The organism is Natrinema versiforme JCM 10478 (genome assembly GCF_000337195.1).
Classification (GTDB): domain Archaea; phylum Halobacteriota; class Halobacteria; order Halobacteriales; family Natrialbaceae; genus Natrinema; species Natrinema versiforme.
The window spans coordinates 1-49,713 of the sequence record NZ_AOID01000019.1; the positions used below are offsets into that span (position 1 = coordinate 1).

A 49,713-nucleotide genomic window follows, 5' to 3' on the forward strand; every position below is an offset into this window, starting at 1 on the left:
TGCTCTTGGGTCGATTTATAAACGCTGACGAAAACGAAATCGTTAGTCTGAGCGGTTGTAGGGGTTCCAGTTGCCAGCCCGTTTGCGCCACCCGCCGGGGCTGGCGTCGATCTCGCCCTCGCGGACGCGGCGAGCGTTACTGAAGAAGAAATACCCCCAGAGGATCAACAGCGCCGCGCCGGTCTTGTAGTAGCCACCGAGGAGCACGAAAAAGCCCGAGAGAATCCATGCGAGGTTGAACGGGATACGGACTGCACTCTCGATTTGGCGTGACTCGTTGTGGTAGCGCAGACTCAACAGCCACGCGAGCAGGATACTCCCGACGGCGACGGCCCCGACGATTGCGACTTCACTCATCGCGACCGCCCTCGGTTTGGGTCTGTGACTGGTGACTGTTTGATTCGCGCTTCGAACTGCGACTAAACGGGTTCAGGCCACGCGACCGGCGTTTTCGGCGCTTGTCCTTGCGGGCATTTTTCCCCTGATTCGTGACAAGAAGGTACTCCGGGATGAACTCGATTCCAGCATAGAAGAGCAGGATCGCGACCACGATTAGCAGGGCAATGATCCACCCGCCGGGATTCAACAGACTCACACCGAGGACAACTATCACGAGGACGGCCGTAATCCACTGTGCGAGGTTCATCGGCTCACCTCCGCTGCCGGAGCCGTCACCGAAACCGTCGAAAGGAAATCGAAGTTGAAGTTGAATACGTCAGACCAACTCGTCCGGTAGCTGCGGTAGTTGTGAGTGGCCTTATCGACCCCGTTCGGGTTCGCGACGAACTCGACTTCGACCTCGCCACCGTCGTAGGTGTCCGTGTCGAAGTGGAACTGCACTGCCTCGCCGCTATCGACGGTTCGATAGAACGCCGGGTCCGAACTGTCGGTCGTAATCGGTCGCCACTTGCCGTCACCGACGCGGTAGGACGCTTGCCACTCGTCGATCGACTTGCCGTCGTCGTTCTGGAGCGGAACGGTTTGGATCGCGCCCTCACTCGAGTTGAACGTGTAGGTTCGTTGCTCGAGATCGGCCTCACCGAGTGTGGATTTGACCCGGTCGAAAATCCCGCTCGGATCGGTCGCGCTGTCTTTCCAGGCGACCCCGAGGACACGCACCCGGTTCGGCGCGAACGTCACTTCGGATTCGGGCTCCATGCGAAACGTAATCTCGGTGTAGGACTGGTCGCGGTCGAAATCGTGGGTGTTTCGCCACGTCGATTCTACGTCGCCGTCAGTATCCGAGAGTTCGCCCACGTCCGCTGGCGTGATAATATCCGGGTGGACCTTGACGGTCATATCAACACAGTAGGCGTTTGGATTCTCGGCTTTCAGACGCACGAACGCGTCCGTTTGCTCGAGTGACGTGCGGATGTTTTCGGTGTCAGACTGGATGCTCGCGGTCTCGTCGAACTCGCTTACGTAGGACTCGTCGTCGAGATAACCATCGTGAACTACGGTCGCACACTGCCGGTCGTCACTGTCCTCTTGGGCGGCCCCGATGCCGGTCATGAGGAGACTCGAGACGAGTGCGACGGTGAGTGCAAGCGCGAGGAGCCGCGAGAGCGTGGCCTGTCCGCGTCCGCGCCGGTCGTCGGATGATCGGCCGGGCATGATCCGAAGGTAGCCGCCATAGGCCCACTCACCAGCCTTGCCGCTGGTAAACCATTCGAGGGTGTCCCGGAGTGCATCGACCGGGAGCAACACCGCGGCGACAACAAAGACGCCGACGCCAGCCAGTGACGCCACGATCGGCGAGCCGCGGGCCGCCGAGATACCAGCAAGCAGAATGAATAGGACCAGCACGATTACCTTCGAGACGGCGACGAAAATCGTTCGTTCGCCCCGCCGGAGTGCGTTCATGAAGTCTGTGCGTTTGCCGCGGCCTCGGGGGCCGCTCCCGCTACCTTTCCGGGCCATGATTACTCATCACCACGTCGGACTCGGTAGCGACCGCTCGAGCCCATGCCGGGGATGATGCTCGAGCGCGCACTGTCGAACTTGTCCCCGAACCAGTCACTCCAGCGGAGGACGCCGATACTTAGCCAGAACAGCCAGAACAGGACGAACACAGCCGTCACGCCGCCCGTGAACAGACTCGTCGCGATCGACCACCCGATAAGGATGATCGAACTCGTCACCTGTTCCTCTGGCGTTCCGAAGCCGAAAGCCCGCGGGAGTGCTCGAATTGTTAAGTCGAGAAACCAGTCGGGCAGAAAGTCGTCGAACGATTGATCGCCGATGTACTGTCGTGCGTTTTTGATGATTCCCATTGTGTTGTCACCTCTATTTCCGCGGGCCGCTCCGATTCCGTCCACGGCCGGGGATCAGCCCGCCGAGGAACGATCGGAACCGGCGGAATTTGGTCTGCAACCAGTTCTCGTGGGCTCGCTTCCCGCGATCGCGTTGCTTTCTCGAGTCGTACCGGGAAAAGCGGCCGTTCCGGTCGCGTTTCCGGTCGTCGTCACCTCGGATCATGGCACTCGAGGTTAGATCCCACCCGTATCGCCGACGAGTAGTTGCAGGATGTGTTTCGAGTCCTCGCCGAATCGGAGATGGGTCGCGTACGTCCCGGAGAGTTCCGATACGTAGGATTCGTCGGGGAGTGAGTGGTTGTCGCCCTCCTCGTCGATATACTCCCGGCGGTACTCTTGGAGTTCGTCGGCCGCGTTCCGAGCGGCTTTGTCTCGGATTTCGACCTGATAATCGGGCTCGTCTGGCGTTTCGATCCACCAGCCGAGGTCGGTGTACTCGCCGAGTTCGGTATCGTACTCGGCTTTGACCATCGTCTCGACGCTCTCGTCCTCGTTTGGCCAGTATCTCGGGACGACCACGTCGACGCCGAGGGTGACCGTCCCGAGCGGTTCTACGTCGTCGTACTCGGAAATGAGCCAGTTGCCGTAAGTCACCCAGTGCTCGGAGTTGGTCATGAACTCGTTTCGCATCCGGTCGGCCAGCGTCTTCGCGTCGGGCACTGGGCTCGTCGCTGGCATGAGCGACGACATGAACCCAGTGAAAAACGCCTGTCTGTCGCCGCCCTCGACGTTGAGGCCGTTCGCGAGTAAGCCCTGTGGCGGGCTCTGCGTGTCCGATTGTGCCGCTGCGCTCGTCGATGCGAGTCCAGCGCCGCCGGCCACGGTCAGTGCCGCGCCGGAGCGCCGAAGGAATCGCCGTCTGGTCTGTTGGTCTGGAGTTGTCATGGGTGATCGTATTGAAAGGGTGGGGTGAGAGTGGCGGGAGGCGAGAGGGTACGCGTGAGGACTACGGGGCGTGGAAAGCGCCCCGCAAATGCTACCCTCAGTTGCCCGGTGCGTGCCGGGCATACGACCGAAGGGAATCGAACCCTGTCCTCGAATGGAACCATCCCGGTCGCGGGCCGCAGGTCGGTCCTATACGAGGTCGATTTCACGGGCGAACGCCCCGAACGCGAAGGTCGGGATTGCAACGCCAGCGAGTGCGTTCGCGGCCGGGTTGGTGACTCCCTGAATGCCGATCCCCCAGCCCTGAAACGCGCTCACAACGAGGAGCGCGCCACTACAGAGCGAGAGCGTCAAGATGAACGTCCACGCAAGCGTCTCGTGGGCGTCAGTCTGTGCTGGGTTGTGGTCGTGGTGGCCGGATCTGGTTGCCATAAAGGACCCGTCGGCGGAGTCGAACCGCCAGCCATGATAGACCTACCAGTGACGGGTCTGCTAGTCGAAAAACAGTGCGTCAGTGCGCTTACGCGCCGAGTCGTTTGCGGCCCGCGACCAGCGCGAGACCAGCCAGTGACGCGCCGCCCGCGGGCGCGATCATGCCGACGCCGAGTGCCTCGAGCACGCTGAACGTGGACAGCGATCCAAAGCCGAAGTTGCTGACAAGGCTGGACACGCCCATATCGAGGTCGCCGACGAACAGGTCGTTGACCGCCGAACTGTCGAAGCTATCGACGCTCGTGTAGGACTGACTCGAGAGGTAGACATCCATCTCGGTCGCGCCGTCTTGGGCGTCGCCCGTATGGACTGTCCACACATTGTTACTCGAGTCGTAGACGGCGTAGGTGTCGCCGTCGGCAATCTTGTCGGTGTCAACCTCGTCGTAGAACGCTTTGACTGGCGTGCCGTTGACGCCGACCGATGCGCCGTAGATCACGTCGCCGGACTCGATATCGTCGCGGATCGATTCGGAGTAGGCATCGCTGCCGTTGGTCGTCTCGTCGAGGACCGTGACGGTCGTGTTCGAACCGTCGATGCCGACGGTCGATTCGTAGGTGTGCAGGTCCGCGGGGTCGTCGCTACTCGAGGACCACAGCGACGTGATGGTACTCGTCGAGAAGAATCCGGGGCCGTCGGCCTCTTCGATCGTGGCGCTCGAGTCGTCAACACTCGCGACCGCGTAGGAGTTCTGGAACGTGATATCGACGGCGAACGTCGATTCGGCTGTCGTCACGCTCCCGTTGCCGTCGGTCCCCCACGTCGTCACGTTGACCGTGACGGTTTCGCCAGCGTCACCCGGAAGGTCGTCGAGTTCGCCCTCCGAGAGATTGAGGGTCTGGCTTGCCGTCGTGTCGTCGGTGATCGCCGTCTCGAGTTGGGCGTAATCGGTGCCGTCGAGACTGATGTTCATCTTGGCGGTGGATGTCCCGTCAGTTGCGAAGTCGGTGCCGTCACTCGAGATATCGGTTTCGAGATACTCGTCGTCTGAGGCGTTGAAGTCCGCGACGGTGTCGGTGCCGTCGCCGGCCAGCGTGGTCGTATGGGTCGTTGCGGCTGCGCTGCCTGCGAAGCCGGCGACGCCCGCGAGGGCGACCAGCGCGACCATAAGCAGCGTCGTGACTGTGGATCGGTTGAATTGCATTGAAGTGTTGAATGAAGTGGTTGGTTGTCGGTCGGTACCGCTGTCCTCCCGGGTAGGGGTATCGGGTGGTGGTTTCGTCGGAGGTGGAACCACTGGGGGCGGTATCCCTCTGATTTGAGTCGGTGTCATCGGTCTCTTTCCTCCCGTTCGGCTTGCAAGATCCGTCGCTCGAAGGGTGCAGAGACCTCGAAGCCCCGGCGCTCGAGGCGTTCGGTCACCGCCTGTTGGTCGGCCGCGTCGTGGACCTCCACGAAACAGCGCCGACAGTCTCGGAGCCGGTCACCGAGCCCCTCAAGCACCGCCAACTCCGCGCCCTCAACGTCGATCTTGACGATATCGGGGCTCGGTAACTCCAGCCCGTCGCCCCGGCGGGTTTGGACTGGGTCGCCCGCGCCGTCGGTCAGCTCGCGGACGCCCGATCGGGACTCGTGTGAGAGTGTCGCCGTGCCGTCCTCGTCTGCGAGTGCGTAGTCGTGGATCGTCGGGGCAAGGTCGTTCAGGGCGGCGTTCGCTCGGAGGCGGTCGCGGGCGTTGTCGCCGGGTTCGAAGGCGTGGACTTGAGCGCCACACTGCGCCGCAAGCAGCGCGTAGGTCCCGATGTTCGCGCCGATGTCCCACACTACGTCGTCAGACTCGAGCGCGCCCACGAACGTCTCGAGCACGTCCCGCTCGCCGTGGCCGCGGGCACGGAACACGTCCTCGCGTTCGGTGATATGGAGTTTGACCGCGGCGCTGTCGATGGTCAGTGTGGCGGCGTCAAACAGTCGCGTGATGAGATCCGCCGTTCGATGGGTGGCCGCCCAATCGCCGATGCCGCGGGCGAGTTCGTTCGTGCCGCCGGTTCGGTACAACTCGGCGAGTCGCGTGGCTATGGGGAGTGTTACTGGCATGGATGAATTGGTCGGGTTAGTGTTGGTCACGCAGGTCTTCGAGTTCCTGCTCGGTCGTCTGCCGGCCGCGTTTGAATTCGGCCATCGCCTCGCCGCTCGAGTGGGCGAGTTCGGGGATTTTCGACGCGCCGAATAGCAAGATGCCGATCGCGAGTATCAGTGCGAGTTCGGGAGGTCCAAGCATGGCTATTGGTTTGGGTTCTGGTAGACTTTGTTTCAGGTGTGAGTTGGTTGGACGGGCCGGTAACTACAGGTCAGCAGTGAGCGATTTAGGCGGTCATATTCGCACTGTCGACGATGAGTGACGTTTTGATAGTCCCGCCGTCGTTCCACGCAAACACTTTACTTCCTGCGTTGTAGCCATCACTCCCGTCAGATACGTAGTCCATCCCATCACCACCGTTAATCTCATCTGTCGTCGGTTTCGCTCGCTGTTGGTACTCTGTCCCTCCGCTCTGCCGATCTACATTTCCGCGCTTGTCAGTGTTCTCGAAGAACTGAACGTGAGAGTTGCTGGAATAGTATGGAGTGCCGAACGCAAGATGATCGGAACCCGCTACTTGCCATCGTGGATTGTATCCAGCACGATAGTCGTAGGTAACTCTTTGCGAGTCGGTGTCCTGATAGACACGTTTCACTTCCCCGTCGGTGGGATTACTATACCGAAGCTCTATCCCATCGCCAAAGATGAGGTGGTTTAGGGCGAGGAACCGAGCCCAATCGTTTGTCGAAATAGTGTCCGTCGAAGTACCCGGATCATTAACGATGAATCGGGGTTGCTTATCGTCTGAAACGCCTGTCTGAATATAGACCTGCCCACCGTCCTGCGATTCAATAGCGAGGTTGCCGCCCGGAATCTCGTTCTCGAGTCCGATGAACTTGTTCGACCCATCGCCGCCGTCGAACAGTTTCAGCATCTCGTAGAACGTACCGTCGTGGACGTGTGCAATCCCTCCGTTGTGCCCGAGGACAATTGGCGACAGGCCGTGTGAACTATCTGGAGTCCACTTGAGTCCGTAGCCGCCGTCAGAGTAAGTTGACAAATCAAAGACTTCGAACGCACCAGCAACGTTTCCGTCGGCGTCTTCGAACTGTCCTTTTTCTGTACTGAGCGATCCGAACGTCCCACTGTTCGCGTCGATCGCGTCGTAATATGACGTGTTCGGGACACGTTCGCCAGCCTGTCCGGTGCCGGCGATCGCCGTCCACGACGCGCCGTCGTCGCGGTACATGATTGCTTGGTCGGTCGCATGGTACCACCGACCGGCCGTCCCGGCCACCGGCCGGTTGCCGATCGTGCCCTCGAGCATCGCCGAGACATCGACGCTATCGATTTGTGAGAGGTCGTAGTCCCCGCTTTGGGCCGTAATACTCCCGGTGCGCCCGAACACGTCTTGGACCGGTGGCGCGTCGGTTTTCAGTTCCTTCCAGTTGTCCGCCACCGAGGGGTCGTCGGTTGCCAAGATCCAACTGCCCTGTACGTCGGTCGCGATCCCCACGTCGCCCTGATTCGCATCGAGGCCGGTGAGTTCGCTTTCAGTCTGGATTACGTAGACATCCGTAATCACGATCGACGGGACCTGTCCGGTATCCAGATCGCCGTTGGAATCCAGCGTCGCAACACCGCTTGCCGTGCCTTTCTCGTCGGTCGGAATCGCGCCGACATCACCGGCCGAGAGATTGTTGACTTGGTCGCCGACCGCATCGACATCAGTCTTGCGGGCGGCGTGAGAATCGGCCGTCGGTTCGGCGACCTGTGCGACGATATTGGAGAGGTCAACCTCCGAGACGCTGCCTTCGGGAACCAGCGTCCCATTGTCGAGTAGCCAGTAGCTCTCGCCCCCGCCGCCTTCGCCGGGAAGGAGTCCGTTCACTTCGATTTGCCGGTCGTCGATCGGGTTGCCGTCCTTGTCCAGTACCGTGATGTTTGGGTTTGTAGCCATGTCTTGAATCCCTCTTACGCTCGGAACGCCTGCCACGCCGACAGGCGCGTTTCAATCGTCCACTCGGTCGCTGCCGGCGGGTTCTCGCCGGCCTCGTAGACCAATGCATCGTCAAGGAGGTTCCAGACGCCAGCCTCGCTATCGGTATCGCCGTCGCCGTGTGGAATCTCGGTGTTCCCGATCGTGAGCACGGTTCGGTCGCCGTTGCTCTCTCGGACCGGTTCGACGATCGCCGGATGTGAGGAGAGCCGGACGAACGAATCGGTCTCGTACTCGCTGGCCGGTTGCTCTAACTCGCGCATATAGGTCAGCGAGGTATCCTCCGGGAGAAACGACTTCGCCCACGCGAGTAGTTGGGCGATCCGGCCCCGCGTGTCGCGGACGTAAATCGAGACCGTGCCCGGCTCTTGGTTGAGGACCACCGATTCGCCCCCATCGGCGATTTCGCCGACGCGAGCCTCGGATTGGTCAATCAGGATTTCGGCGGTCGTCGGGAGTACCGCATCGACGGTATCCAGTACCGCCACCGAAACCGGCGTATCGATGGGTTCAGCGATCTCGAATTCGGCGATATTCAGCGTGACCAGCTCGTCCTCGTCTTGGGCGCTGGCCGGGTCGGCGACCGCCGCCGCGGCCAGCAACGCCCCGAGGAAGGTGAGCAAGCCTCGGCGGGTGTGGGATGTGTCTGTGTCCTCGCCGCGGGTGCTCGCAACGCCAGCGCCGCCAGCGGCGGTGACTGCAAGCAGGCCATCGGAGTTGTCTTCGCCCTCGCCGGGGAGGAAGGTCATGCGCTCTAAATTGAGCAACCCACCTGCCGGAAAGCCCAGATGGACCGGGCCGAAGGCGACGCCCGTGTTCGTCACCCGCAGCGTCTCGGGGGCGTGCAGGTCGTCGCTGTTGGACCTGAGTGTGCCGCCCTCCGGGATATCGGTTATCGCGGCGCTCTCGGGGAGTGGGATGAATGCGCGTGTCATGTGTATCGAAGAATTCGGTCAGTCGGTCTGCGAGTCGTCGGTCGGTCGTCGGGTGGGGGTTCTGGCGGTGGTGGCATGGTTAGTCCTCCGTAATCAGGTCCTCGCCGCCATCGCGCCAGTTCAAGACCACGCGGATGCGGGTCGGCGCTATGGCTCGTCGGGGTCGGTCTCTCGAGAACATGATTGTCTGTTAGTCGCTTGCCGCTTGCTCCGGCGCTTCGAACTGTACCGGGAGTCGTTCCCACGTGCTATGGCACGATCGGCAGAGCGTGACTAAGTTCTCTGGGTCGTGAGCATCCTCTGGTTCTTCGTAGTTGCGGACAGGGTTTCTGTGGTGAACATTGAGAGATGTCCCAAATTCCTCTTGGTGTTCATCCTCGGTTAAGCCACAAGCGAGACACTGGTAGTCGTCTCGCTCAAGGATGTCTTTGCGTATATAAATCCAGTCCGCGCCATATTCTCGCCCACCGCCACCCTTCCAGAGAGGACTGTTCTCGCCGCTCATGAAGCCAGTTTCACGGACCCACTCGCCCTGGCATTGTGAGTCACAGAACGTGCGCTCACTCGCCCGGTGTATCCACGGCGCTCGGAGAACGGGCTCGCCGCAGTTAACGCAGTCCTTTTCGTACTTGACGTACCTCGGATTTCCTTCACCCGAATACTGCTCGGATTCCCACTTCCCCATGCACTCGCCGTCACAGAAGACGTGGTCAAGCCTCTCGAGTTGTCCCTGCGTTCGTTCAACAGGCGACCCACAATGGTCACAAGGGACAGATTCCTTCTCACCGTGCGTCCTATTGATGTCAAGTCCCGCCTCTTGCAGTGCCGCGTTCCATGACCCGAACCGATTTTGATAGGTCGTCCGGCTTGAGTCAGAATGGTCGTCAAATTCGACCGCCGTGGGTGGCTTCCCGATCTCGTCGGCCACCTCTCGGAGTTGGTCCAGTAGCTCCTCGTCTGTATACCGAAACGAGGGCGATTTTTCGTACTCATCTGTGGATCTGCCGATCTCATTGAGTGCGCCTTCCCACGACCCGAACCGTGTTGCATACACCGTGGTGCTGTACGCACCGTCCTCGGTCATTTCGGTTGATTTGGGTGCCCGCCCCAAATCGTCGGCCAACCGGCGAAGTTCCTCGAGAAGGTCTTTCTCGGATATTTTCTCTGGCATAAGACACGAAACCGTACATAATCTATACGGTGTCATTCCGTATAGTTGTTTTGCTCCGTATCGGAGGTTTTCAGGCATTTCACGGTCCGAGTCGGCGGAATTGCCGGTCCTAATCCACCACTCTTTCCAGAGGCCCCGTGGTCGGTTTTTACCTTCATTGTTACTCACCTACCAGTTCGTCGTGGCCTTGGTCGCGCCAGTTTAGGAGTAGTCGAATCCTCGCGAACTGGTAGTCGATCGTAGATTTGTCCCACCACGTCCCAAGCTCAGACACTGAATAGGGGTCGAAAATGGCCGTGTTATTCGAGGACTTGAACACGCCGTTTTGCTCCCACTGTGACTGCTTATCCAGAAAACTCCCGAATTCAGCGCCCGAAATCGTATGTGCGGGCACGCCGCGTGTTTCATCGCGTTGGTGGCGGTAGTGGTGGTGCGGGCTTGCGACTTCGAGCGAGGGATGGGTCGGTTGGTCGGTTTCGTCTTGGACGAGTGTGATTTCGTCGCCGGACAGCTCGACGGCGAAATGATGGTAGCCTGAATACAGGACTGTTTGCACCTCGCCCGTATCCCTATCCGCCAGTACGAGCGCGGGCTCGTGATCCTGAAAGTGGGAGTCAGCGGCGAGTAGCGGGCCGAATACCGGGATACTGTCGGACAGTGAATCCTGCTTCGAATACTTGCACCAATAGTAGTACGCGCGTGTGTCGTGTTCCTCGCTATCTGCGTACCAGCCGTAAATCCCGATGAGTTGGCGTTGGTCGGTCCACGCGATGTCCAGATACGGCTCGTATTTGCGTAACTCCGCGAGGTCGTCGCCGACCGATGTGATATGATCGGGCGACCAGTCCGGTGGCGTCGCGGCCGACGCCAGTCCCGGGACGGCGATCGTCGCGGCCGTGGCCGTCGCTCCGGTGAGGAACTGGCGTCTCGAGAGTCGTGTCATGATTAGGACACCTGTCGGAAGAGCCACGAGCCAGACATGGCGTCGTAAGCCCCGCCGCGGGCGGCCGCCTCGTCGGTCTCGGCCGATTCTTGGTCCTCGTCGGGTTCGGTGCCCGCGAGCAGGTTCGCGGCGTTTGGCATCCCGTGGCCGACCTCCTCGGTGGCCGCCTTCGGGATGGGTTCGGCGGTCCGCTGGAGTTCGTCGCGCACCGTCTCGAGGTCCGTTTCCCCAGAGTCGGCGACGTAGAGCCCGATCACGCCAGCCGCAACCGGTCCGGCCATCGAGGTGCCGGTTTTCGCGCCCTCACCTGCGGCCTCGAGCGTACAGCCGGGCGCGGCCACGTCAGGCATCGCGCCTTGGGTCTGGCCGCCGGAGCCGTCGGTCACGCCGTTGTGCGGGCCGATGTTGCTGTAGTAGGCGCTCAGGGCCTCGCTTGGTGGATCGACTGTCGTCGCACCGACGGCGATTGTGTGCTCGCTCGAGGCGGGGGGGCTAACCCATCGAGTTGCCTGCCTGTCGTTCCCATTTGCCGCCACGGGAATCACACCCTCCGAGACGGCGTACTCGAGGGCGTTGGCGATCGACGTGCTGTACTGCGGGCTTCCGAGTGAGAGGTTGAGCACGTCCACGCCCGCGTCGCCAGCCGCCCGAATCGCCGCCGCGATATTGTCGAGTGACCCGCTGCCCTCGTCGTCCAGTGCCTTGAGCCCGAGGACAGACGCCGCCGGGAGAAAGCCCTCGAGTGTGGCATCACTCGGCGTGCGAGCGGCAAGACAGGCCGCACACCACGAGCCGTGGCCGTTGCCGTCCGCGACGGCATCCCGGCCGGTCGGGTCGCCGTCGGCGGTGAAATTCGTCGAGTCGGCGAGCAACCGCGAGTTGCCGTCGGCGTCGTCGAGATAGGCGGCGTTGGTGACACCGGTATCGGCGACCGCGACGGTCACCGATGAGGTATCCGGCAGCGTGGTGTCGGCGCTGGTCGCGGCGGTCGCTTCCCGAGCGGCCTGCATCGCCGTCTGTTCCATGTCGCTGTCGAACGCGACCCCGTCGGGTTGGGGCACGCCGCCGCCGACCGCCGAGAGGATTGTCGATTCGAGCGCGCCGAAGTCTTGCCATGCGTCGCTGCTTTCGGGCGTGAGTGGCTCGGCGAGCGTGACCGTGCGATTGATCTCGATACCGCTCGTGTCGATGTACTCCAGGGCAGCGATGCCGCGCTCGCCGAGCAACCGGTCGCGGGTTCGCGCCCCGATTGCATCGACTGGGGCAACGGCGGAAAGCGTGCCCGCGGCGTCGTGGCGGCGATCGCCGAGTATGGACGTGGTGTCGTAGCTCCCGAGTTCGTCCTCGAGTGCATCGAGATTGTCCGCGCGTGCGCTCGCGTCCTCGCCCTCGACGGGGATAATCCAGCTAAAGCGGTCGTCGCTGTGCGAGACCGCACCGTCGGGGGCCGACCAGCCGAGCAGGCCGGGGTCGGTCGTCGGCGCGAGTGACGCCAGCGTCAGCGTGCTCGCGCCCGCGCCGATACTATACAGGTGTTCGCGTCTCGTCTGTCGGGGTCTGTCGTCGGTCATTGTGCGTACCTCCGTCGGTGGACGGCGATGCCGGCGAGTCCAAGCACACCGACGAACTCGCCCGATGGGATTGCGGAGCCGAACGGAACGAGCGACCCGACGAACGGGACGTTGCCGACCCACTGCGAGGCTTGGTGGCTCGCGCGGTCAACGTAGCCAGCCGATTCCACAGTAGAAATCGTAACGCTGCCGTCAGGCTCGGTGTACGTTCGGATCACGTGTTTGCCCTCCGACGGTTTCTCGACCGAGCCATATCGGGTCTCACCCTCGTGCGTAATCGGTGCCCCTCCAAATCCGGGCGAGGACCGCCAGTAAAGGGCTTGAGACCGTGGCGATGTCAGGTGAACGTTCGTCGGAATATTGGACTGGACAGCAGTTTCCGAACTGCCATGCACGACCTCCACGTCGATCGTGTGGGTCGTTCCCTGCATGGCGTTGCTCGGTTTGATGTTCAGTTCGCCCGGGCCATCGGAATCGTCGGCGATCACATCAACCGAGAGTGTGCCACCGTTGGACTCGAGACGCGCACTCTCGAGTTGTTCGCCCGTGACTGCGTAGACGCCGGTCATCGACTGTGGCGAGCCACTGGCCCGGACCGTCGCCGGATCGGAGCGGGACTGTTGTTTCGCGTCGATGCGCTCGCTGACCACGAACTGGTCGCCTTGCTGGTTTGTATAGGTCAATCGGACGCTGTGCGTGCCCTCGCCGTCAGTTTCGAACGAGGCGCGGTCACGCTCGGAATCGACGGTCGCGGTGATCGGCTCACCGTCGTCGTTCCACGCCTCGGCGCTGACGAGACTATCGTAGCCGGTATCGTCGGTCGGCGAAATCCCGACGGAGACCTGTTCGCTCGGGCCGGGTGCCAGCGTCGAGAAGTCCACCGCGTTAATCTGGGGAGTCGAACCGCCGAACGTGGGGTTGGTCGCGCTCACCCGATCGTCGAGAATGCCATCAGTCCCGCCACCGATCAGCCCGCCGTCGCTGCTCGCAGCGCGGACACGGAGTTCGACACCCGGCGTGTCCTCGGGAATCGGATAGTCAGAGACAGAGAGTGTTTGGCCGCCGAGTCCGGGGACACCACTGGAGCCGATCGACCAGTAGTCCTCGCCGATCGACTCGGAACTACCATTCGGATAGTGGGCCTCTAGTGCGATGGTGTCGCTATCGATACCATCGGGGAGTGGGTACTCGGCGTTAAACAGTCCATCCGATATCTCTGCGGGGTTCTCGCCGCCGAGGTCGGGTGGTTCGATCTCCCCGATGCCCGCCAGCGCGACCTGCATGTGGGAAGTCTCGCGGGGCAGTTCCTCGGAGGAGAGGTCTTCGGCGGCTTGGACCTCCTCGAAGTCGCTCCGCTCGAGGTAGCGATCTTCCGCGCCCGGGACCGTTTCGGTCAGCGTCTTGTGGTCGGAATAGATCCGCTCGAGGCTCGAGCGCTCCATCTCTTCGAAGCGCTCGTCGTACTCCGAGCGGAGTTCATCGACTGTCTCGTTGAGGCGTTGTTCTTCTAAGAACGCCTGCAAGTCGGCGAAGGACTCCATGTTGGAGAACGGCACTTCCGGCGAGCGGTAGGTCGTCACGGTGACGTTTTCGGCTGGCGGCTCGACGCTCGTGCCGCTCGGATCTGGAAGATAGAACGTGCCGTTGTAGCCCCCGGATTGGATCTCGCGGAGGTCCTCGATTGACGGATCGGACAGGTCCTCGAGCGACCCATCGCCTTTCATCGCCCGGAGGTCAGTTTTGACGGCGTTTGACGGTACGTCGACGCTGAAGTGGCCGGTTTCGTTCGTCCGAACCGTGCTCCGGGCGACGTGGTCCTGCGAGAGGAGGTTCCGAATGCGCTCGGCGCGCTGGGTGAGTTGGTCTTTCTCGTTGCGGAGGTCCTCTTCCCACGCGCTCGAGATATCGCTTGGCGAGCCAACCGTGACAGTAGTCACCGCCGACGGGTTGTCTTCGGGGTAGATCCGATAGACGCCCGTCGGGAGCGACGTGCGGACGGCCTCGTATTCCTCGCCGCCGCGGTTGAACGCGACATTCGTCTCGAATTCGACTTGGGTCTCGATCGTGCGTTTGTCGACGACCTCGCTGGTCGGCGAGAGTTGTTCGATGACGACCGTGCCCTCGGTCAGTTGGCCGGGGTCGATCGAGCTATCGACCGGGCCTTCGCTACTGACGAGGCCAGTCGGCTCTTCGGTCGCGTCCCACAGCGAGATGATAACCTGTTCGTTCGACGGGAGCGTGATTCGCGGATCATCGACTTCGGATTTGAGATAGCCAGTTCGGCCCTCACTCCAGTCGCTTTCCGTGTGTGCAACCGCGTAGGTGCCGTCGATCCCATCAGCGAACTTTTCGGTGTCGAGTAAGCCGTTACCAGTTTGGAACTGGTCTTCGAACGACTGCCACTCGTCGGGGAGTGGGTCGGTGAGTTCGGACTGGAGGTCCTCGGCTTGGCGTTTGAGTGATTTGGCGTCGGATTTGTCGAGTGCCGGTTCCGTTATCGAGTGAGAGACCAGTGTGGCGTTTTCAACTGGGTCGCCGTGTTGATCGGTGACTTGGCCGGTGATTGGTTCGGACGTGCTGCCCCCTGTCGTTATAGACTGGGCGACGGTAACTGGCGAAAAGGTATCATCCACAGAACCGCTTCCAGAATCAATTTTGTATACATTTCCGTTCGCATCACCAGCAAACACAGTCGAGCCATCCGTAGATGAGGTAATTGCGTTCATCTGTACATCATTGGAGTATTGCCAGTCCTCCGTCTCCGAGTCGCGGTCGTAAGAGACTGCACTATTGATATCGTCAAATGCAATATTGAGATTGTTATCAACAGGCGACTTAGCTAAATCACGGGCTCGAGCGCCACTGTAGTCGCTAATCGATGATACTTGGCTCTGGTCATCAATGCTGATTGTTCGAACCGAATCGGAATGCCCGCCAGAAGACTCACCACCACCAACATGCAGAACGCCTAATTCGCGGTCCAATTCGAGGCTTTCGACAGAGTCTACAAAGTCATATTCCCATTTTCGATCCCCAGTCTCTGGATCAACGCCATAAACAAAGGTATCTCCTGCCGAATATACAACCGTACCATCTCCTGCAACGTCTGTGTCTGTGGACTCAAATCCGATTGTGTTTTCGTGGAGGAGGGTTGTTGATCCTGTTTCAGCGTCAAGTTTAGATAGGTTCCCGTAGCGGTCGCCGACATAGATAGTTCCTGAATTGTCAGATAGCTCAAGGCTTGTCGGGCTGGCCGGAGTTGGGTCTGAGCGGTAAACTTCCTCCCCGGACACAGCATCGATTCCGACAACAGCGTTCTCGCCAGTCACGTATACGATTTCGTTCTGCGAATCAAGTGTCGTATCGTGGCTGTACGTACTAAGACTGTTGAATCGCCATATTTCCTCGCCTGTATCCTGATTTTGTGCAACGACAACACCATCTCCGCTAGTATACACTAGATCACCCACATCGACATGGTTGGATGCGGAGACAACGCCATTCTCCCCGCTCGTAAGCAGTATTGGTGATGTGACTAGAGACAAGCAGAGGACTGCTACCAGCGAAATCGTTCGGATCTGTCCGTGGCTAATAGACGGCATGGATACGTTGATCACACTGGTCAGCCGAGACCAGCGACTATCGGCGTCGCTCGAGGAGGGCTTTCGGGATGGCATCGTATGTGGTCACTCCAATTCGTTGGTCCGAAGTTCGCGGACCAGTTGCTCCATATTCGATTCGTCCGACATGCCCTCGGATTTCCGCTCGAGGGCGCTACCGGCCAGCCGATCGCGGCGACTCAGCACCAGCTCGTCGACGGCGTCGAAAACGTAGTCCAAAATATCTCGGAAGGTCTCGGCGTCCCGATCGCCGAGTACGCCACCGAACGAAACCGCTCCGCACTCGGGACAGTGGCGGTGGCGGCGGTGGTCGTTTTTCGATATCTCGAGGGAGTGTGCGAGTGATCCGGTATCGAAGTCGTGGTCGACTTCGACCCGCGGCACGTAGTGTTCGGCATCGGATAGAACTGATTCTGCGCCGAGTTCGTACCAACACTCCGGGCAGAAAATCGGCGGGTTGCCATAGCTCCGAAGGATCGATCCCGCGACCCACGCATCCCGGTTGACGCCCTGCACTTGGGCATGGGTATCGCCGCGGCCGAGCATGTCGTCGACCGACGGGATATCGGGCTCGTTGGTACTCTCCTCGTCGTGGGTCGGTTTCGTCTCGTCTTTCGGATCGCGGTCTGAATCGAACTCGCCGGTCTGACTGTCGAAGATGTTCACTCGCGAGCCGAGCGCGACGGTGTTGTTACTGTTGGAACTCATGGTTGTGTGGACTTATAGCGGCAGAAACGGCTGCGAGATCGAGCGCCGGGATCGGTCGGTCGCCGCGACCGTATTCCCTCGGAGACTCAGCGAGCCCGTTGGGTTGATATCTACCCCGTGGCAGATACCCCATCCCCGTTAGGGGCCGCCCCGACGCACGCAGATACTACACACAATTACACCAAACATAAAGAAGGTACCGCTTACAACTGTTTCAGACAGGCTAACCAATTCAGGAACAGGCTACAATTTGTTAGCCAAGGCTCCGCGTGACAACCACGAACGACTAGAGTTTTTGACCCGGCACTGTGAGTGGCAAGATATGGGCGACGAGCCCGTCGGCGACGAAGACGAGCCGAAGTCGGTAACGGTCAAAATGCAACAGTCCGAGTTGGACGATCTCGAGGAGCGGATTACCAGTGAATTCAATGATGCAAGCCGGGTTCGGAAAGCGGTCTGGCTTGTGAATAACGCCTCAAAGATCGAACTCGACTTCGACGCCGACGAAAACGAATCGGAGTAAGAGCCCCGAAGGCCGTGGCAGGATTCGGGGTACAGATAGTGGCTACGCCGGCAAATAGGAAAAGGATTCGGTCGGTCGCTATTCCGTTCGGTCGATTACCTCAGCCCCAGATAGGACCAACTGCGAGCGTCCCGACTCGCTGTTCGCGTCGTTCGCACGACCGCGAACCAGCAGGCACGATCGCGTGGTTTCGGGCTGCAACTCGCCGCGGGCACACGACCGGCACCGAGTCGTGGCCGGCGAGATATGGGTTCCCGTAATCGTGAGTAGAACCTCGACGCGATGTCCTGGTCGGATGCACACATTACAGCAGTCGCAGTGTGCAACCTGTCCCGGGCCGATCGGGAGGCCCGTGACCAGTGCCTCCTCGATTGTGAGGTTCATCGGTCCTCTCCGATTCGTGGTTCGTCCGAGCGGACAGCCACGCTAGCCTTGAAATTCAGCGGCTCGCCCTCGAAGACGACCGCCGGAATGACAGTCGTGTTCGGGGCCGGCGACACCGCCGCGTATTCGATTCTGCCCCAGTCATGTGGGCCGATCTCGCCGTCGACGGCGGAGGTGTTGACCACGAGCGCGTCGGCGGTGGTCTCGACGACCGACGCCTCGTAGGTCCGTTCGACGGCCTCGGTCGTCCCCGGCTTGCGGTAGAGGACGTGCAGCCGAGTACGTTCGGCGTGGCCGCCGACCGCGGACGGGTCGCGCTCGAGGACGTATTCGTAACAGAGTTTGGCGGCGTAGAATCGCTCGTAGCCTTCGAGGTCGTGTTCGTCGCGGCCGAGTCGCAGCCAGTCGGCCGGGACCGCGTGATAGGAGCGGTCGCGTCGCAGTGGGTTGTCGTCGGTACTGTCGTCGGTAGCCTTTTTACGGGCTGGCGATTTGGTAGACATGGCTTCTGTAACCTCCGAAGCCGAGGTCGGGTGCTTAGGACCACCCGGCCAGATTCTCGCGCTGGCGTAACCTCGGACACTAGAGTCCTAGCTAGCCGACCACTTATAGTTAAGGGAATAGTTCCATATTCGTTACTGTATTTGAAACAGCCACCGGGTGCCGTTTTCCGTGCCGAACTACCAGATACAGTAGGTTATTTTCAGAGCGAAATGCCGCCGACTCGAGTACGGGCGACTGCCGGGCCAGAGCTAGCGCCAGAACAGATCGATATCGGAGTGCGTCCACGGGAACGACATTCCATGAACCGCCACACAGCGGCGTATATTCATGATATGCTAGAGGTTTATCCGATTCCGGTGTGACGGAATAGGCATCAATGCGCTGGGGTACACTCACCGCGGTCGTGTTAGTTGCATCACTCACAGCCGTCGCGGTCGGTGGCGGAGTCGTCGCGGGTCAACAGAATGGCATTCGGATACACGATGCGACAGTCGGCGAGCCCTCGATTGAGCAGGGCGATTCGCTTTCTGTGACGATTGAGTTTACCAGTACAGACCCATCGACCACAACACATGAAGTATCGATCAAAGCGAACGGGGCCGAACTAGATACGACATTACTGTCGGAATCCACAGGAGAACGGGCTACTAGAACGACAACAGTCTACGACACCGATTCGCTCGAGCCCGGCACCTACACAATCACAGTCGAAGATACGGAAGCGGGCCAGTTGCAGGTGACAGAGTCCGACAGTGTTGGGTCGGGCTCGGAAAATAGTATCATGGACGGGTTTCTCGGACCGGTCGGGAAGCTCATCGGTGTGCCGCTGTTAGGACTCGGCGTGATTTTCTTTTTCGGTGGAATTGTAATCGAGATCGCACGCACGTTCAAAGAGTACGTCGGCGACGGGAGCGATCGGGGAATGAAACCAGCGATCGTATCGGTGCTTATCGGATCGTTCGGGATGTTTAGCGGCGGGTTCCTGTTTGGTGGTACATGGGCCGTCATCGTTGGGATCGTCGGGCTTGTCTCGTTGATTGCGAATGGCGTGCTGTTCGGCGGCTTCTACGGCGTGCTGAAACTGTATCGGGAGCTATAGCCACCATATCGGTCGGATGCGAACACTTTTTTGAGTTGGTCCCAAACTGGTACCCGTAGGCGTATGCCACCCAACACACACTGCCTACACTCGCGATAAAACGGGACTGGCCGTCGGAGCGGCCAGTTAGTTATCGCCCGGTACCTCGGTCGGTGCGGCGATCGCGACGGTGAGCAAGACGTACCCTAGTGCGTGGCCCTGTACTAGCAGGGTGACACCGCCGGTCGCGAATGCCGCTTTTACATGCGGAGTAATGTCGAACACCTCCGCGGCACTGCTTATGTCACAGACGTAGTACGCCTGTACGCCCGGTGGCAAGAAGCCACAGGACGAGGCTGTCGTGGCGGCGGCAAAAGCGCACCGGTCCGGGCGAGCGGGCGTCTGTCGGGGAAACATTCTAGGATCGGTTCGTCGTAGCCTGTGATGTAATGAAACAGGCCCTCTCAGCCCCCATAGCCGCGGGTTTCGGTCTCGAGCGGCGATTCGTGACGGCGGTCCACTGGCCGACCGTCTGCTGGGCACTTGCAATCCTGACCTACGGCATCGGTGACGCGGCAACGACAGTGTATCTCGTCGCGACGACGCCGCTGGTCGAAGGTAATCCACTGGTAGCAGCCGTCATCGGATGCCTCGGCGTGTGGGCGGTCGTCCCGTTGAAAGTCGTCGCGTTGGTCGCGTTCTACGGCCTGTCTCGCGTAGTGCCGCCGGACTGGCGGGTCGGCGTACCGATCGGGCTTGTGCTGGTCGGCGGTGTAGTCACAACCTGGAATCTGTCTGTTGGATTTCCCGGTGTACCGGCGTTCTAAAGAAAAAGAGTGGTTTTCGTGGCTAATCTGCGCTGGCCGGGGTATCGTCGGTGTTGTCGGCGTCTCGTGGGTCGGCTTTCACGCGATCCCACTTTGAATGACAGCTTTTGCACAGCGTAACCAGATTCTCGAGGTCGTCGGGGTCGCCGTCGTCGGTCGCGACGTGATGGACGTGTAGCTGTTGTCCGTACTCCGATTCGTGCTCGTCGCTGCCCATCCCACAGACCACACACTCGTTTCCGTCACGATCGCGCACCCGATCCGCGCGGTCCAACCAGTCAGACGGATAGTCGTTGGGCCACGTTCGGTCCGGCGTATCGAGTTCGAAGCCGGCCGTCTCGAGTGCGTTTCGCAGTGTGTCGAACTCCCGGTAGTACGGCGTCGGCGAGTGGCGGCCGTATTCCTCGAGTTCTGGTTTCGTCGGCGCGCGGCCGAATATCTCACCAAGCCGCTCGAGGTCGTCCAGTAGGTCGTCCCGATCAACGCGCCGGCCGTAGGACTGTTGCGTACCGGACAGACCAGCCTGCTCTCGCGCCTCGAGCCACGACCCGAAGCGCCGGACGTAGGTCGTGTGTGCATGGCCAGTTAGTTCTGATATCTCCTCTGCCAGCGGGTCCCGCCCCAACTCGTCGGCCGCATCCCGAAGCGACTGTAACAGCTCGTCGTCGGCAATATCTTCGCGGTGGTTCGGCTCGAGATCGGCGCGTTCGACGGCGTCGTTCCATCCGTCGAACTTGTTGTAGTACGGCTGTGTCGAGAACCGACCACGGTCGTTCATATCGACTTTCGTCGGTGTGCCGTCGATTTCGGCGGCCAACTCCCGAATCGCCTCGAGTAGTTCATCGCGCGACGGCCCCTGTTGGCGCGGTTCGCGCTCGAGGTTAGCTGCGGCGAGTGCGTCGTCGAAACTGTCGAATTCGTTGCTATACGGTTGGTAGGAATACTCCGCGTGCTCGCGCACATCGGTCGTCGTCGGCGTCTTGTCGAGATCGGCCGCAAGTCGCTCGAGTTCGGCCACCAAATCGGCGCGCGTGATCTTCGCGGGCATTACGCACACCCACCAGTGGTCGGCGCGTGGTCGTCGTCAGTACTAACTACGGTCGTGCCGGTGGACTTAACACCGGTTGCTGGATAACGTCGCATGGGTTCTGCGAGCCTCAATCGGGAACCCGACTCTGCCCGCTCCAACGGGCAGGGATTCTACCGCAACAGAACCCCTCAAGAGAGTCGTGATTCCCTATTTTGTATATGTCTGTGTAGTTACTTAGTGGTTTCGTTACCTGTTGATTTCGGGCCAGAGAAGCGATAACCGTCGCAAGTATGACTATGATCGCTTCGTTTGATTTCAGATATGTTCGTCGTCATGACCCCCTGTCGGGGATAGGTTCAGTCCGTGATAGATACATCCCTCATCGGACACCCGCCCAGAGTCTCTTTTATACTGGCGTGTGACACCCCACACAATGGAGTACATCACGAACTACGAGGCGCTGCAAACCACGAGCCCGCCCGCGGAGATGTACGTGCGGGAAAACGAACTCACCGAACTTCGGCAGAGCCTCGAGCCGATTACGACCGGTCACCACGCCACCGGCGCGGTCCTGTACGGGCCGTCGGGCGCGGGCAAGACTCACGCAACCAAATACATCATTTCGCAGTTGATCGCAAGCGGCGCGGGACCGGCCGGGATCGCGACGACGCATATCGACTGTTGGGATCATAGCTCCGAACACGGGATTTTACAGCGCCTGCTCGCCGGGCTCGGGCAAGGGCGAAGGCCGTCGAACACGCCGACGTACACGCTACTCGAGGACCTCCGCGACGCACTCGACGGTCCGTATCTCGTGGTTTTGGATGAAGCGGACCAGATCGCCGACGGCGGCGTGTTGAAGGCGTTACACCAAATTCCGGCGGTGACGTTGTTCTGCATCGTCAACGAATATCGGCCGTTCCTGCGTGCGCTCGATATGAGCGTCGAATCCCGGCTCGAGGGCTATCGGGATATCGAGTTCGACGCCTACAGCGAAGCGCAGTTGCAAGCGATTCTCGAGGGGCGAATCAGCCACGGCGTCGCCGACGGCGTGGTCCCCGACGCGATCGTCGAATTACTGGCGTCGGTCTCCAAATGCGACGCGCGACGGGCGATCGACAATCTCCGAAAGAGTGTCCACAAAGCGAAGACCCGCGGGATGGATGCCGTGACGCCCGCGGTGGTCCGCGGGGTTGTCCCCGAGACCGAACAGGAATTGATCGCAAAGACGTTCTCGAAGTTGACCCGCGACCAGCGGATTCTCTACGAGATCCTGGTCGAAAACGGCGGGCCAATGTCGATCGGCGAAGTCTACGATGGGTTCCGTGAGCGCTCGCCCGACGACAATCCGGCGAGTCGGAAAACCGCGAAACGCGAGCTGAAAAAGATGAGCTACTACCATCTCGTCGATTACGGCGGGAAGAATAGTGCGCGGCGATACGAGGCTGCGACCGACGAGTTGTACCCCGACGGGCTGGCCTGAGTTTGTCCGAAGTTCGGGGTTCCCCTGTCCGATGTGTCGCTACGCTTCGAGTAGGTCCCCGGCGTACTGATTTTCCCACTCCCGGCGGGCTTCGATCTCCCGCCGCCCGCGGGGCGTGAGCGTATAGAAGTTGGTTCGCCGGTCGGCGGTGCCTTTCTCGACTAATCCTTTGTCGACGAGCGTATCGAGATTCGGATACAGCCGCCCGTGGTGGATCTCTTTCTCGTAGTACTGGTCGAGTTCGTCTTTGATCGCGAGGCCGTGGGGCTTGTCCTGGCCGGCGATCGTGTACAAGAGGTCGCGCTGGAAGCCTGTTAAATCGTACATATCTGGTCGTTGGCCTATCACCGGATAAGAGTATCGCGGACAGCCGGGTGTTAGTCCTCGGACTCGTCTTCGGTTCCGAACGAGACCTGGACATCGACCGTTTCGCCCAGATCCTGGTCGTCAACTTCCCGCAGTTCGAACTCCGAACCGGTCACATCACAGCGGACCATGACAACCCCGTCGCCGTTGGTCTCGCCGTGGAACTGGCCCGAAGTCGCCTCCAGAAACGTCTGGATCGTCTCGAGGAGTTCCGGCGGCGTGATGCCGCGCCGACCCCAATCAACCCGCTCGCGCATTGCCTGTTTGATCGCCTCTTGCTCGGAATCGACGTGGTCGAATTGGGCGACGAGGTCGCGGCCGAGCTGTGGGTCACGCGCGAGCGAGATATTCCGGCTGTCAGAGACGATATCTCTCTGGTCGGGGCCATCGCCCTCTGAGTTGCCCATACCATGGCGTTCGGCGTCGAAGTGGTTGTGGCTTTTGTTCTTGCTGTTTTCTTATTTGACAGTATCGGTATTAATAGATATACGCAAATACCGCACTCACACCGGTCATTTTTGGTGTCTGACAGAGTAGCCGATAATATGAGTGGTCAGAGTGATAATTTGACAACCGGAACTGTCCGGGAGGTTTACGAGGGCTGCTTTCAGCCGGGTGCGGAAGTTTCGTATCGGGGGCTTCGGCTCGAGAAACTCGAGTGGTCGGCCGAGCCCCAACCGTGGCGGCTCTTCCGAGACGGTGAGTGGGTCGCCTCGATTCGACCCGATAAGTACCCCTCGACGGTCGCGCTCCAGCGAGACCTGGACCGCGTCGTCGACGGTGGCGAGCCCACGCCGCAGTTTCGGTGTTCGGACTGTCCGCTGGCCTCAGCGCCAAGTGACTGAGTAGTCGGTCGCAGCGTCGATCGGCTCCCGATCGCGCGGGAGAATCGAATCGGATTCGTGCTCGGCGACAAAGTCGACGCCGGCCTCGGTCAGGGTTACCGGCCCCGTCTCGCCGACCACGCGCTCAAGCAGCGGGGTCTCGAGGAGCGAGCGAGTGCGAGTCGCGATATAATCCGGGTTGCGCTCGATGGTTGCCGCGATCGCGCCCGGCATTCCTTGCCCGTTGACGTAGCAGTAATAGAGAATCAACATATCCGCGGGCAGTCGGAGGTCGGTCGGTGCGACGCGATCGGTCACAACCGACCGATTGTATGCTGTTCCTATAAGCGTGCGTTTTTTGCTGGTAGTGAGCCGGTACTAGGGAAACGCTAGATTTTATATAGGCATAGTGAGACGTACCGAGTAGCAAGTGCGGGTCGGTGACAGGGGGTTCGATCTGGGGAGATCGACATGGTAGGTGGACAATACCGCTGTCCGAAGGGCAGCATACGAGAGGAGAATCGTTCGCGCGGGTCAGTTAGGCGTCGGTTTCGTCGTCGTCGGTGTCGTCGGACTCTTGGAGATCGGCGGGATCGAGCTCACCTGCAAGAAACGCTCGCCCGCGGTCGGTTATTCGGTAGCCCGGCTCGCCCTCATGGCGTTCAACGAGGTCGTGTTCCTCGAGTTTCCGACACCGCTGTCCGAGCCAATTCCGCGTGTTCGGGAGGTTTAGCGAGAGGTTCTTGGGTGTGTGCCATCCGTCGTACTTATCCAACTCTTGAAGGAGTGGATAGTCGGATGGCTTCATCCAGTCCACCTCCCGGTACATGTCCTCGGGATTTGGGCGGTCGCTCATAACACCCAATGTTTCCTCTGGATAGAAATTTGTTCGCATCACAATCGAAGTGCGTTCGGGTGACAAAGACTAAGTACAGGCGGCATAATGGACTAGGATGTCACTAATGGAGTCGCTCACGGCGGATAACCTGTTCCTAAAACGAGGGGACGGGCGTGCTGAGACCACGCCGTCCGGGCGGCACCGGTGACAATCGCTATGCCAACCATGAGGAAAAACACCGCGCGCGACCAAAAGCGTACTCCCGGCAGTCACATCGGACACATCGGACAGCCGCGCGCGGCTTTCATGGGGGCGTCCAACGAATCACCGACTATGGCAATCACAACCGACGACACGACGACGATCGAACTCGCGACCATCGGCGCGGACGTACCCGATGGGACGACCATCGACGTGCGACCGACCCGCGGCGGGCTCGAGGTCGACCGTCGCGACGAGACGTTCATCATTGAGGGCGAGGGGAGCCGCTGTGTGCTGACCGGCGTGATCGGGCGCGACGAAATGCCCGATCGCGTGCCCGACTGGCTCGAGGCGGCACTCCGCGACGAATACGGTATCAAAGAGGTCGTGCTCGGGCGATGAACGACGATAGTATCGATTCCTCCGAGCGAGGCCTGCTGCCACAGGCTAGCCGGTCGGAGCGCAGTAAACCCACGGCTACGAAATCCAATGAGACAATCACAGAGCAATCCCACCCGATCGTCAGACAGTGCGCCTAGTTTTAAGGCGAACCGACAACAAGAAACCCGACATGCACGGCTAACAGATCGTGAGGTCGAAGGGGGCCGCACCCCCCAAGGAGACGGACCTAGTACATCCATCTTGTTGGGCGGATTCGGCCTTATAGCTTTCCCCTCGAGTACTGGCGAGGCTCGCCAGTGCCGGGACAGGGAATCCGTCTTCGGTCCTCTCGATGCTAGTCGTGCGGCCATCGGAGGTGGTCGCGCATGACGAGAGATACCAAACAGACAACGAAACTAAACGACACCGAGAAGAGCAAACTCGAGAAGCTTGCAGAGGCACACGACTGTAACCAGTCGGCGCTCATGAGGCAGTGGATCGAAGAGAGCTGGGAAGAGAACTTCGGCGACGTACACCCCGACGCGTTCGACCGCCACGACATGGACATCGGGGCGATCGTCAGCGGCGAGGTCGATCCCGGCGAAGTCGAAGACAAGTTCAAGATGGACGGCGAGCAAACGCCGAGTGTCCCCGCCGCGGATGGCGGGCTCGGCGCTGCGGTCTCGCCGGCCAGTCACACCCCAACGCAGACGCCGACCGGGCTGGCAAAAGCCGGCCCGGCGCTGTCGTGGGACGAACTGAAAGAGGCGGTCGAGCGTCACTGGGACCCCGACGAGGGCGACGAGGACGGCGAAGAGAGCACCGTCGGTTTCGAGATCCACCCCGACCGCGTCGAACCGGAGTCCTTGAAAAACAACCACGAGGTGTGTGCGAAGATTATCACCGGCATCCTGCGCCACGAGCAGGACGTAATCGCCGGCCCCCTAATCGAACAGCGCATCGAGGATTACCTCGGTCACAAGGTCACGCGCGCGGACTACGAAAGCGGGCTCGAGTACAAGATCAACCAGTACAAGCCTCAGATTATCGGGCACCTGGAGGATCACCCGAACATCACGGTCGAGACCTACTACGCCTCGGAACAAACGCTCAAAGACCAACTCCCCAGCTACGTCGAAGACCTCATCGACGAGTTGCATTCGAATACCGCACCCGATCTCGAAACATGGCTCGAAGAGACTCGGAATCTCGAGGTCGGTCGGATGGAATTCGAGGACTACGACGACTGGCTCGAGGCGCTGCGACAGTACCGCGTCGCGATCGCGAAGCTCTCGGGAGTCCTCGCACACGGCCAGTTCGGCGACATACTCGAGGAGAAACTCGACTACCCCGAAGAGCACTACGACGACGCCGCCAGCTACCTCGTCTCGGTAATGCGCGGTGCGAAAGACGACTACACGAACGCATCCGAGCACGCCCGATACGTCGTTATCAACGAGTACGCCGACCTTGACGACGGCTACCGGCTCGATCTTGACGAAACCGAGACGGCCACGATCGACTTCGGGACACGCGAAAACGCCGACGGCCAGATGCCGCTCGGAGAACGGTTCACGGTCATTGGAGAGAATCTGTGACCATGACCGAGAAAATCGATTCCGACTCGGTACTGTTTGCCGTCCCCGAAGCGGACGACGAGTCCGAAGACGAGGTCGACCTGAGCCCCTTCGAGGACTACTCGCCGATCCACGAGCCCGACTCGTCGCTGTTCGATGTGCCCGACGGAGAGGATTCGGTCAGTGATATCGTCCGGGCCGTCGACGGCGCGGTCCCGGTTCGGGACACCGACCCCCTCAGCAACGAGACGAAAATCGAGTTCGATGCCGAGCAAGAAGCGGAGGCGCTTGGGATCATAGACAGTACCGACGACCAGCGGGAATCCGCGGAGTGACGGCATGTCGGTGCCAGCCCACTCCGTAGCTGTTGCTATATCGATTCAAAAAATATCCCCGAAAGGTACGTACGTATCTGAATTCTTTTTCTCGAGAGGTGCGTAGCCCGATGCCATTTATCGCCTCTCGAGACGGCGAGAGTGTAATTCCCGAACAGGTCGAAGACGGCGAAGATGTGTGGTGTCGGGCCTGTCTCGAGCGGATGCGAGCACGCGGCCCGTTTGAGGACGGGACGGCGCGGCACTTCTATCACGTCGAGAACGACCAGGGCGGCGCTGGCTGTCGCGACGGCAGTCCCGGGGAGTCGGCCACTCACCTGAAATGGAAATCGTGGGCCGTCTCTGCGCTTCGGCAGCGATACGACAACTATCACGTGTGCGCGCCCGAGGTGCCGATCGACGTGACCAGGACGGAAACGGAAACTGACGAACGACGAGCTGACGCGCTGCTCGAGTTCAACGAGCGAAACCGGTTCTACGGCAACGGAATTATCGTCGAAGTGCAGCACTTGAACGTCAGTAAGGACATCCGCGGAACGACACACGACTACCTCCAAGAAGGGTACAGTGTCTACTGGGCGACCGAGGACGACTTTGAGAACGATCGGTTCGACCTCGAGCGAATGGAAGAGGCGTTCAACGAGGGTCGCCGATCGGCGTTTTCGGTGTACCGATCCGAGCCGCCGCGTCTGGATGCGCCCGAACCACTGTCGGTAACAGAGGGTGAAGAGAAAGCCTACACAACGGTAAACCCAGTGCCCGAGTGTTCGCATGAGTTCGTCCCGGCACCAGAGGGGAGTGTATGCCTCCGTTGTGGGTTAGAGCTACGGCTATGCATCTACGATTCATATAGAGAAGAGTTGCGCCCCTCATCGAACTATAGCCACCGTGTGCGCGCAGAGAGGGTCTTGGCCGCAAACACAGCCTCTATTGAACGTCCAATTGAGTTCGAAGAGATAGAGGAATATGGAGATCCCCCAGACGACCACTCACACCATTGGGGCCACTCTAAGGATTTAGTGAACGGTGAGAAACACCACTGTCGGTACTGTGACGCGACCCTTATGGAAGGCGTTGGCCGGATTGTCTTGAACCACGAGTAGTTCATCGCGATCGCCGCGGCCGACGGTGTCTTTTGTTGATCGTCTCGAGTAGACCAGCTACAGGTGGCGACTGTATCAGAACCCAGAGAGATCCGCGAAAAAATTTCTCGGTGAGAAGCCGTACCGGCAAGGGATGCCGCGACTTTTTTCCTCGAGAAGTAGAGAGGACGGCTACCGGGTGGCGATTTTAGACTGACAAAAGATCGAACGTACGGGCCCGTACGAAATAATTTTTTTTTGCTCCGAGACCGTCCGAGCGTGTAGGAGGGGTTCAACGAAACCAAGACCGTCGGAAGAACGTTTCTGGGACGCGAAAAGCGAAGAACTGCAAAACAGGACAGAGAGAAGCTAACGAGACCGGCTGCGGCTACGTTCCCCTTCACCTTGCCTCAAAAGGTCTACTGCGGTCTAGTAGGATACTACAGGTTAAAAGAGTTTCGGTAGAAACTCAATGTGCTACACTATGGTATATCTTTAGTTTCCGGGAGGATCGTGGTGAGTCTGTCTCGGTCTACCCCACCGTGGAATCTATCTTTCCCTGCCGTCTCGAGGGCTGTCCTCTTTATCCTCTCCTTTCGGCCCCTCTCGCCGTCCTCTCACCCCGCCGCACACTCTCGGAGGGTCTGAGAGCAAGAAAAAATTATTCCCCGAAAGATGCGTACGTACATCGAGAACTAGAGAGGTTCTTCACTCGTCGGCCACGTACCAGACTCTCGCATTTGCGCTCAACGATTCAGACATCACTTCATCGTCGTCCTCGAGCTTGGTCAGCCGACGATACGCTGTACTCTGGTTACAACCGAGTCTTTCGGCGATCTCCGTTGTTGATGCGACCGGACACTCCCGGACCGCATTCAGAAAGTCGTCGTCGGTGTATTCGTCGTTGAAACGCTGTGTCTCGTCGTCTCGAGACCGATCACTCATTATCTGTACGCACGCACTGAGGCACCAAAAACCCACGCATGACAGTCATGCATGGCAAGAACTAAGTCAATCCAGTTGAATGTAATAACTACCGAAGCATCTCGCTACGCGGCGAATCTCAGCGTAGAACCGTCGCGAAAGCAGTGTGCTGCCACACACTGCGACTGCACTGCGAGTGCTTCGTGCGACGACTAATCACAGAGCAATCCCACGAAGCATGCCCACGTTACAGCGTAACCGACTTAAATCTAGTCGGACCGGATCGAGTACAGAGAACAGTTCTCAAACCGCACGTCAGCCACGCGACCGACAGTCGTCCGACGGCATCGCGCTTGCGGCCGAACCATCCTACGATCGCGAGTACAACGCACTGCTCTCGTTAGAGGAGGCCGTTCGCCAATGAGCACGCCCTACGCGGCCGCCGAGACCGACCGGCCGGCCTACCCCGAGGTCAAAGCCGAGTTTGGGGAAGATCCCGCTCGGTACCTCGCCGTCGACGAAAACGACGAGCACGACGACCATCCGCTCGCACTCGCCCACGCGCGTATCAAAGCGATCGACGACCGCGAGTTACTCAAACACTGGCAGCGGATCGAAGCCAAACACTGGGGCCGCACCGAGATCATGGCCCACCTCAATGCTCGCGAGCGCGAGCTGACCGCAACCGATACGAGCGCCGACCCGGCGACGGCTGGAGGTGACGTGTAGATGTCCCGCGGACGCCATGTCGCAGTCGATACGGACCAGATTCTCGAGTCGCTTGCGACGCTGGCCGACGACGGCGAAACGATCTCCGAGGGCGGCGTCGTCCCCAAACGACTCGCGACCGAATGCGGCTATCACAGAGCGACCGTGCTGCGAGCATTGGAATCGCTCGTCGAGGAGAGCGCGGCCGAAGTGGTCTGGGGATTCACGGACACTGGCCCGAAGAAAAGTTTCCTCCCGTGCGAGCCGGCCGACGGAGGTGCCGAATAATGCCGTACTGTTGGGACCACGAGGACTGCCCGCGGGAGAACTGCGAGGGCGAACTCCAACAGCAAGACCAGTACAACGTCATGTGTCTGTCCTGCGAGCGCGTCTGGACGCACGTCAGATCGGAGACGACCCACTCGCTCCAGACGGCGAACTTCGAGACCGTCGCGGAGAAACCGGTCACGATGGCCGACGGCGGAACGAGCCCTGAGACCGACTGCGACGGAAAAGTCGAGTGGCACTACGCCATCGACCACGCGGAGAGTTTCGAGACGCGACATGAGGCCGCCGGGGAGGCTGCGATTATCAACCGCAACCGAGACGAACGCCGGCGCGACGTGACCGTCTGGGCATACCCCGAATGCGACTGCGAGGAATCGGTGGTAACTTTCGACCATGGAGACTGCTGCGGTCGCTGCGGGGCGGTGATAGCATGACGGACGACGCTGAATCCAGCGCCGGCGAAGAAGACTACAAGGCTCCGGGGGATTACGAAGACCTCGATTCCCACGACCGAATTTTCGCCCGTGGGGATATTGCACACTGGAATATCGCGGTTCAGGACCTCCGCGAACTGCTACGAACTCTTGAAGATCCAAACCTAAACGACCCGGTCGAACGACGCGAAGTTGAAGAAGCCATCTTCCACGAGTTTGGGGAGATAGAGCGAACTTTCCGTGACGCTTGGGACTCGAGGACAAAAGAACTGGATAACGCCGGCGATCACCCACCACTCACGGACACTGACGAATCGGGTGACTCGAGTCAATGACCGAACCCCGAACCATCACCCTCGAGATCCCCATCCCACAACCAACCCTCGAGCACGCACTCTGGGCGCTGGTCGCCGTCGCGATCGCCCTCGACGCACTCACCACGCAGGTCGGCCTCGCAAACGGGCTGAGCGAATCGAACCCGTCGGGCCGGGCCGCCCTCGAGTACGGCGCGCTCGGATTCGTCGCCCTGAAAGGCGCGGCCGTCGGGGTCGGGCTGGCCGGACATGCGTTGCTCCGGTGGGTCGATCGGCCGACGTGGGGGCTTATCGCGCCCGGGCTTATCGCGGCGGTTTGGCTCGGCGCGGCGCTGTGGAATCTGCGGCTCCTCGCTGAAATCGGGGTGGTCGCGTGATGTGCTCGTATTGTGACCGCGACGACGGCCACACGCGCGAGCACTGTCCCGAGCGTTTAGAGGACAAGTACAGGACGGTCGACCTCCGGGACGGCGAGACGACAGACGACGACAGTCACGCCGATGTGGTGGCTTCCCAACTCGCCGAAGCCGACGACGAGACGCTCGAGGAGACCGACGGCGAGGACGACGACCGGGAAGTTCGATGTGACGGCGGTACTCCTAATTCCGACACGCACTCTGCGCTAAAAAGAGAAATCGCACAACAGCGAGCGGTTGACAACATCGACACGCAGATCGACGCAGCGCTGGCGGACGCTCGGCTCGGTGTCCTGCACAAGCCGTTCGCCGACGCACCGGGCGCTATCGACGCGAACCCGGCAACGTGGTGGGACTATTTCTGGGCGGAACTGTCGCCCGTCCCGACCGACGCCTACCGTGACAGCGCCGCGGAACAGGCCAGCGGACAGGTTTCGCTGGGCGATTTCGACCGACTCGTCACGGACGGCGGCACCGTCTGGACCGAGACCGAACAGGCTCGTCTCGAGGTGGGCAACACGCGGAAGCCGATCGCCGTCAAGAACGCCCGACGAGTCACCACTGGCGACCTCGCTGCGCTCGCGATGTGCGCCCACCGCTTCGACCCGTCGGACGTTGAGGGCTGGTACACACACGAGTTCGACGACGTGCTCCGGCAGTGGATCTGTTCGAATGTCGAGAGCGTGATCGCGCGACTCTCCCCGCACTGCGAGACCAAGGACGGCGATCTCCCGCCGCTCCATCCCGCCGACGACCTCTGGGTCGGGGAGGTAGAGACTGGACCAACGCAGACGACGCTCGACGCAATGGAGGACACCCAATGATCCGCCTCACCCGACTCCCCACGCTGTCCACTCAAGCCGCCCGCCGACTCGGCTGTGCGACCGTCGCGACGGTTCTCGGGGGCGATTTCCGATGACCTCCGCACGCGGCTGGAAGCCCAAGGCGGCCGACTCGAGCGCCCCACGCTGTCGGAACTGCGGCAATCAGGTCACGCGACAGTTCGCCCGCGTCTTCGGCGATAATCGCGACCGCATCCACTCGTGTCCCGACTGCGCGACCTACCGGGAGATGAAAACCGGTGCTGTTCCCAAGGAGGTCGGAGACCAATGAGCGACGAAACCACGCACTCGCCGCTCACGTCGGCGAGCATGGACCCGGAGAACAACGAGTACGCGACCCCGCCGAAGATTTGGCGACCGATCGATCGCGCCGTCGACGGCTTCGATCTGGACCCAGCTAGCGGCGCGGAGTCGTCGCCGATCGCCGAGACGCGCTACACGAAAGCTGACGACGGACTCTCGAAAGCGTGGTTCGGCAACGTGTGGCTCAATCCACCGTGGAGCACGAATGGCAACGGGAACGCGAAACACCGCTGGCTACAAAAGGCCCGTAGCGAGGCCGCGCGAGACGCTGTTGACCGCGTGGTCGTACTCATCCCGTCGGACACTGGCGCGCACTGGTTTCACGACCACGTGCTCGAAGCCGATGCGGTCTGTTTCGTCGGCCCCGGACGCATCCCGTTCGAAGGCGTCGGCGTCGATCGGAACCCGTCGTTTGCACTCGTGATCGCGGTGTTTGGTCCCGTCGACGACGAACTCGCCGACGCACTCCATACATTCGGTGCGGTCATGCGCGGGAGAGAGATGTACGAACCGCTGCAACAGGCAACACCCCCGACCGCGACCGATGGAGGCACGGACCAATGACCGACCACACCACGCTCGTCTGCGAGCACCACGGGTCGGCCGACTGTCTCCGATTCCAGGGCGGCGAGATCGACATCCGAGACGGCGCAGTCGCCTACGCCGAGTTGCACTACTACTGCGAGCACTACTCCCGACTCGAGGGCGTCTACCGACTCGCCGAGGACGTAACGACCACCCACGGCGCGATTCTCGAAACCGAAACGCGCGGGACGCCGCTGGATGAACAGCGAGGGATCGACCAATGACCACTGGTCGCTACGGCAAGGCCGTCGACCACGACGCCCTCATGGAGACGGTCGCCGACCTCGCAGCCCGCGGCGAGACGCTGCTCGGCGGCGGTGTCTCGCTGGATACGATCGCCGAGCACTCAGAGTTCGAACGCTCGACGCTCGCGAAACACTGTCGCAAACTCGCCGATCGGGGCGACCTCGAGCGACGGTGGGGCGTCGGCGAGAACGGCCCGCAGGCGGCGTATCTGCCTGCCGATGGAGGGCAAGACCGATGAACTCCGATATCGACGCCTACACGAACGACATTCACGAGGGCGACGCCGCGGAGACGCTGGCGAAGATGCCCGACTCGTCGATCCACTGCGCGGTCACGAGCCCGCCGTACTGGCAACTTCGGGACTACGAAATCGACGGCCAACTCGGGCAAGAACCAACGCTCGAGGACTACGTCGCGTCGATCGTCGAGATTGGCGAGCAGGTCCGCCGTGTGCTCCGCGACGACGGGAGTTGGTGGCTCAATCTCGGCGATGGATACGGCGACGACAAGCAGAAACAACTGGTCCCCCAGCGCGTCGCGATCGCGCTCCAAGACGCCGGGTGGCTACTCCGCAACGATATCGTGTGGGAAAAGACCGGTGGCGGCGTGCCCGAACCGGTCACCGACCGCGCGACGAAAGGTCACGAAATGGTCTATCACCTCGTGCCCGCCGACGGCTACTGGTACGACACCTACGGCGTGAATCCCGACGGAACGCCCGTCGCGGACGTGTGGGACATCTTCCCGACGCCGTATGATGAGGCCCACTTCGCAACTTTCCCAAAAGCGCTCCCCGAGCGGATGGTCAAACTCTCGTGTCCGCCGACGGTTTGCGCGGCGTGTCAGACCCCATACCGCCGCGCGACCGAGGAAATCCAGCCGTGGACGCTCTCGCCCGACGACGTTGAGCGGCCGCAACTGAAACGCGCGCTCGAGCGATACCACCGCTCCGATCTCACGCCGGAACACCTCGAAGCCTGTCGCGCACTCGGCTTCGCCGATGCCGGCCACGGGAAGAACTGTCAGACCGGCACCGGGAACAACACCGCCCGAGTCGAAGACCTCGCAGCCGAAGCGAAAGCGGTGTTGGATGGCTATTTCAGAGAGTTCGCGACGACGAAAACCGAACCTGATGGCTTCGAGCAATCCTGCGACTGCGAGACTGACGCGACCGAACCCGGCATCGTACTGGACCCGTTCGCGGGCGCTGGCACGACCTGTCTGGTCGCGAAGCGACTCGGCCGCCGATTCATCGGAACCGAACTGAATCCCGAGTACGTGGCGCTGGCACAGAAACGAATCGGCGTCACGGTCGATGAACCCGACCGACTGCTCGAGGACGACGAGACGAGTCTCAGCGCGTTCACCGATGGAGGTACCGACCGATGAGCACCCGAAACCATCCGAAAGGACCCAAAATGGCAACCACACAAACCCCAACGACCGACGCACCGACGCTGCCGACCAACACCCACCCGTGGCCCGCGTTCGACCGCGAGCACGACCCCGACTACCTCGCCGAGAACGACCCGACCGAGACCGAGCGCACGACGCTGGCGGACTTCGGGGGCATCGAGCCGAGCGAGCCCGAGCGAGCCACAATCCCGATCGACGATCGCGAGACCACCCGGCAGACGAGTGTCTTCGAGTTCCCGACCGCGTGGTGGACCGACGCGGATCGACTCGAGACGCTGTTCGACGAGCGGGATCTCGCACTCGGAGAGATATCGAATCTGTTCGGCGACGACCGATGCTACGAGGTCGTCCGATCGCAGTTGAACGAACTGGGTGTTCGGGACCCGGATACAGACGGCGCGGGCATGGCGGCGTTTCTCGAGAACGCTTCGCCCGGCGACGTGGGCGACCCGCTGCCGGATGCGTTTCAGGACGACGACGGAGGTGCGTCGGCGTGAGTTCCCAAACGCAGTACAAGGACGAACGGCCGTGTATCGTCTGCGGCGAGCCGATTTCGGCGAGCAAGCAGGCCGAACACCTCCGAGTCGACTGCGAGGGCGAACTCGAGGGGGAGAAAGCGTGACGCGACTGATTTCCGACTCCGAACAGGCGGCCCCGTCCGATGTCGAACAGGCGATCGAACAGCTCGAGAACAGCGAGAATCCAGACCAATGACAGGCCAGACCAGCGACGACCGTACTGTCGAATCGAACGGCGACCGAATCACGGCCACGCTCAACGGCAGCGAACTCGAGGACGACTGGCAGACCATGCAGCGACTCGCCAAGGATATCCTTCGCGAAGCGGAGACGCACAAGACCGACCTCGAGAAAGCCGAGGCGATCTCCGGTGCGTGGGTTCGCGTCTCGTGTGACTGCTGTGACTACGAGGAAGAGTTCGAATACGCACGGACCGTCCGCGAGCGGAATGCGACGCCGGAGGGCCACGCTGACCACCCGGATTTCGACTGTACGGCCGACGACGTGACGGTCGAAGCGTTCTGCCCGCGTCACGGAACCATCCCCCTGGCTTACGACGAGTGTGACGGCTGTGCCGATGTTCGGAACGTGATGAACCGATGAGCCCCGATATCTCGTGGCCGCCACAGTTCCCACGAACGGACCCGCAGGACCGCACGCCGAACAACCGCTTCGAGGCCACGCTGCGCGAGTCGATCGACGACCTCGCCGATGAACTCGAGCGCGTCGGGGCCGACGACTGGCGACTCGAGACGGGTGCCGAACACCAACAACGGAACCCGAAATATCCCTACGCGAACGCCTCGCCCGACGATCCGGGCGCGGTCGTGCGCTGGACGATGGACGGCGACCAGTACGCGGCGGCCTGTGACGCCTACACGCGCTTGCGAGACAATATCCGGTCGCTGTACCTCTACGTCCGCGAGAAACGGAAGATGGAATCCCGGCCGGTGACGACCGGCGAGAGCGAGTTCGCGAACGCCCGGCTGCCACCCGCCGACGAGGAGATCGCCGTCGAAGCCGAGCCGCCGGCCCACGTCGTGCTCGGCGTTGATCCGAACGCGGGGCCGGAGGAAATCACGCAGGCGTTCCGGCGACAGGCGGCCGTCGCCCATCCCGACCAAGGCGGGAGCCAAGATGAGTTCCTGCGATTGAAGCGAGCGAAAGAGACGCTACTCGAAAAGGTGGCAGCATGACCGACCACCGACACGCGACCGACCGAACGGAAACGGTCGTCGTCGCGGGCTGTCCCGAGGGCTGTCAGTCGTTCGAACTCGAGAGCGAGGGCCGCGAGGAATCCGTCGAGACGCTTGTCGAGACGGTCAAAGAAGCGTTCGGCGAGTGTTCGCAGTGTGGCGAACCGATCGGATTCCTTCGGAAGGAAGAACCCAGCGAGGTACTCGAATGACGGATATCCAGACCGCGCCGAAACACATCCACCATATCGCCGTCACGAGCGACGACGACCGGCCACTCCTCCCGATTACGAGAGAGCACATCGGGCGCGACGCGGCCGTTCTCTACCCGATCGGTGACGACCAAGCCGGCGGTATCGACCGCTACCAGCGCGTGCTCGAGGACTTCCTTGGCCTTTCGGTCACGGTCACGGATGAGATTCACGACGCCGACGGACTCTACGCCGCGGCCTATCGCCGACTCCGCGACGACCTCGAGCACCACGACGCCGTGTACGTGAACCCGACCGCACTCGAGACGCGGGCCGCCCACCTATTCACGACGGCCGCCCAGACGCTTGCGCTCGAGCGCCCGGGCGACCGGTCACACCTCTCGGCCTACACTGTCGATCGCCACGACGAACCCCGGACACTCCCGCTTGCACCGGACGGCGACCCAGACACCGAGACCGAACACCGAATCCTCGGAGCCCTCGCCGCCGGTTCGGACCCGCCGTCGGTCTCGGATCTGGCCCGGTCACTCGCGGACGGCGACTGTGACGAGTCGTTCCGCTCGAAGGTCCAGTACAACGTCCAGAAACTCGAGGAAAAGGGCTACCTCGAGCGGATCGATGCGGGCCACACGCTCCGGCCGCGACTCTCGCCGATGGGACGGCTCTGGACGCGCGCGAACAGTCTCGACATGGAGGAAACCGCATGAGCGAATCCGAATCCGACCCGTTCGACTACGTCACGCCGTCGGACCTCGAGCCGACGGACACCCACGACTACGAGATCGACTCGGTCTGCGTTGAAAACGACGACTATCCCGACGAACTGGCGATCTTCGATGCGAACAGCGAGGGACAACTGACCGAGACGTGGATCGCAGCGACCGGCGAGTCGTTCGTGGCGCTGGCCGACTGGCGGTAACGCCGGCTCTTTTTCTGGGACGTACTTGAGAATCAACTCTCGCTTCGCCGTCTTATCGAACCCACAATATCACGCGCTCCGATCCTGTCGCGTCCGCTTACAAGCCGCTCGGTATCGTGTCGGCGGCCGGCAGTCCTCGAGTGCGGGACATCGGTCCGAGCGACTGCGTCGCAGTCACCGGAATCCGGTCCGATAGTGGTGGCAGAGAGATAGTGCCCGTATCCGAGACGAAATCGAACACATCGATATCACCGTTCTGCGGATCGGAGACGGTCGTATTCTGAAATCGACAATTCAACCGGCGACTGTCTCGAGCGACAGGTACGGTTGTAGAATCACCGTCTCTCCTACCCTGATACCACCCGCCCGACGCCGACTACCGGGACCACTGAACCGTAGCTAAATATATTCTCTCACCGAGAGAAATAGCAATCTCTCAGTTCTATAGAACACGAAAACCGACTGTCGGGGGAACGTTTATACCTAATAACACAGAAATATGAAGTATGGCGAAAGCTGATACGACGCCACGAGAGACGGTGCCTGAACTGACCGGATTCCAGCGCGATCTGCTGTATACGATCGCCGACGCTGCACCGGCGAAAGGCACGAAAATCAAAGCAGCGCTCGAAGACTACTACGGCGAAGAAATCAACCACGGCCGACTGTATCCGAATCTTGACGAGTTGGTCGATAGTGGGCTCGTGTGGAAAGGCGAGCGCGACAAGCGAACCAACGAGTACGGACTGACCGGAGCCGGCGAGGCGCTGCTCGCACAGCGGTGTGAGTGGCAAGCGGGCAAACTCGAGGGGGTGAGCGCGTAATGGCTGTCTACCGGATCGACGCCGACTACAACGCAGACGGGCCGGTGTTGACCAACTCTGACGAGGACTTCCCCGCGCGCATCAAAGTCGCGACGAAAGATTCGTTCGGCGAGCTGCGACTCTCCCGAGACGACTACGCGAGCGTTCTGGAACTCGTCGCGGGCGTTGTGAGCGACGACTTCCCCGACGAGTGCGAGATCGACGGCGGATCGGTCGCGATCAATCCCGCACCGCCGGAGACCGAGGACACGTGGGAACTCGAGATTCGAACTGACGGTCTTCATTACAAGTTCACGCTTTCGGAGGCCGAACTCGGCGGCCTCGAGAATCTGCTCCGGTCGGTCCATCCCGACCATGATCCGGCCGACAACGCGGACGTGGAGGTGCGTGCGTGATGTCCGAATCCAGTGAGATAACGCACTTCGAAGTGACGGTGAAGAAAGGCGAGCACGGCGAGACGATTGACGTAATCGATATCGATGCAACGTCTGAGCCGGACGCCCATCGGAAGGCAAAGCAGCGAGACGACGTGTACGATGTCATGACCGGGTGTACCACTGAATACCGTCTCGATGAGAACGGGGGCAAGGTCTACTGAAATGCCGACCGAAGAGGCAACCCAAGACGAGGATATCGCGTGGGAAGTCAACCTCTGCTACTCGAAGTTCAACGAGTCGCCGAGTGACGAAACGCTGACTGTCGCAGCGCCGGACCGCGAGTCGGCGATCGAAGCGGCTCGCGAAGTCTCTCGAAACAACCCGCCGAAGGTCGGCCCGGTCTACAAGTGCCGTGAGATCCCGGTCGGCCTCTGTGAGAACCGAGGTGAGGCGTAGATGCCGCCGGTCTATGTGCTTACCGACGGTGACGGTGAGCGGATTCGCGGAGAGGTCTACGACGACCCGGATGCGGCGATCGACGCTCGGGCGCGGTTACTCGGACAGGACGACTACGATCGCGACGCCGAGGTTACTGTTGAAGTGCAAGACGACCGGCCCGACGAGAAGACGGACGGCTATGAGTATCGTCTCATGGGCATGGCAGAGACGGGCTGGCGATGCACCGAGTGGGAAGACTACGAGACCGTGCTCGAGAAATACCCAAAGGCTCGCGATTCATGGAGCGGAATCGCCTTAGAACGCCGCGAACCCGGCGAGGACACAACGATCGAACGGAAGCCCCGTCCAGATGTCGAACAGTGGAAACCGGTGACCGAAGACATGACTCACGTCAAAGGCGAGGAGGTCGGTTCGGCATGAGTACCGACGACACCACACTCGAGCCGGGAACGACCTTCAAAACAGCCACGGGCGAGTTTCAGGCGGTCGACGACCCGGCACTCGGTACCGTCGTCACGGAAATTGGCGACCGAGAGATCGGCGCTGACAGAGTCCCCGATATCGGCGACGACTGTCCACGGCCCGACTGCGAGGGCCACGTCGAATCAGTAAACGACCGGCGCTCGTGTAGCGAGGGCTGTCTCGAGTGGTTCCGAACAACGCCGGCCGACGGCGACCCGTGTGACAAGTACGGCGATCGGTGTGACGGTACGCTCCGGGCCACCGGCGAGACCGAGTGGGAATGCGATACCTGCGACCGAAGCGGGTGGTCGGCCCGGGTGACGTGGCGCGAAGCGTGGCTTCCCGGCGCGGATCGTGGGGGTGAGGAATAGATGCCACTACACGGCCCACGCGATCCCAAAAACAAGGGCTACCCCTACGGTGTCCGCATCACGGTCGCCGGGATCGACTGTTACAGTGTCGGTGCCGAAGGCCGCCGCGAAGCCGACTCACTCAAGTCCCAACTCGAGCACGCGGAGGGCGTCACCGAGGCGGAGGTCGTTCACTATGGCTGAGACCGACGACCGCTACGCCTACTCCCGACTCACGGACACGTGGTACCGCGTGTTCGACTACGACCACGTCGAAGGCGACAAGATTATCGCCAACTCGAAAGAGGAGGTCGCCCGCGAGGACGTGCCCCAAGAATGGCTCGAGCGTATCGATGAACGACCGCTTCAAGCGGAGACCGATTCACAATGAGCACGCACGAATCCCAACAGACCGACGAAACCGAATCGAAACGACGCACTGCGATCAACCAACTCGGCGGCCCACGCGCCACGCAGATGTATTTCGACGCCGAGCGCGAGCGCCCGGTTGTCCTCGGGCAGAAAGACGGCTGGGGCGTCAGCAAGCGCGACTACATGGAGCGGACGTGGTACGTGATCCACCCGCGGTGCTATCTCGCCGACTCTGGCTGCGAGATCGAAACGATCACCCAGCGCACCAAGCTCGATCGGATGGAGACCGATCGCTACCAGGTACTCCCCGACGAGACGGTCGACCAGATCCTCGAGACCGCGCAAGCGCGGAATCTTACGTGGTGGAAAGCCGAGAGTCCGCATATCCCCTACGACGGCGAGGGTGGCGTCAACGTCTACGTCGACGGCGAGTACCTCGAGCACCGACGCATCGAAAACGAACACGAGGTGACGGTTCGGGACGACTGGCCCGACGACCGGGCGACCGTTGCGGTCCACGTCGAGTATGGCGACGAACCCGGTCCGATCGTACTCGAGACCGACGGCGAGACAATCGAGTACACGCGGGCGGGCGACCCCGACCGTCTCGAGGAGGGCGTGGTGTTCGAACCCGCCGACGGCAGTGACGGCCCGACGGTCGAACTCCGCGTCGATACGGGCTGCGAAGAGTGTGGCGAGACCGAGTACGAGCTGTCGGAGGTGGCTGTGTAGATGCCGGTCGACACCAAGACGGTTGACTGTCCGCACTGTCCGCGGACGGCGTCGGCGACACTCGCATCGTTCAACGGGAGTCGCTGTCCGTCGTGTGGGGGTCGGCTATGAATCTCGAATCCGAAAACGGCGAATGGTCGCTCACGAAAGTCGACGACGTAGATCCACACGAGTACGTCACACAACGCGAGAACGGCGCGTTCGATATCGAGGGGACGCCGATCATGGTCCTTGGCGACGGCCCAACCCGAAGCGAGAGCGACCGGCTGTGTGCGGTCCACGTCGTCGACATTGACCCGGAGGTAGACGACACTTCGACAGTCTCGCCGCACGACCTACTCCATTGTGTCTACTGGGTGCGACCGAGCAACGGCGGCACACGCCACGACTTCGGGATTGTCGACACCGAGAACATGATCCAAGCGGTTGCGATGGAACTCAACGAGGACCCGGACATGAACATCCTCTGGAAGAACGACCACGACGAGAAATTCGCCGGCCACGTACTCTCGGCGCTGCGGACAAAGTTCGGCGACGACCGAATCCAACCCGACGGCGAAACGCGCGAGGACGCACTCGAGCGTGCACAGAACGACGGCGCGGACGAGTCGGACGACCCCGACGGGTGGCCCTACTACGATCAACTACCCGACGATGTGGGCCGTTGCTCGGTCGCTGGCCGCCAGCACAAAGCGACGGATGTCTACAAGACCGACGACGGCGCGCTCGAGTGTTCGCTCTGCAACGGGGTGATTCGATGACCGACGCTGGCGACACGCTCGCGGCGATCGCCGCCGACGCGAACGTGCTCGGATTCAAACCCCACGTCGATGCGCTGGTACTCCAGCCGGGCGGCACCACGTTCGTCTACTACACGCGCGACGACGAGATTCGGTGTGTCTACCGAACCGCTCACGGCCCGGATGCATGGACTGGCGGGAACGCGAAAGAGGCCGACCGAGTGCGCGAGCACGTCCGGGCGGTCGGCATCGAACACGTCGAGACGACCGACCAGCGGCCGTTCAATCGACTCAGTAGTGGCCCGTTCCGCGACACCTCGCAGTTCTCGGACGCTCGGCTGTGGGCGCTGGCCGACACCTTCGGGGACTTCGAGTCCATCGCGACCGCGCGCTCGGATCTGCTCGAGACCGCGCCCGGAATCGGAGAGACGCTGGCCCGCAAAGCTGCGCGTGAACTGGCACAGTACCCGCTTACGGACGCTGACGAACAGGAGGTGAGCGACAGTGAGTGAATCCGACCCATCCAGAGAACTAGTCGAATCGCTACACGAACAGGCGTTCGAAGCACAGTCATTCGCCCGCACGGTACTCGCCGGAACGCTGGCCTACGAGGACGGCGTACTGGAGAAATCGCAACTCAACGACCTCATCGAGAGTACCAGCGACGACGGAATGATCCCATCGGAGTGCTACCCTGGCGACGAGTATTTCGACCGGGCACAGACGAAACTCGAGAATCGATACTGACCATGACTCAAACTCCCGACCGAATCACCGAATCGAACGACCAGACCATCGTGGGCGGCGGCCACGTCGCCTACGAGATAGACGCGACGGAACGGCGCGCACAGTCCCTCTCGTCGAAACTCGAGACGGCGATCGAGGCGTTCAACGCCCGCCAATTCCACCACGCGCCGAAAGAGAGTGTCGGCCCGAAACGCGCCCATACCGAGTACAAACTCCGGGCGATCACAGACGCGATCGCCGAGGCGAACGAGCGGCCGTCGTTCACCAAGCATATCGACGGCGAGTTGTCCTACGTCGTCACGGAGGGGTACTATCCCGACGAGTACACGCATTTCGTGGACCTGACCGATATCCCGGCCGACCAGCGCCACCGGGCGCTTTCGACGGTCCAAAACACGCTCTGTCGGCACGGCTATATCGTCAACTCGCTTCGGAGCGGCGACGACGGGACCCTCGAGAAACTGCATATCGTCTCGCTGGCGTGGGTGTACGACGCACGGTCCCACGGGAGGACGGCGGCCGATGAGTAGCGCCGAACACCGCCCGATCCCCGACGGCGAGACCCACGTCGCACGCATTTGGTGTCCCGACTGCGGGTGGGAAAAGGTAATCGAGAAAGACGGCCCGGCCAACGCCGAGCACGCGCCGGATCTCCCGGCGGCCCGGTATTTCGCTCGCAACGATATCGCCCGGCACGTCTCCGAGCGCGAGTTCTTTCTCGACGAGTCGTGTACGCCGTTTCTGTTCCGCTCGGACGGCTCGATTCGGCGCTTCGAACCGGAGGTGTGCGAGTTTGTCGAGTGACGAATCCGAGTCTGACACGGGAGACTATCGCTGCCCCGATCACGGCCAGGTCTCACCGAACGATCGCCAACACGAGGGCCGAGCCCACGCCTTTGTCTGTCCGAGAGACAGATGCGGGCAGACGGTAAAGAATACAACAGTTGATTGGGACGCATACTGGGACGCCAAAGAGAACGGCGAGAATCCGCCATGTCCCAACTGCGGGAGCGACAACATCGGTTCGGTCCCGGCGAGCCCACCGTTTCGCTGCCGGGACTGCGGGAACGACTATGGGTGGGCGGGAGCCTACCGACCATGAGGCTCGACGAATTCGCTGAACGTATTTTCCGCAGTTGGCAGCTAATCTAAGTCGTGCTCATCAATAGCGTCTCGAGCCGATCGTAGGTCCCGAATTAGCTTCTCTACACCGTCGCGATCGGTAGTAGCAACAACACTCTTTGAATCTTGAATCATTTCAATCTCCACGATCCCGTCTTCTCGAGTTCTGACTTCGTAATCAATCTCGTTATCTGACATCGTGATAATCTTATCCACCGTTCATTTAGAGCTTCTCTTTGACTGATAGCCCGGACAGATAGAACACTCACAACCGAGGAAACGACGCCCGGCGCAGCGTGGGCAACGACCGACGCCGGACATGATCTGAGACGATGATCGGATGCCGCGCACGGGAGCGCGACGTGAGATCGTATCACACGGGGCGTTATCAACTTCATGGCTCGCTGAGTTTCACTCGAAATGAGGTGTGTCGAAACGCCACGAACGGCGCGGGGGAGTGTTAAACGCCCGCTCGCGGTGTTCTGGGGAGTGTCGCGCATGTGGAACGCGACAGGCAAACGGATGCGTGCTGGCCTGTTGAGTTCCGTGCCTACACGTGTTGGTCACGTCGCCTGCCACCATAACGGCTATATCTCGCTAGTCGAAAGTCGGGTGTGGCCGTCGCGTCTGCCGGTTGCGGACGGTCTGACAACGTTGATCGGTCGGCGTTCTGCCTGCCTCCGCAACCGTCACGGCGGCGGCCGTTTCCTATCTACGAGAACCATCACGAATTAGATGTTTCAGTGAGAGGCCGGCTCTATGGGTGAAGAAATGATCTTCCCGTTGATCGCCGCGATAGTCGTTGCTCTCTTTGCGATTGTCCTCTGGGAATACTGGCTCTCTGGAGTGGTGTTCGACTTTATTTGCGGTATCAATGAGAACGCGATCGGCTGTTCGTAACTCGGCGTCTATTGCCGGATTACTGGCGTCTGAACTATTTTACCCGTGAGTAATCCTGTATTCGAACACTACACCCGAATCAGTTGTCTGGATAAGCTATATGTATCTCGTATCTGTATTCAGTATCTGTATATGGCTGATTCCATCAAACGAGCCTGTGCCTACGTCCCTAAGGGGGGCGTTGGCAAGACGACCAGCACGGCACACATCGCCGTTTCGGCGGCACAAGGCCATGGACTCGATGTTCTGTTGATCGATCTTGCGGGGACACAGAACGACCTCGCGACCCAGTTCGGGCTCGCCGATGAGGTCACTGATACCGACGCGCCGGTTTCGGCGGTGTTCGGTGACCAGTGGGAGTTCATTCAGGAAAACATCGATAACGTCGTCGAGCGCATGGTCTACGAAACCGACGAGGGGCCAGACCTAATCCCGGCCGACGACGGCCTCGGCGGGGCCGACAACAATCTCGCGAATGTTCCGCGGGAAGATCGGTACGGCCGACTCGAGGCGTTCATCAATGAGCAGATCGCGCCCGAATACGACCTCGTCTTGCTAGATCTGCCCGGAAAGGAGGACAATATCACGATCAACGGCCTGTTCGCTGCCGAAAACGTAGTTGCCCCGCTCCGACCGGGAGAGTTCGAACGGAAACAACTCGAGAATCTCGAGCGCGAGCTGACCCTAATCCGTGACGACGAGGACCACGACGCCGACCCCCAACTCCGACTCGTCTTTGCAACGATGGTCAACCAGACCACGAATCTTGCCGAGAAGTTTGCGAACTCGCTCGAGACCGAATATCCAGAGATCGCAGGCACGCCAGTTTCGCAGACGGCGAATATCGGCAACCAACAAGGCGAAGGCCGAACGCTGTTTGCACTCCCTGACGACGAGTTGTACAACACGGGCGAACGCGCCCGCGACTCGTACCGCGAACTAACGACCGACCTACTTGACCGACTGGAGGAACGATAATCATGTCCGAAGAGGAAGCCGAAAATGCGTGGGAACAGTCGAAAGAACAGAAACGAAAGGACACGCCGGCCAAGGCCGAGGCCGACGACGCCGACGACGAGCCACAGTCGCTCGAGGATGCCGTAGCCGAGGCATACGAGAAAATCGACAATAATGACCTCTCCTCGAATCTCACGCTTCGCGACGAGAATCTGGCGGCGCTGTTCCACGGACTCGAGGGCGCGAACCAACTCGAGGACGTAGGCGTTGCGGCAGCTGACGAGATCAACTGGGACCAAGAGGATACGGACACACGAGCCGGTGTCCTTCGAGCGTTGGTTCGGATCGGGCTCAATGAGGTAGACAGCGACGAGGACGACGACGGAATTATCCAAGCGGGCAAGGACGGCCGCCGACAGTACTACGATTCAGACGATTTCTGATTAGTCGCTCCCGGAAGAATATTGTATCTGGATACTGTATACAGATACTGGATACAATGGCGATGAACAAGTCCGACTATCGGGAACGCTGTCTCGAGGCGAAAGGCGAGCAGTGTACGATCTGCGACGCGACGGAGAGCATAATCGTCCATCACATTGACGGCGACCGAGAGAACAACGACCTCGACAACCTCACACCCGTTTGCCGATCCTGCCACAACCGAATCCATGGAAATCACCCAGACTACCGGGAGTGGTACGAGAAATTAGAGGGCGAAGCGGGTCCTGCATTCGCGCAGGCCGAAGCTCTTCAGAAACCGATCTACATCCGAGAGGAAGCGTGGAACGAATACGACGACTCCCTCGCTCTTGACGTTCGGAAGAAGCTGTACGACATGGATTTTCGAGATTACGATCGCCGAGAACTGCACGAAGCGACGCTACTGGTAGCAGCGGAACACCCAGAGCTAATCGTCGAGAAGTTCCTCAAAATCCGAGGCGAACTGTAGCCGCCATACTGTATCTGGATACTGGATACGGATATTGGATACTATTATAGTCTTGCAGTGTGACGTATTCAGTGAGCGGGGAAACCCGCCAGATACCAAAATGGCAGAACGCAATTCGCGGGGCGTCAGCCCCGTCGTTGGCACAGTTGCATTACTCGCGCTCACGATCGTCATGGCGGCCACGACCGCCGCGTTCGTCATGGACATCCACCCGCCCACCGAGCCCGATCTCCGACAGTCCCTGGAGTCCGACGACCAACCTGAGACGCCCAACGCGACCTTCCAATTCACCCAGAGCCGCGGCCTCACCACTGTTACCCATTCCGGCGGCGACACGCTCGCAGCCGACCGCGTGACACTCGCAACCGACGACGGCTCGCAGCAGTGGGCCGACAGCGGCGAGGTGACAGAGGGCGACTCGCGGACCGTTTCGGGGAGCGGGGTTCGGGTTCTCTGGAACGGGGAGGTGATCGGTGAATCTGGTACGTAGGGCGGCTGTCGGGGAAACAACTAGTACGAACGAAATTGAAATTTTAGATATGACAGAGACAACAGAGACCGACGAGACGGACCAAGAATGGGCAGAGGAGATGCTGTTAGACGCGGTAGACAACATCGCCGACGTGCAAAACCACTACGACGAACTCACCGACGAGCAAGAGGATATGCTCGCGGACGCGAAATCAGGAATCGCAGCCGTCTATACGAACCTTGACGGTGAGGTGGTATTCGATCTATGACCGACGATACTGAGCGGATAGTGAACGGACATCGGCTTGAAGACCTCGGACAGCCGAACCCCTACGTCCCCGATAGAGATGCTCGTTGTATCGATTGTGGACTGACGACACGCGGGACCATTGACCCGTTCCGAGAGGAACCGTGTAACGGAGACACGGGAACAGAGCAAGCCGAGAGCAAGAACGCGGACCAATGATAGACGACTGTCCCAAGTGCGGCGGCGAAGCGCGCTTTTACGACGGTAGGGGGCCTGTGTGCCGGGATTGCGGCTGGCATCCCCACCAAGGCAAAGGCGGGAAACCAATGTCCGATACCGAAGTGAGGCCAGACCAATGACCGAGACTGATTCATCGATCCCCGACATGGCCGAGATCGACTGGGGACCGACCCGACGGCCACTCGAGGCCGGCGACCCGTGTCCCGAATGCGGGCACCCGTTCAATTCCGACGCGTGGGACGTGCGCCACGTCCACGGCGGCCCCAGTGCCGGCGAGTCGTGGCTCTACGAGTGTCCGGGCTGTGAGCAAGAAACCTGCGTGATCGGCACATGAGCGGGACAGATTCGCCCTCGAGCACGTCGGAATCGGGACCAGAGCACGTCGGCGGCTTAGATACCACCTCGGAGTTGAACGCGGCGTTCGGGTGGCGTTTGGCGTTCATCCCGTTTGCCTATGTCCTAATCGGCCTCATGTACTCCGCCGGATACATGTCATTCAACGTGTGGCATGAATGGCTGTTCGTGGCGCTCATCGGACTGTATACGATCATTGGCCCTGCGGAGTATCTCTACCACCGACGACGGATCGCTAGCACCGACTCGTAGAAACCCCCGACCACACTGCTTTTCTTAAAAGTCGGTTTGGTAGCCGACCGTGACGCGGCCTCTCGCAATACCTGTTGGGATTCGGCCGTTCCAACCACTGGATCGACCAAACCTATTTTGGCCCTCTCTCCTATAGCGGCTATCGTGGTGCCGCTACCGTTGCACAGAGGCCCACACCCCAGAACCGAAGTCCACAGGACTTCGGGGAAGGGGAACCGGTATTGGGGCACTTGCTCGCTTGGACGCTCCTTACGGCACGTCTTCATTGCGATGAGAGTTCCCGCACCGTATTAGGTGCTGGAAAAGGCCTTGACCCCCCCGTTCACGTTTTAGGTGCTTACTTGGGTGGCTGGCGGCCCCTTAGGGGCTGTGCGAGCGCAGCCCGTACCACCTGCCCGACATGGACTTTTGCGGCCGTTGACCGGGTGATACTGTAGCCGACCGTTTCCGATCGGCATCATGCACCGCATTCGATACAACAGCCGCAACGATTATAAATATTGCGACAGTGATTGTGAGTATGGGCAAGACGATAACGGTGTCCGACCACGTCTACGAAATGCTATCTGAGTTAAAAGACGAGAAAGACCACCAGACATTCGACTCTGCAATCAGGGAGGTGCTACGCGATGCCGACCACGAAATCTGAATCTGACACCTACATACGGACTGTCACGGTCCCAATTGAAACACCAACTTCCCGAAAGACTGGGATGCTCAACCGACAGATCAAAAACTACCTCCTGGCACGCCAGTATGCCGCTAAACACTTCCAGAGCGACGGCGTGGTGGCCAGCGATCTAACGTACTCCAAACGCAACGAGCTTCGGAAGTCTATCCGCACAAAGCCCGATGTCGATTTGAATGCACGGTCGATTGAAGTGGCCATAACCAGGATGGCGAAAGACTACAGCAAATACGAAACAGATCCGCGGGCGAGTGAACCGTGGCCTGAGGGTGTCAACATCATTGCTTACTCTGCACAGACGGCATATCTGTTCCACGATACTGGTCGGTACTATCTTTGTGTCCCTGGGAAGAACGACCACCTGATCCTTCCGTTAGTTGTGTCTGACGATCAATACCACCAAGAAGCTCTGCCTAATCCCGAGGCCGCGAAGGACAGTGGACGCCGGCCGGGAACAGCGTTGGAAGATTTCGGACCAAGCGATTTCCAAGGGACGGCTGTCGGACTTGGACAGTGTTCGGTAGTGAAACGCGGTCCTCGAGAGTTCGAACTCCACCTTTCGGTGAAACGCGAGCAGAAGGCGTCACGCAATGTTACTACGCCGCGGTACATTGTCGGTGTCGATCGCGGCCGCAACCAACTCATCTACGCAGCGCTTTATGATCGAAAGGAGGATCATGTGAAACAGTGGGTGAATGTTTCCGGGGACGAGGTCGAGAACATGATGGATCAAGTCGCCGATCGAATCGCTGAATGCCAACAGGCTGGCGTGCTCGAGGAGATGGACAAACTCCGAAGACGGCGACGCCGGTTCAAGCGACAAAAGGACTACGAGGCCGCAAATGAGATTGTTGACTTGGCACATGAAGGTCTGCGCGGACAGTCCACACTCGAGTCATATGGCGTTGTAATCGTGCTCGAGTATTTATCTGGTATGAGTCGGCTAGGTGGGTACTCGGCAGAGCGAAGGCGGTTCGCTGAATGGTCGTACTACCGGCAGTATCTGGCAATCAAAAACAAAGCCGAACCATACGATATTAGTATTGAATCGGTCGAA

General features: G+C 60.5%; 76 protein-coding genes and 1 pseudogene (1 of these 77 only partly in view). 51 read left to right on the forward strand and 26 right to left on the reverse strand.

Translation table 11 applies throughout. From position 1 onward, the window contains the following. Positions 1 to 42 precede the first annotated feature (42 nt). From C489_RS05545 to C489_RS05630, 17 genes and pseudogenes are all read right to left on the reverse strand, one after another. Complete coding sequence (locus tag C489_RS05545) at positions 43 to 357, reverse strand: hypothetical protein (protein ID WP_006430189.1); 315 nt, start codon at positions 355 to 357, stop codon at positions 43 to 45. Continuing rightward, the gene (locus tag C489_RS05550; protein ID WP_006430190.1) at positions 350 to 646 is read right to left on the reverse strand and encodes a hypothetical protein; all 297 of its coding nucleotides are present in this window, start codon (positions 644 to 646) and stop codon (positions 350 to 352) included. The genes C489_RS05545 and C489_RS05550 overlap by 8 nt, the downstream gene beginning before the upstream one ends. Further along, positions 643 to 1,920 carry a hypothetical protein gene (locus C489_RS05555; protein ID WP_152423108.1) on the reverse strand — a complete coding sequence of 426 codons (1,278 nt, stop codon included), beginning with the start codon at positions 1,918 to 1,920 and terminating at the stop codon, positions 643 to 645. The genes C489_RS05550 and C489_RS05555 overlap by 4 nt, the downstream gene beginning before the upstream one ends. 2 nt (positions 1,921 to 1,922) lie before the next feature. Then, the gene (locus C489_RS05560) at positions 1,923 to 2,273 is read right to left on the reverse strand and encodes a hypothetical protein (RefSeq protein WP_006430192.1); all 351 of its coding nucleotides are present in this window, start codon (positions 2,271 to 2,273) and stop codon (positions 1,923 to 1,925) included. A gap of 216 nt (positions 2,274 to 2,489) precedes the next feature. Then, complete coding sequence (locus C489_RS22540; protein WP_239642035.1) at positions 2,490 to 3,200, reverse strand: hypothetical protein; 711 nt, start codon at positions 3,198 to 3,200, stop codon at positions 2,490 to 2,492. Positions 3,201 to 3,389: 189 nt separating this feature from the next. Continuing rightward, positions 3,390 to 3,632: a hypothetical protein gene (locus tag C489_RS05575; protein ID WP_006430195.1), complete on the reverse strand. Its 243-nt coding sequence runs from the start codon at positions 3,630 to 3,632 to the stop codon at positions 3,390 to 3,392. Between the two features lie 88 nt (positions 3,633 to 3,720). Continuing rightward, entirely contained in the window at positions 3,721 to 4,836 is a 1,116-nt protein-coding gene (locus C489_RS05580; protein ID WP_193364773.1) for a hypothetical protein, read from the reverse strand. A 125-nt stretch (positions 4,837 to 4,961) separates the two neighbouring features. Then, positions 4,962 to 5,726: an FkbM family methyltransferase gene (locus C489_RS05585; RefSeq protein WP_006430197.1), complete on the reverse strand. Its 765-nt coding sequence runs from the start codon at positions 5,724 to 5,726 to the stop codon at positions 4,962 to 4,964. Between the two features lie 16 nt (positions 5,727 to 5,742). Beyond that, complete coding sequence (locus tag C489_RS05590) at positions 5,743 to 5,910, reverse strand: twin-arginine translocase TatA/TatE family subunit (RefSeq protein ID WP_006430198.1); 168 nt, start codon at positions 5,908 to 5,910, stop codon at positions 5,743 to 5,745. Positions 5,911 to 5,995: 85 nt separating this feature from the next. Then, complete coding sequence (locus C489_RS05595) at positions 5,996 to 7,669, reverse strand: hypothetical protein (RefSeq protein WP_006430199.1); 1,674 nt, start codon at positions 7,667 to 7,669, stop codon at positions 5,996 to 5,998. A 14-nt stretch (positions 7,670 to 7,683) separates the two neighbouring features. Beyond that, entirely contained in the window at positions 7,684 to 8,643 is a 960-nt protein-coding gene (locus C489_RS05600) for a hypothetical protein (protein ID WP_006430200.1), read from the reverse strand. 190 nt (positions 8,644 to 8,833) lie between these two features. Continuing rightward, complete coding sequence (locus C489_RS05605; RefSeq protein ID WP_006430201.1) at positions 8,834 to 9,814, reverse strand: homing endonuclease associated repeat-containing protein; 981 nt, start codon at positions 9,812 to 9,814, stop codon at positions 8,834 to 8,836. Positions 9,815 to 9,974: 160 nt separating this feature from the next. Further along, positions 9,975 to 10,757 (reverse strand): twin-arginine translocation signal domain-containing protein, encoded by a 783-nt coding sequence (locus tag C489_RS05610; protein WP_006430202.1) that lies wholly within the window; start codon positions 10,755 to 10,757, stop codon positions 9,975 to 9,977. Positions 10,758 to 10,759: 2 nt separating this feature from the next. Beyond that, positions 10,760 to 12,328 (reverse strand): S8 family peptidase, encoded by a 1,569-nt coding sequence (locus C489_RS05615; protein ID WP_006430203.1) that lies wholly within the window; start codon positions 12,326 to 12,328, stop codon positions 10,760 to 10,762. Beyond that, on the reverse strand, positions 12,325 to 14,961 hold the full coding sequence (locus C489_RS05620; RefSeq protein WP_006430204.1) for a hypothetical protein: 2,637 nt from the start codon (positions 14,959 to 14,961) through the stop codon (positions 12,325 to 12,327). The genes C489_RS05615 and C489_RS05620 overlap by 4 nt, the downstream gene beginning before the upstream one ends. Before the next feature lie 9 nt (positions 14,962 to 14,970). Further along, positions 14,971 to 16,005 (reverse strand): annotated as a pseudogene (locus tag C489_RS23015) (outer membrane protein assembly factor BamB family protein); the annotation flags it as partial. Positions 16,006 to 16,014: 9 nt separating this feature from the next. Then, complete coding sequence (locus C489_RS05630) at positions 16,015 to 16,656, reverse strand: hypothetical protein (RefSeq protein WP_006430206.1); 642 nt, start codon at positions 16,654 to 16,656, stop codon at positions 16,015 to 16,017. 322 nt (positions 16,657 to 16,978) lie between these two features. Here C489_RS05630 and C489_RS05635 point away from each other — a divergent pair, with 322 nt between their 5' ends. Then, positions 16,979 to 17,179 carry a hypothetical protein gene (locus C489_RS05635; RefSeq protein ID WP_006430207.1) on the forward strand — a complete coding sequence of 67 codons (201 nt, stop codon included), beginning with the start codon at positions 16,979 to 16,981 and terminating at the stop codon, positions 17,177 to 17,179. A gap of 380 nt (positions 17,180 to 17,559) precedes the next feature. Here the strand turns inward: C489_RS05635 and C489_RS05640 are convergent, their stop codons facing one another. Beyond that, positions 17,560 to 18,066: a hypothetical protein gene (locus C489_RS05640; RefSeq protein WP_006430208.1), complete on the reverse strand. Its 507-nt coding sequence runs from the start codon at positions 18,064 to 18,066 to the stop codon at positions 17,560 to 17,562. A 377-nt stretch (positions 18,067 to 18,443) separates the two neighbouring features. On the opposite strand from C489_RS05640, the gene C489_RS05645 reads away from it, so the two are divergent. Further along, positions 18,444 to 19,166 carry a COG1361 family protein gene (locus C489_RS05645; protein ID WP_006430209.1) on the forward strand — a complete coding sequence of 241 codons (723 nt, stop codon included), beginning with the start codon at positions 18,444 to 18,446 and terminating at the stop codon, positions 19,164 to 19,166. Between the two features lie 126 nt (positions 19,167 to 19,292). On the opposite strand, the gene C489_RS05650 is transcribed toward C489_RS05645, so the two are convergent. Beyond that, on the reverse strand, positions 19,293 to 19,484 hold the full coding sequence (locus C489_RS05650; protein WP_152423110.1) for a hypothetical protein: 192 nt from the start codon (positions 19,482 to 19,484) through the stop codon (positions 19,293 to 19,295). A gap of 110 nt (positions 19,485 to 19,594) precedes the next feature. Between C489_RS05650 and C489_RS05655 the strand changes: the two genes are divergently transcribed. Beyond that, the gene (locus C489_RS05655; RefSeq protein ID WP_006430211.1) at positions 19,595 to 19,972 is read left to right on the forward strand and encodes a hypothetical protein; all 378 of its coding nucleotides are present in this window, start codon (positions 19,595 to 19,597) and stop codon (positions 19,970 to 19,972) included. Positions 19,973 to 19,994: 22 nt separating this feature from the next. Here C489_RS05655 and C489_RS05660 read toward each other — a convergent pair whose 3' ends face one another. Further along, entirely contained in the window at positions 19,995 to 21,020 is a 1,026-nt protein-coding gene (locus tag C489_RS05660) for a homing endonuclease associated repeat-containing protein (protein WP_006430212.1), read from the reverse strand. 415 nt (positions 21,021 to 21,435) lie between these two features. On the opposite strand from C489_RS05660, the gene C489_RS05665 reads away from it, so the two are divergent. Next, positions 21,436 to 22,485, forward strand: a complete 1,050-nt coding sequence (locus tag C489_RS05665) for a Cdc6/Cdc18 family protein (protein WP_006430213.1) — start codon at positions 21,436 to 21,438, stop codon at positions 22,483 to 22,485. Positions 22,486 to 22,524: 39 nt separating this feature from the next. On the opposite strand, the gene C489_RS05670 is transcribed toward C489_RS05665, so the two are convergent. Both C489_RS05670 and C489_RS05675 read right to left on the reverse strand, forming a co-directional pair. After that, a complete protein-coding gene (locus C489_RS05670) occupies positions 22,525 to 22,812 on the reverse strand; it encodes a PadR family transcriptional regulator (protein WP_006430214.1) in 288 nt (95 codons plus the stop codon). 50 nt (positions 22,813 to 22,862) lie between these two features. Next, entirely contained in the window at positions 22,863 to 23,258 is a 396-nt protein-coding gene (locus C489_RS05675) for a hypothetical protein (RefSeq protein WP_006430215.1), read from the reverse strand. Between the two features lie 159 nt (positions 23,259 to 23,417). On the opposite strand from C489_RS05675, the gene C489_RS05680 reads away from it, so the two are divergent. Next, positions 23,418 to 23,696, forward strand: a complete 279-nt coding sequence (locus C489_RS05680; protein ID WP_152423111.1) for a hypothetical protein — start codon at positions 23,418 to 23,420, stop codon at positions 23,694 to 23,696. Here C489_RS05680 and C489_RS05685 read toward each other — a convergent pair. Further along, positions 23,679 to 23,993: a hypothetical protein gene (locus tag C489_RS05685; RefSeq protein ID WP_006430217.1), complete on the reverse strand. Its 315-nt coding sequence runs from the start codon at positions 23,991 to 23,993 to the stop codon at positions 23,679 to 23,681. The genes C489_RS05680 and C489_RS05685 overlap by 18 nt on opposite strands. Before the next feature lie 220 nt (positions 23,994 to 24,213). Further along, a complete protein-coding gene (locus C489_RS05690; RefSeq protein WP_006430218.1) occupies positions 24,214 to 24,531 on the reverse strand; it encodes a hypothetical protein in 318 nt (105 codons plus the stop codon). A gap of 315 nt (positions 24,532 to 24,846) precedes the next feature. Here C489_RS05690 and C489_RS05695 point away from each other — a divergent pair, with 315 nt between their 5' ends. The 4 genes from C489_RS05695 (at position 24,847) to C489_RS05710 (ending at position 28,110) form a co-directional block, all read left to right on the forward strand. Continuing rightward, positions 24,847 to 25,116, forward strand: coding sequence for a hypothetical protein (locus C489_RS05695; protein ID WP_006430219.1), 270 nt, complete (start codon positions 24,847 to 24,849; stop codon positions 25,114 to 25,116). Positions 25,117 to 25,481: 365 nt separating this feature from the next. Beyond that, positions 25,482 to 26,693, forward strand: coding sequence for a hypothetical protein (locus C489_RS05700; protein WP_006430220.1), 1,212 nt, complete (start codon positions 25,482 to 25,484; stop codon positions 26,691 to 26,693). Between the two features lie 2 nt (positions 26,694 to 26,695). Continuing rightward, positions 26,696 to 27,007, forward strand: a complete 312-nt coding sequence (locus C489_RS05705) for a hypothetical protein (protein WP_006430221.1) — start codon at positions 26,696 to 26,698, stop codon at positions 27,005 to 27,007. A 110-nt stretch (positions 27,008 to 27,117) separates the two neighbouring features. Beyond that, positions 27,118 to 28,110 carry a hypothetical protein gene (locus C489_RS05710; RefSeq protein WP_006430222.1) on the forward strand — a complete coding sequence of 331 codons (993 nt, stop codon included), beginning with the start codon at positions 27,118 to 27,120 and terminating at the stop codon, positions 28,108 to 28,110. 687 nt (positions 28,111 to 28,797) lie between these two features. On the opposite strand, the gene C489_RS05715 is transcribed toward C489_RS05710, so the two are convergent. Further along, positions 28,798 to 29,034, reverse strand: coding sequence for a winged helix-turn-helix domain-containing protein (locus tag C489_RS05715; protein WP_006430223.1), 237 nt, complete (start codon positions 29,032 to 29,034; stop codon positions 28,798 to 28,800). A gap of 399 nt (positions 29,035 to 29,433) precedes the next feature. Between C489_RS05715 and C489_RS05720 the strand changes: the two genes are divergently transcribed. The 32 genes from C489_RS05720 to C489_RS05870 all read left to right on the forward strand — a co-directional run bounded on the left by C489_RS05720 (position 29,434) and on the right by C489_RS05870 (position 43,277). Next, positions 29,434 to 29,742, forward strand: coding sequence for a hypothetical protein (locus C489_RS05720; protein ID WP_006430224.1), 309 nt, complete (start codon positions 29,434 to 29,436; stop codon positions 29,740 to 29,742). Next, entirely contained in the window at positions 29,743 to 30,009 is a 267-nt protein-coding gene (locus C489_RS05725) for a helix-turn-helix domain-containing protein (RefSeq protein ID WP_006430225.1), read from the forward strand. It abuts the gene before it with no gap. Beyond that, positions 30,009 to 30,443 carry a hypothetical protein gene (locus tag C489_RS05730; RefSeq protein ID WP_006430226.1) on the forward strand — a complete coding sequence of 145 codons (435 nt, stop codon included), beginning with the start codon at positions 30,009 to 30,011 and terminating at the stop codon, positions 30,441 to 30,443. The genes C489_RS05725 and C489_RS05730 overlap by 1 nt, the downstream gene beginning before the upstream one ends. Further along, positions 30,440 to 30,778: a hypothetical protein gene (locus C489_RS05735; protein WP_006430227.1), complete on the forward strand. Its 339-nt coding sequence runs from the start codon at positions 30,440 to 30,442 to the stop codon at positions 30,776 to 30,778. The genes C489_RS05730 and C489_RS05735 overlap by 4 nt, the downstream gene beginning before the upstream one ends. Next, positions 30,775 to 31,134 carry a DUF5658 family protein gene (locus C489_RS05740; protein ID WP_006430228.1) on the forward strand — a complete coding sequence of 120 codons (360 nt, stop codon included), beginning with the start codon at positions 30,775 to 30,777 and terminating at the stop codon, positions 31,132 to 31,134. The genes C489_RS05735 and C489_RS05740 overlap by 4 nt, the downstream gene beginning before the upstream one ends. Beyond that, entirely contained in the window at positions 31,134 to 31,997 is an 864-nt protein-coding gene (locus C489_RS05745) for a hypothetical protein (RefSeq protein WP_006430229.1), read from the forward strand. The genes C489_RS05740 and C489_RS05745 overlap by 1 nt, the downstream gene beginning before the upstream one ends. Before the next feature lie 91 nt (positions 31,998 to 32,088). Then, positions 32,089 to 32,286, forward strand: coding sequence for a DUF7563 family protein (locus tag C489_RS05750; RefSeq protein WP_006430230.1), 198 nt, complete (start codon positions 32,089 to 32,091; stop codon positions 32,284 to 32,286). Beyond that, positions 32,283 to 32,882, forward strand: coding sequence for a DNA N-6-adenine-methyltransferase (locus tag C489_RS20695; protein ID WP_006430231.1), 600 nt, complete (start codon positions 32,283 to 32,285; stop codon positions 32,880 to 32,882). Before C489_RS05750 ends, C489_RS20695 begins: the two co-directional genes overlap by 4 nt. Then, positions 32,879 to 33,127, forward strand: coding sequence for a hypothetical protein (locus tag C489_RS05760; protein WP_006430232.1), 249 nt, complete (start codon positions 32,879 to 32,881; stop codon positions 33,125 to 33,127). The genes C489_RS20695 and C489_RS05760 overlap by 4 nt, the downstream gene beginning before the upstream one ends. Beyond that, positions 33,124 to 33,387, forward strand: a complete 264-nt coding sequence (locus C489_RS05765; RefSeq protein ID WP_006430233.1) for a hypothetical protein — start codon at positions 33,124 to 33,126, stop codon at positions 33,385 to 33,387. The genes C489_RS05760 and C489_RS05765 overlap by 4 nt, the downstream gene beginning before the upstream one ends. Then, the gene (locus tag C489_RS05770; protein WP_006430234.1) at positions 33,384 to 34,538 is read left to right on the forward strand and encodes a DNA-methyltransferase; all 1,155 of its coding nucleotides are present in this window, start codon (positions 33,384 to 33,386) and stop codon (positions 34,536 to 34,538) included. Before C489_RS05765 ends, C489_RS05770 begins: the two co-directional genes overlap by 4 nt. 29 nt (positions 34,539 to 34,567) lie before the next feature. Beyond that, on the forward strand, positions 34,568 to 35,062 hold the full coding sequence (locus C489_RS05775) for a hypothetical protein (protein ID WP_006430235.1): 495 nt from the start codon (positions 34,568 to 34,570) through the stop codon (positions 35,060 to 35,062). Then, the gene (locus C489_RS22860; protein ID WP_275039569.1) at positions 35,059 to 35,187 is read left to right on the forward strand and encodes a hypothetical protein; all 129 of its coding nucleotides are present in this window, start codon (positions 35,059 to 35,061) and stop codon (positions 35,185 to 35,187) included. The genes C489_RS05775 and C489_RS22860 overlap by 4 nt, the downstream gene beginning before the upstream one ends. A gap of 88 nt (positions 35,188 to 35,275) precedes the next feature. Next, complete coding sequence (locus C489_RS05780; RefSeq protein WP_006430236.1) at positions 35,276 to 35,686, forward strand: hypothetical protein; 411 nt, start codon at positions 35,276 to 35,278, stop codon at positions 35,684 to 35,686. Further along, positions 35,683 to 36,279, forward strand: a complete 597-nt coding sequence (locus C489_RS05785; protein WP_006430237.1) for a J domain-containing protein — start codon at positions 35,683 to 35,685, stop codon at positions 36,277 to 36,279. The genes C489_RS05780 and C489_RS05785 overlap by 4 nt, the downstream gene beginning before the upstream one ends. Beyond that, positions 36,276 to 36,491 carry a hypothetical protein gene (locus tag C489_RS05790; protein ID WP_006430238.1) on the forward strand — a complete coding sequence of 72 codons (216 nt, stop codon included), beginning with the start codon at positions 36,276 to 36,278 and terminating at the stop codon, positions 36,489 to 36,491. The genes C489_RS05785 and C489_RS05790 overlap by 4 nt, the downstream gene beginning before the upstream one ends. Further along, positions 36,488 to 37,198, forward strand: coding sequence for a MarR family transcriptional regulator (locus C489_RS05795; RefSeq protein ID WP_006430239.1), 711 nt, complete (start codon positions 36,488 to 36,490; stop codon positions 37,196 to 37,198). Before C489_RS05790 ends, C489_RS05795 begins: the two co-directional genes overlap by 4 nt. Further along, on the forward strand, positions 37,195 to 37,410 hold the full coding sequence (locus tag C489_RS05800) for a DUF7511 domain-containing protein (protein ID WP_006430240.1): 216 nt from the start codon (positions 37,195 to 37,197) through the stop codon (positions 37,408 to 37,410). Before C489_RS05795 ends, C489_RS05800 begins: the two co-directional genes overlap by 4 nt. Positions 37,411 to 37,916: 506 nt before the next feature. After that, positions 37,917 to 38,234, forward strand: a complete 318-nt coding sequence (locus C489_RS05805; protein ID WP_006430241.1) for a PadR family transcriptional regulator — start codon at positions 37,917 to 37,919, stop codon at positions 38,232 to 38,234. Further along, positions 38,234 to 38,629, forward strand: coding sequence for a hypothetical protein (locus tag C489_RS05810; protein WP_006430242.1), 396 nt, complete (start codon positions 38,234 to 38,236; stop codon positions 38,627 to 38,629). The genes C489_RS05805 and C489_RS05810 overlap by 1 nt, the downstream gene beginning before the upstream one ends. Then, entirely contained in the window at positions 38,629 to 38,832 is a 204-nt protein-coding gene (locus tag C489_RS05815; RefSeq protein WP_006430243.1) for a hypothetical protein, read from the forward strand. The genes C489_RS05810 and C489_RS05815 overlap by 1 nt, the downstream gene beginning before the upstream one ends. A 1-nt stretch (position 38,833) precedes the next feature. After that, positions 38,834 to 39,067 (forward strand): hypothetical protein, encoded by a 234-nt coding sequence (locus tag C489_RS05820; RefSeq protein WP_006430244.1) that lies wholly within the window; start codon positions 38,834 to 38,836, stop codon positions 39,065 to 39,067. Continuing rightward, a complete protein-coding gene (locus C489_RS22545) occupies positions 39,068 to 39,490 on the forward strand; it encodes a hypothetical protein (protein ID WP_006430245.1) in 423 nt (140 codons plus the stop codon). After that, complete coding sequence (locus C489_RS05830; protein ID WP_006430246.1) at positions 39,487 to 39,903, forward strand: hypothetical protein; 417 nt, start codon at positions 39,487 to 39,489, stop codon at positions 39,901 to 39,903. Before C489_RS22545 ends, C489_RS05830 begins: the two co-directional genes overlap by 4 nt. Then, a complete protein-coding gene (locus C489_RS05835; RefSeq protein WP_006430247.1) occupies positions 39,904 to 40,086 on the forward strand; it encodes a hypothetical protein in 183 nt (60 codons plus the stop codon). Next, positions 40,079 to 40,273, forward strand: a complete 195-nt coding sequence (locus C489_RS05840) for a hypothetical protein (protein WP_006430248.1) — start codon at positions 40,079 to 40,081, stop codon at positions 40,271 to 40,273. Before C489_RS05835 ends, C489_RS05840 begins: the two co-directional genes overlap by 8 nt. Next, complete coding sequence (locus C489_RS05845) at positions 40,270 to 40,986, forward strand: hypothetical protein (RefSeq protein WP_006430249.1); 717 nt, start codon at positions 40,270 to 40,272, stop codon at positions 40,984 to 40,986. Before C489_RS05840 ends, C489_RS05845 begins: the two co-directional genes overlap by 4 nt. 107 nt (positions 40,987 to 41,093) lie before the next feature. Beyond that, positions 41,094 to 41,747, forward strand: coding sequence for a hypothetical protein (locus C489_RS05850; RefSeq protein ID WP_006430250.1), 654 nt, complete (start codon positions 41,094 to 41,096; stop codon positions 41,745 to 41,747). Beyond that, positions 41,744 to 42,238 carry a hypothetical protein gene (locus C489_RS05855; protein WP_006430251.1) on the forward strand — a complete coding sequence of 165 codons (495 nt, stop codon included), beginning with the start codon at positions 41,744 to 41,746 and terminating at the stop codon, positions 42,236 to 42,238. The genes C489_RS05850 and C489_RS05855 overlap by 4 nt, the downstream gene beginning before the upstream one ends. Continuing rightward, entirely contained in the window at positions 42,231 to 42,473 is a 243-nt protein-coding gene (locus tag C489_RS05860) for a hypothetical protein (protein WP_006430252.1), read from the forward strand. Before C489_RS05855 ends, C489_RS05860 begins: the two co-directional genes overlap by 8 nt. A 2-nt stretch (positions 42,474 to 42,475) precedes the next feature. Beyond that, complete coding sequence (locus C489_RS05865) at positions 42,476 to 43,003, forward strand: hypothetical protein (RefSeq protein WP_006430253.1); 528 nt, start codon at positions 42,476 to 42,478, stop codon at positions 43,001 to 43,003. After that, positions 42,996 to 43,277, forward strand: a complete 282-nt coding sequence (locus tag C489_RS05870) for a hypothetical protein (RefSeq protein ID WP_006430254.1) — start codon at positions 42,996 to 42,998, stop codon at positions 43,275 to 43,277. Before C489_RS05865 ends, C489_RS05870 begins: the two co-directional genes overlap by 8 nt. Before the next feature lie 339 nt (positions 43,278 to 43,616). Here C489_RS05870 and C489_RS21855 read toward each other — a convergent pair whose 3' ends face one another. Next, entirely contained in the window at positions 43,617 to 43,793 is a 177-nt protein-coding gene (locus tag C489_RS21855) for a hypothetical protein (RefSeq protein WP_160163637.1), read from the reverse strand. Positions 43,794 to 44,354: 561 nt separating this feature from the next. Here C489_RS21855 and C489_RS21860 point away from each other — a divergent pair. The 10 genes from C489_RS21860 to C489_RS05910 form a co-directional block, all read left to right on the forward strand. Next, complete coding sequence (locus C489_RS21860; protein WP_160163638.1) at positions 44,355 to 44,495, forward strand: hypothetical protein; 141 nt, start codon at positions 44,355 to 44,357, stop codon at positions 44,493 to 44,495. Between the two features lie 132 nt (positions 44,496 to 44,627). Continuing rightward, positions 44,628 to 45,473 carry a ParA family protein gene (locus tag C489_RS05875; protein WP_049890644.1) on the forward strand — a complete coding sequence of 282 codons (846 nt, stop codon included), beginning with the start codon at positions 44,628 to 44,630 and terminating at the stop codon, positions 45,471 to 45,473. Between the two features lie 2 nt (positions 45,474 to 45,475). Beyond that, complete coding sequence (locus C489_RS05880) at positions 45,476 to 45,895, forward strand: hypothetical protein (protein ID WP_006430256.1); 420 nt, start codon at positions 45,476 to 45,478, stop codon at positions 45,893 to 45,895. Positions 45,896 to 45,951: 56 nt separating this feature from the next. Next, positions 45,952 to 46,404 carry an HNH endonuclease signature motif containing protein gene (locus tag C489_RS05885; RefSeq protein WP_006430257.1) on the forward strand — a complete coding sequence of 151 codons (453 nt, stop codon included), beginning with the start codon at positions 45,952 to 45,954 and terminating at the stop codon, positions 46,402 to 46,404. 100 nt (positions 46,405 to 46,504) lie between these two features. Beyond that, on the forward strand, positions 46,505 to 46,894 hold the full coding sequence (locus tag C489_RS05890) for a type IV pilin (protein WP_083902766.1): 390 nt from the start codon (positions 46,505 to 46,507) through the stop codon (positions 46,892 to 46,894). Positions 46,895 to 46,943: 49 nt separating this feature from the next. Further along, positions 46,944 to 47,144, forward strand: a complete 201-nt coding sequence (locus C489_RS05895; protein ID WP_006430259.1) for a hypothetical protein — start codon at positions 46,944 to 46,946, stop codon at positions 47,142 to 47,144. A 333-nt stretch (positions 47,145 to 47,477) separates the two neighbouring features. Further along, positions 47,478 to 47,696, forward strand: coding sequence for a hypothetical protein (locus tag C489_RS05900; RefSeq protein ID WP_006430260.1), 219 nt, complete (start codon positions 47,478 to 47,480; stop codon positions 47,694 to 47,696). Then, positions 47,693 to 47,968, forward strand: a complete 276-nt coding sequence (locus C489_RS05905; protein ID WP_006430261.1) for a hypothetical protein — start codon at positions 47,693 to 47,695, stop codon at positions 47,966 to 47,968. Before C489_RS05900 ends, C489_RS05905 begins: the two co-directional genes overlap by 4 nt. Positions 47,969 to 48,488: 520 nt before the next feature. After that, entirely contained in the window at positions 48,489 to 48,617 is a 129-nt protein-coding gene (locus C489_RS22865; RefSeq protein ID WP_275039570.1) for a hypothetical protein, read from the forward strand. Further along, on the forward strand, positions 48,598 to 49,713 hold the 5' portion of the coding sequence (locus C489_RS05910; protein WP_083902767.1) for a zinc ribbon domain-containing protein. 165 nt of this gene lie beyond the right edge of the window; the window shows 1,116 of its 1,281 coding nt (coding positions 1-1,116); the start codon lies at positions 48,598 to 48,600; its stop codon lies off the right edge, out of view. Before C489_RS22865 ends, C489_RS05910 begins: the two co-directional genes overlap by 20 nt.

Coding starts and splice junctions, on each gene's coding strand:
- C489_RS05830 (WP_006430246.1), top strand. CDS start 39,487: ATGAGTACCGACGACACCACACTCGAGCCGGGAACGACCTTCAAAACA.
- C489_RS05725 (WP_006430225.1), top strand. CDS start 29,743: ATGTCCCGCGGACGCCATGTCGCAGTCGATACGGACCAGATTCTCGAG.
- C489_RS05545 (WP_006430189.1), bottom strand. CDS start 357: ATGAGTGAAGTCGCAATCGTCGGGGCCGTCGCCGTCGGGAGTATCCTG.
- C489_RS22865 (WP_275039570.1), top strand. CDS start 48,489: ATGGGCAAGACGATAACGGTGTCCGACCACGTCTACGAAATGCTATCT.
- C489_RS05720 (WP_006430224.1), top strand. CDS start 29,434: ATGAGCACGCCCTACGCGGCCGCCGAGACCGACCGGCCGGCCTACCCC.
- C489_RS05710 (WP_006430222.1), top strand. CDS start 27,118: ATGCCATTTATCGCCTCTCGAGACGGCGAGAGTGTAATTCCCGAACAG.
- C489_RS05700 (WP_006430220.1), top strand. CDS start 25,482: ATGACGAGAGATACCAAACAGACAACGAAACTAAACGACACCGAGAAG.
- C489_RS05765 (WP_006430233.1), top strand. CDS start 33,124: ATGACCACTGGTCGCTACGGCAAGGCCGTCGACCACGACGCCCTCATG.
- C489_RS05590 (WP_006430198.1), bottom strand. CDS start 5,910: ATGCTTGGACCTCCCGAACTCGCACTGATACTCGCGATCGGCATCTTG.
- C489_RS05695 (WP_006430219.1), top strand. CDS start 24,847: ATGGCAATCACAACCGACGACACGACGACGATCGAACTCGCGACCATC.
- C489_RS20695 (WP_006430231.1), top strand. CDS start 32,283: ATGAGCGACGAAACCACGCACTCGCCGCTCACGTCGGCGAGCATGGAC.
- C489_RS05790 (WP_006430238.1), top strand. CDS start 36,276: ATGACCGACCACCGACACGCGACCGACCGAACGGAAACGGTCGTCGTC.
- C489_RS05705 (WP_006430221.1), top strand. CDS start 26,696: ATGACCGAGAAAATCGATTCCGACTCGGTACTGTTTGCCGTCCCCGAA.
- C489_RS05580 (WP_193364773.1), bottom strand. CDS start 4,836: ATGCAATTCAACCGATCCACAGTCACGACGCTGCTTATGGTCGCGCTG.
- C489_RS05815 (WP_006430243.1), top strand. CDS start 38,629: ATGTCCGAATCCAGTGAGATAACGCACTTCGAAGTGACGGTGAAGAAA.
- C489_RS05735 (WP_006430227.1), top strand. CDS start 30,440: ATGACGGACGACGCTGAATCCAGCGCCGGCGAAGAAGACTACAAGGCT.
- C489_RS05640 (WP_006430208.1), bottom strand. CDS start 18,066: ATGTCTACCAAATCGCCAGCCCGTAAAAAGGCTACCGACGACAGTACC.
- C489_RS05885 (WP_006430257.1), top strand. CDS start 45,952: ATGGCGATGAACAAGTCCGACTATCGGGAACGCTGTCTCGAGGCGAAA.
- C489_RS05835 (WP_006430247.1), top strand. CDS start 39,904: ATGCCACTACACGGCCCACGCGATCCCAAAAACAAGGGCTACCCCTAC.
- C489_RS05585 (WP_006430197.1), bottom strand. CDS start 5,726: ATGCCAGTAACACTCCCCATAGCCACGCGACTCGCCGAGTTGTACCGA.
- C489_RS05740 (WP_006430228.1), top strand. CDS start 30,775: ATGACCGAACCCCGAACCATCACCCTCGAGATCCCCATCCCACAACCA.
- C489_RS05715 (WP_006430223.1), bottom strand. CDS start 29,034: ATGAGTGATCGGTCTCGAGACGACGAGACACAGCGTTTCAACGACGAA.
- C489_RS05690 (WP_006430218.1), bottom strand. CDS start 24,531: ATGAGCGACCGCCCAAATCCCGAGGACATGTACCGGGAGGTGGACTGG.
- C489_RS05820 (WP_006430244.1), top strand. CDS start 38,834: ATGCCGACCGAAGAGGCAACCCAAGACGAGGATATCGCGTGGGAAGTC.
- C489_RS05560 (WP_006430192.1), bottom strand. CDS start 2,273: ATGGGAATCATCAAAAACGCACGACAGTACATCGGCGATCAATCGTTC.
- C489_RS05875 (WP_049890644.1), top strand. CDS start 44,628: ATGGCTGATTCCATCAAACGAGCCTGTGCCTACGTCCCTAAGGGGGGC.
- C489_RS05600 (WP_006430200.1), bottom strand. CDS start 8,643: ATGACACGCGCATTCATCCCACTCCCCGAGAGCGCCGCGATAACCGAT.
- C489_RS05900 (WP_006430260.1), top strand. CDS start 47,478: ATGACCGAGACTGATTCATCGATCCCCGACATGGCCGAGATCGACTGG.
- C489_RS05675 (WP_006430215.1), bottom strand. CDS start 23,258: ATGGGCAACTCAGAGGGCGATGGCCCCGACCAGAGAGATATCGTCTCT.
- C489_RS05805 (WP_006430241.1), top strand. CDS start 37,917: ATGGCGAAAGCTGATACGACGCCACGAGAGACGGTGCCTGAACTGACC.
- C489_RS05605 (WP_006430201.1), bottom strand. CDS start 9,814: ATGCCAGAGAAAATATCCGAGAAAGACCTTCTCGAGGAACTTCGCCGG.
- C489_RS05615 (WP_006430203.1), bottom strand. CDS start 12,328: ATGACCGACGACAGACCCCGACAGACGAGACGCGAACACCTGTATAGT.
- C489_RS05890 (WP_083902766.1), top strand. CDS start 46,505: ATGGCAGAACGCAATTCGCGGGGCGTCAGCCCCGTCGTTGGCACAGTT.
- C489_RS05665 (WP_006430213.1), top strand. CDS start 21,436: ATGGAGTACATCACGAACTACGAGGCGCTGCAAACCACGAGCCCGCCC.
- C489_RS05840 (WP_006430248.1), top strand. CDS start 40,079: ATGGCTGAGACCGACGACCGCTACGCCTACTCCCGACTCACGGACACG.
- C489_RS05845 (WP_006430249.1), top strand. CDS start 40,270: ATGAGCACGCACGAATCCCAACAGACCGACGAAACCGAATCGAAACGA.
- C489_RS05870 (WP_006430254.1), top strand. CDS start 42,996: ATGAGTAGCGCCGAACACCGCCCGATCCCCGACGGCGAGACCCACGTC.
- C489_RS05865 (WP_006430253.1), top strand. CDS start 42,476: ATGACTCAAACTCCCGACCGAATCACCGAATCGAACGACCAGACCATC.
- C489_RS05550 (WP_006430190.1), bottom strand. CDS start 646: ATGAACCTCGCACAGTGGATTACGGCCGTCCTCGTGATAGTTGTCCTC.
- C489_RS21855 (WP_160163637.1), bottom strand. CDS start 43,793: ATGTCAGATAACGAGATTGATTACGAAGTCAGAACTCGAGAAGACGGG.
- C489_RS05670 (WP_006430214.1), bottom strand. CDS start 22,812: ATGTACGATTTAACAGGCTTCCAGCGCGACCTCTTGTACACGATCGCC.
- C489_RS05660 (WP_006430212.1), bottom strand. CDS start 21,020: ATGCCCGCGAAGATCACGCGCGCCGATTTGGTGGCCGAACTCGAGCGA.
- C489_RS05775 (WP_006430235.1), top strand. CDS start 34,568: ATGGCAACCACACAAACCCCAACGACCGACGCACCGACGCTGCCGACC.
- C489_RS21860 (WP_160163638.1), top strand. CDS start 44,355: ATGGGTGAAGAAATGATCTTCCCGTTGATCGCCGCGATAGTCGTTGCT.
- C489_RS05780 (WP_006430236.1), top strand. CDS start 35,276: ATGACAGGCCAGACCAGCGACGACCGTACTGTCGAATCGAACGGCGAC.
- C489_RS05850 (WP_006430250.1), top strand. CDS start 41,094: ATGAATCTCGAATCCGAAAACGGCGAATGGTCGCTCACGAAAGTCGAC.
- C489_RS05785 (WP_006430237.1), top strand. CDS start 35,683: ATGAGCCCCGATATCTCGTGGCCGCCACAGTTCCCACGAACGGACCCG.
- C489_RS05810 (WP_006430242.1), top strand. CDS start 38,234: ATGGCTGTCTACCGGATCGACGCCGACTACAACGCAGACGGGCCGGTG.
- C489_RS05745 (WP_006430229.1), top strand. CDS start 31,134: ATGTGCTCGTATTGTGACCGCGACGACGGCCACACGCGCGAGCACTGT.
- C489_RS05770 (WP_006430234.1), top strand. CDS start 33,384: ATGAACTCCGATATCGACGCCTACACGAACGACATTCACGAGGGCGAC.
- C489_RS05905 (WP_006430261.1), top strand. CDS start 47,693: ATGAGCGGGACAGATTCGCCCTCGAGCACGTCGGAATCGGGACCAGAG.
- C489_RS05795 (WP_006430239.1), top strand. CDS start 36,488: ATGACGGATATCCAGACCGCGCCGAAACACATCCACCATATCGCCGTC.
- C489_RS22545 (WP_006430245.1), top strand. CDS start 39,068: ATGCCGCCGGTCTATGTGCTTACCGACGGTGACGGTGAGCGGATTCGC.
- C489_RS05730 (WP_006430226.1), top strand. CDS start 30,009: ATGCCGTACTGTTGGGACCACGAGGACTGCCCGCGGGAGAACTGCGAG.
- C489_RS05595 (WP_006430199.1), bottom strand. CDS start 7,669: ATGGCTACAAACCCAAACATCACGGTACTGGACAAGGACGGCAACCCG.
- C489_RS05880 (WP_006430256.1), top strand. CDS start 45,476: ATGTCCGAAGAGGAAGCCGAAAATGCGTGGGAACAGTCGAAAGAACAG.
- C489_RS05645 (WP_006430209.1), top strand. CDS start 18,444: ATGCGCTGGGGTACACTCACCGCGGTCGTGTTAGTTGCATCACTCACA.
- C489_RS05855 (WP_006430251.1), top strand. CDS start 41,744: ATGACCGACGCTGGCGACACGCTCGCGGCGATCGCCGCCGACGCGAAC.
- C489_RS05760 (WP_006430232.1), top strand. CDS start 32,879: ATGACCGACCACACCACGCTCGTCTGCGAGCACCACGGGTCGGCCGAC.
- C489_RS05655 (WP_006430211.1), top strand. CDS start 19,595: ATGAAACAGGCCCTCTCAGCCCCCATAGCCGCGGGTTTCGGTCTCGAG.
- C489_RS05895 (WP_006430259.1), top strand. CDS start 46,944: ATGACAGAGACAACAGAGACCGACGAGACGGACCAAGAATGGGCAGAG.
- C489_RS05800 (WP_006430240.1), top strand. CDS start 37,195: ATGAGCGAATCCGAATCCGACCCGTTCGACTACGTCACGCCGTCGGAC.
- C489_RS05750 (WP_006430230.1), top strand. CDS start 32,089: ATGACCTCCGCACGCGGCTGGAAGCCCAAGGCGGCCGACTCGAGCGCC.
- C489_RS22540 (WP_239642035.1), bottom strand. CDS start 3,200: ATGACAACTCCAGACCAACAGACCAGACGGCGATTCCTTCGGCGCTCC.
- C489_RS05635 (WP_006430207.1), top strand. CDS start 16,979: ATGGGCGACGAGCCCGTCGGCGACGAAGACGAGCCGAAGTCGGTAACG.
- C489_RS05555 (WP_152423108.1), bottom strand. CDS start 1,920: ATGGCCCGGAAAGGTAGCGGGAGCGGCCCCCGAGGCCGCGGCAAACGC.
- C489_RS05630 (WP_006430206.1), bottom strand. CDS start 16,656: ATGAGTTCCAACAGTAACAACACCGTCGCGCTCGGCTCGCGAGTGAAC.
- C489_RS05575 (WP_006430195.1), bottom strand. CDS start 3,632: ATGGCAACCAGATCCGGCCACCACGACCACAACCCAGCACAGACTGAC.
- C489_RS05610 (WP_006430202.1), bottom strand. CDS start 10,757: ATGACACGACTCTCGAGACGCCAGTTCCTCACCGGAGCGACGGCCACG.